Origin of the sequence: Neobacillus thermocopriae (assembly GCF_010975035.1) — a bacterium.
Lineage (GTDB): Bacteria > Bacillota > Bacilli > Bacillales > Cytobacillaceae > Neobacillus > Neobacillus thermocopriae.
This window is the reverse complement of record NZ_JAAIUV010000018.1, coordinates 1-57,671: the sequence shown is the minus strand read 5'-3', so window position 1 is coordinate 57,671 and position 57,671 is coordinate 1. Positions and strand designations below refer to the sequence as shown.

51 protein-coding genes and 2 riboswitches (1 of these 53 running past the window's edge) are annotated in these 57,671 nt (G+C 37.8%); of the genes, 10 read left to right on the top strand and 41 right to left on the bottom strand.

Annotated elements, in window-relative coordinates; genetic code table 11:
- Positions 1 to 253: the 3' end of an LCP family protein gene (locus tag G4Z05_RS11805; RefSeq protein ID WP_163252080.1), read on the top strand. It extends 677 nt beyond the left edge of the window; 253 of the gene's 930 nt are visible here — the last part of the coding sequence; its start codon lies off the left edge, out of view; it ends in the stop codon at positions 251 to 253.
- Positions 254 to 290: 37 nt separating this feature from the next.
- Here the strand turns inward: G4Z05_RS11805 and G4Z05_RS11800 are convergent, their stop codons facing one another.
- Genes G4Z05_RS11800 through hutU form a run of 3 tightly spaced genes read right to left on the bottom strand, consistent with a single transcriptional unit; the run spans position 291 to position 4,247 of the window.
- A complete protein-coding gene (locus tag G4Z05_RS11800) occupies positions 291 to 1,295 on the bottom strand; it encodes an agmatinase family protein (RefSeq protein WP_327989956.1) in 1,005 nt (334 codons plus the stop codon).
- A complete protein-coding gene (gene hutI / locus G4Z05_RS11795) occupies positions 1,258 to 2,565 on the bottom strand; it encodes an imidazolonepropionase (RefSeq protein WP_163252067.1) in 1,308 nt (435 codons plus the stop codon). Before hutI ends, G4Z05_RS11800 begins: the two co-directional genes overlap by 38 nt.
- A gap of 5 nt (positions 2,566 to 2,570) precedes the next feature.
- Positions 2,571 to 4,247 (bottom strand): urocanate hydratase, encoded by a 1,677-nt coding sequence (hutU, locus tag G4Z05_RS11790; protein WP_163182504.1) that lies wholly within the window; start codon positions 4,245 to 4,247, stop codon positions 2,571 to 2,573.
- Positions 4,248 to 4,533: 286 nt separating this feature from the next.
- Between hutU and G4Z05_RS11785 the strand changes: the two genes are divergently transcribed.
- A complete protein-coding gene (locus tag G4Z05_RS11785; RefSeq protein ID WP_163252066.1) occupies positions 4,534 to 5,964 on the top strand; it encodes a Na+/H+ antiporter NhaC family protein in 1,431 nt (476 codons plus the stop codon).
- A gap of 138 nt (positions 5,965 to 6,102) precedes the next feature.
- Positions 6,103 to 6,663, top strand: coding sequence for an HD domain-containing protein (locus G4Z05_RS11780; RefSeq protein ID WP_038535372.1), 561 nt, complete (start codon positions 6,103 to 6,105; stop codon positions 6,661 to 6,663).
- A gap of 67 nt (positions 6,664 to 6,730) precedes the next feature.
- Here the strand turns inward: G4Z05_RS11780 and G4Z05_RS11775 are convergent, their stop codons facing one another.
- From G4Z05_RS11775 to G4Z05_RS11720, 12 genes are all read right to left on the bottom strand, one after another.
- A complete protein-coding gene (locus G4Z05_RS11775; RefSeq protein WP_051968164.1) occupies positions 6,731 to 7,849 on the bottom strand; it encodes a PrsW family glutamic-type intramembrane protease in 1,119 nt (372 codons plus the stop codon).
- 377 nt (positions 7,850 to 8,226) lie between these two features.
- The gene (locus tag G4Z05_RS11770; protein ID WP_163252065.1) at positions 8,227 to 8,871 is read right to left on the bottom strand and encodes a class I SAM-dependent methyltransferase; all 645 of its coding nucleotides are present in this window, start codon (positions 8,869 to 8,871) and stop codon (positions 8,227 to 8,229) included.
- A 523-nt stretch (positions 8,872 to 9,394) separates the two neighbouring features.
- A complete protein-coding gene (locus G4Z05_RS11765) occupies positions 9,395 to 9,607 on the bottom strand; it encodes a spore germination protein (RefSeq protein WP_163252064.1) in 213 nt (70 codons plus the stop codon).
- Between the two features lie 211 nt (positions 9,608 to 9,818).
- On the bottom strand, positions 9,819 to 10,085 hold the full coding sequence (locus tag G4Z05_RS16545; protein ID WP_240465372.1) for a hypothetical protein: 267 nt from the start codon (positions 10,083 to 10,085) through the stop codon (positions 9,819 to 9,821).
- Positions 10,086 to 10,859: 774 nt separating this feature from the next.
- The gene (locus G4Z05_RS11755; protein WP_163252063.1) at positions 10,860 to 11,120 is read right to left on the bottom strand and encodes a CGCGG family putative rSAM-modified RiPP protein; all 261 of its coding nucleotides are present in this window, start codon (positions 11,118 to 11,120) and stop codon (positions 10,860 to 10,862) included.
- Positions 11,121 to 11,533: 413 nt separating this feature from the next.
- Positions 11,534 to 12,025, bottom strand: a complete 492-nt coding sequence (locus G4Z05_RS11750; protein ID WP_338036761.1) for a DUF456 domain-containing protein — start codon at positions 12,023 to 12,025, stop codon at positions 11,534 to 11,536.
- Positions 12,026 to 12,280: 255 nt separating this feature from the next.
- The gene (locus G4Z05_RS11745) at positions 12,281 to 12,721 is read right to left on the bottom strand and encodes an ASCH domain-containing protein (RefSeq protein WP_163252062.1); all 441 of its coding nucleotides are present in this window, start codon (positions 12,719 to 12,721) and stop codon (positions 12,281 to 12,283) included.
- 177 nt (positions 12,722 to 12,898) lie between these two features.
- Positions 12,899 to 13,483 carry a VanZ family protein gene (locus G4Z05_RS11740; RefSeq protein WP_163252061.1) on the bottom strand — a complete coding sequence of 195 codons (585 nt, stop codon included), beginning with the start codon at positions 13,481 to 13,483 and terminating at the stop codon, positions 12,899 to 12,901.
- Positions 13,480 to 14,382, bottom strand: coding sequence for a VanY-A/VanY-F/VanY-M family D-Ala-D-Ala carboxypeptidase (vanY, locus tag G4Z05_RS11735; protein WP_338036762.1), 903 nt, complete (start codon positions 14,380 to 14,382; stop codon positions 13,480 to 13,482). The genes G4Z05_RS11740 and vanY overlap by 4 nt, the downstream gene beginning before the upstream one ends.
- Before the next feature lie 437 nt (positions 14,383 to 14,819).
- Complete coding sequence (vanS, locus tag G4Z05_RS11730; RefSeq protein ID WP_163252060.1) at positions 14,820 to 15,959, bottom strand: vancomycin resistance histidine kinase VanS; 1,140 nt, start codon at positions 15,957 to 15,959, stop codon at positions 14,820 to 14,822.
- Positions 15,952 to 16,644 carry a VanR-ABDEGLN family response regulator transcription factor gene (vanR, locus tag G4Z05_RS11725; protein WP_163252059.1) on the bottom strand — a complete coding sequence of 231 codons (693 nt, stop codon included), beginning with the start codon at positions 16,642 to 16,644 and terminating at the stop codon, positions 15,952 to 15,954. The genes vanS and vanR overlap by 8 nt, the downstream gene beginning before the upstream one ends.
- A 1,008-nt stretch (positions 16,645 to 17,652) precedes the next feature.
- Positions 17,653 to 18,762, bottom strand: a complete 1,110-nt coding sequence (locus tag G4Z05_RS11720) for an FtsZ/tubulin family protein (protein WP_163252058.1) — start codon at positions 18,760 to 18,762, stop codon at positions 17,653 to 17,655.
- A gap of 295 nt (positions 18,763 to 19,057) precedes the next feature.
- On the opposite strand from G4Z05_RS11720, the gene guaC reads away from it, so the two are divergent.
- The 3 genes from guaC to G4Z05_RS11705 all read left to right on the top strand — a co-directional run bounded on the left by guaC (position 19,058) and on the right by G4Z05_RS11705 (position 21,784).
- Positions 19,058 to 20,044 carry a GMP reductase gene (guaC, locus tag G4Z05_RS11715; RefSeq protein WP_163252057.1) on the top strand — a complete coding sequence of 329 codons (987 nt, stop codon included), beginning with the start codon at positions 19,058 to 19,060 and terminating at the stop codon, positions 20,042 to 20,044.
- A 271-nt stretch (positions 20,045 to 20,315) separates the two neighbouring features.
- Positions 20,316 to 20,921, top strand: a complete 606-nt coding sequence (locus tag G4Z05_RS11710) for a cell wall hydrolase (RefSeq protein ID WP_240465370.1) — start codon at positions 20,316 to 20,318, stop codon at positions 20,919 to 20,921.
- A 23-nt stretch (positions 20,922 to 20,944) separates the two neighbouring features.
- Positions 20,945 to 21,784 carry an RMD1 family protein gene (locus G4Z05_RS11705; RefSeq protein WP_163252056.1) on the top strand — a complete coding sequence of 280 codons (840 nt, stop codon included), beginning with the start codon at positions 20,945 to 20,947 and terminating at the stop codon, positions 21,782 to 21,784.
- A gap of 167 nt (positions 21,785 to 21,951) precedes the next feature.
- Here G4Z05_RS11705 and G4Z05_RS11700 read toward each other — a convergent pair whose 3' ends face one another.
- A complete protein-coding gene (locus G4Z05_RS11700) occupies positions 21,952 to 25,041 on the bottom strand; it encodes an efflux RND transporter permease subunit (protein WP_163252055.1) in 3,090 nt (1,029 codons plus the stop codon).
- A gap of 100 nt (positions 25,042 to 25,141) precedes the next feature.
- Between G4Z05_RS11700 and G4Z05_RS11695 the strand changes: the two genes are divergently transcribed.
- Positions 25,142 to 25,975, top strand: coding sequence for a TetR/AcrR family transcriptional regulator (locus G4Z05_RS11695; protein WP_163252054.1), 834 nt, complete (start codon positions 25,142 to 25,144; stop codon positions 25,973 to 25,975).
- A gap of 43 nt (positions 25,976 to 26,018) precedes the next feature.
- Here the strand turns inward: G4Z05_RS11695 and G4Z05_RS11690 are convergent, their stop codons facing one another.
- From G4Z05_RS11690 to G4Z05_RS11635, 12 genes are all read right to left on the bottom strand, one after another.
- Complete coding sequence (locus G4Z05_RS11690; RefSeq protein ID WP_163252053.1) at positions 26,019 to 26,243, bottom strand: hypothetical protein; 225 nt, start codon at positions 26,241 to 26,243, stop codon at positions 26,019 to 26,021.
- 19 nt (positions 26,244 to 26,262) lie between these two features.
- Positions 26,263 to 26,439 (bottom strand): hypothetical protein, encoded by a 177-nt coding sequence (locus G4Z05_RS11685; RefSeq protein ID WP_163252052.1) that lies wholly within the window; start codon positions 26,437 to 26,439, stop codon positions 26,263 to 26,265.
- Positions 26,440 to 26,762: 323 nt separating this feature from the next.
- Entirely contained in the window at positions 26,763 to 27,842 is a 1,080-nt protein-coding gene (gene mtnA, locus G4Z05_RS11680) for an S-methyl-5-thioribose-1-phosphate isomerase (RefSeq protein ID WP_205597535.1), read from the bottom strand.
- 11 nt (positions 27,843 to 27,853) lie between these two features.
- A complete protein-coding gene (locus tag G4Z05_RS11675) occupies positions 27,854 to 28,462 on the bottom strand; it encodes a class II aldolase/adducin family protein (protein ID WP_163252051.1) in 609 nt (202 codons plus the stop codon).
- The gene (locus G4Z05_RS11670) at positions 28,459 to 29,922 is read right to left on the bottom strand and encodes an amidohydrolase family protein (RefSeq protein ID WP_163252050.1); all 1,464 of its coding nucleotides are present in this window, start codon (positions 29,920 to 29,922) and stop codon (positions 28,459 to 28,461) included. Before G4Z05_RS11670 ends, G4Z05_RS11675 begins: the two co-directional genes overlap by 4 nt.
- Positions 29,922 to 30,713, bottom strand: a complete 792-nt coding sequence (locus G4Z05_RS11665; protein ID WP_163252049.1) for an MTAP family purine nucleoside phosphorylase — start codon at positions 30,711 to 30,713, stop codon at positions 29,922 to 29,924. Before G4Z05_RS11665 ends, G4Z05_RS11670 begins: the two co-directional genes overlap by 1 nt.
- Positions 30,714 to 30,744: 31 nt before the next feature.
- Positions 30,745 to 31,602, bottom strand: a complete 858-nt coding sequence (locus tag G4Z05_RS11660) for a nucleoside phosphorylase (RefSeq protein WP_163252048.1) — start codon at positions 31,600 to 31,602, stop codon at positions 30,745 to 30,747.
- Positions 31,586 to 32,443, bottom strand: a complete 858-nt coding sequence (locus G4Z05_RS11655) for an energy-coupling factor ABC transporter ATP-binding protein (RefSeq protein ID WP_163252047.1) — start codon at positions 32,441 to 32,443, stop codon at positions 31,586 to 31,588. Before G4Z05_RS11655 ends, G4Z05_RS11660 begins: the two co-directional genes overlap by 17 nt.
- A gap of 10 nt (positions 32,444 to 32,453) precedes the next feature.
- Positions 32,454 to 33,308 carry an energy-coupling factor ABC transporter ATP-binding protein gene (locus G4Z05_RS11650; protein ID WP_163252046.1) on the bottom strand — a complete coding sequence of 285 codons (855 nt, stop codon included), beginning with the start codon at positions 33,306 to 33,308 and terminating at the stop codon, positions 32,454 to 32,456.
- 4 nt (positions 33,309 to 33,312) lie between these two features.
- A complete protein-coding gene (locus tag G4Z05_RS11645) occupies positions 33,313 to 34,194 on the bottom strand; it encodes an energy-coupling factor transporter transmembrane component T family protein (RefSeq protein ID WP_163252045.1) in 882 nt (293 codons plus the stop codon).
- Positions 34,191 to 35,216, bottom strand: a complete 1,026-nt coding sequence (locus G4Z05_RS11640; RefSeq protein WP_163252044.1) for a LacI family DNA-binding transcriptional regulator — start codon at positions 35,214 to 35,216, stop codon at positions 34,191 to 34,193. The genes G4Z05_RS11645 and G4Z05_RS11640 overlap by 4 nt, the downstream gene beginning before the upstream one ends.
- 245 nt (positions 35,217 to 35,461) lie before the next feature.
- The gene (locus G4Z05_RS11635) at positions 35,462 to 36,064 is read right to left on the bottom strand and encodes a hypothetical protein (RefSeq protein WP_163252043.1); all 603 of its coding nucleotides are present in this window, start codon (positions 36,062 to 36,064) and stop codon (positions 35,462 to 35,464) included.
- A gap of 522 nt (positions 36,065 to 36,586) precedes the next feature.
- Between G4Z05_RS11635 and G4Z05_RS11630 the strand changes: the two genes are divergently transcribed.
- Both G4Z05_RS11630 and G4Z05_RS11625 read left to right on the top strand, forming a co-directional pair.
- Positions 36,587 to 37,513, top strand: a complete 927-nt coding sequence (locus G4Z05_RS11630) for a DMT family transporter (protein WP_163252042.1) — start codon at positions 36,587 to 36,589, stop codon at positions 37,511 to 37,513.
- Positions 37,514 to 38,327: 814 nt separating this feature from the next.
- Positions 38,328 to 38,999, top strand: coding sequence for a Dph6-related ATP pyrophosphatase (locus tag G4Z05_RS11625; protein ID WP_163252041.1), 672 nt, complete (start codon positions 38,328 to 38,330; stop codon positions 38,997 to 38,999).
- Positions 39,000 to 39,329: 330 nt separating this feature from the next.
- On the opposite strand, the gene G4Z05_RS11620 is transcribed toward G4Z05_RS11625, so the two are convergent.
- From G4Z05_RS11620 to G4Z05_RS11570, 11 genes are all read right to left on the bottom strand, one after another.
- Positions 39,330 to 40,112 (bottom strand): IclR family transcriptional regulator, encoded by a 783-nt coding sequence (locus G4Z05_RS11620; RefSeq protein ID WP_163252040.1) that lies wholly within the window; start codon positions 40,110 to 40,112, stop codon positions 39,330 to 39,332.
- 90 nt (positions 40,113 to 40,202) lie between these two features.
- Positions 40,203 to 40,985, bottom strand: a complete 783-nt coding sequence (locus G4Z05_RS11615; protein ID WP_163252039.1) for a fumarylacetoacetate hydrolase family protein — start codon at positions 40,983 to 40,985, stop codon at positions 40,203 to 40,205.
- A 68-nt stretch (positions 40,986 to 41,053) separates the two neighbouring features.
- Positions 41,054 to 43,234, bottom strand: a complete 2,181-nt coding sequence (locus tag G4Z05_RS11610) for a malate synthase G (RefSeq protein WP_163252075.1) — start codon at positions 43,232 to 43,234, stop codon at positions 41,054 to 41,056.
- Between the two features lie 140 nt (positions 43,235 to 43,374).
- Positions 43,375 to 44,877 carry an FAD-linked oxidase C-terminal domain-containing protein gene (locus G4Z05_RS11605; RefSeq protein ID WP_163252038.1) on the bottom strand — a complete coding sequence of 501 codons (1,503 nt, stop codon included), beginning with the start codon at positions 44,875 to 44,877 and terminating at the stop codon, positions 43,375 to 43,377.
- A complete protein-coding gene (locus G4Z05_RS11600; RefSeq protein WP_163252037.1) occupies positions 44,852 to 46,213 on the bottom strand; it encodes a (Fe-S)-binding protein in 1,362 nt (453 codons plus the stop codon). Before G4Z05_RS11600 ends, G4Z05_RS11605 begins: the two co-directional genes overlap by 26 nt.
- Before the next feature lie 3 nt (positions 46,214 to 46,216).
- Positions 46,217 to 47,545 carry an FAD-binding oxidoreductase gene (locus G4Z05_RS11595; protein ID WP_163252036.1) on the bottom strand — a complete coding sequence of 443 codons (1,329 nt, stop codon included), beginning with the start codon at positions 47,543 to 47,545 and terminating at the stop codon, positions 46,217 to 46,219.
- 226 nt (positions 47,546 to 47,771) lie between these two features.
- A complete protein-coding gene (locus G4Z05_RS11590) occupies positions 47,772 to 48,218 on the bottom strand; it encodes a flavodoxin domain-containing protein (RefSeq protein ID WP_163252035.1) in 447 nt (148 codons plus the stop codon).
- Complete coding sequence (locus G4Z05_RS11585; RefSeq protein ID WP_163252034.1) at positions 48,215 to 49,261, bottom strand: ribonucleotide-diphosphate reductase subunit beta; 1,047 nt, start codon at positions 49,259 to 49,261, stop codon at positions 48,215 to 48,217. The genes G4Z05_RS11590 and G4Z05_RS11585 overlap by 4 nt, the downstream gene beginning before the upstream one ends.
- Positions 49,262 to 49,276: 15 nt before the next feature.
- Entirely contained in the window at positions 49,277 to 51,520 is a 2,244-nt protein-coding gene (locus G4Z05_RS11580) for a ribonucleoside-diphosphate reductase subunit alpha (protein WP_420872904.1), read from the bottom strand.
- A 362-nt stretch (positions 51,521 to 51,882) separates the two neighbouring features.
- Positions 51,883 to 52,078: riboswitch (cobalamin riboswitch) on the bottom strand.
- Positions 52,079 to 52,235: 157 nt separating this feature from the next.
- Positions 52,236 to 52,754, bottom strand: coding sequence for a phosphatase PAP2 family protein (locus G4Z05_RS11575; protein WP_240465369.1), 519 nt, complete (start codon positions 52,752 to 52,754; stop codon positions 52,236 to 52,238).
- Positions 52,755 to 53,078: 324 nt separating this feature from the next.
- Complete coding sequence (locus tag G4Z05_RS11570; protein WP_163252032.1) at positions 53,079 to 54,011, bottom strand: D-2-hydroxyacid dehydrogenase; 933 nt, start codon at positions 54,009 to 54,011, stop codon at positions 53,079 to 53,081.
- 166 nt (positions 54,012 to 54,177) lie between these two features.
- Positions 54,178 to 54,359: riboswitch (Lysine riboswitch) on the top strand.
- A gap of 111 nt (positions 54,360 to 54,470) precedes the next feature.
- On the opposite strand from G4Z05_RS11570, the gene dapA reads away from it, so the two are divergent.
- Entirely contained in the window at positions 54,471 to 55,352 is an 882-nt protein-coding gene (gene dapA, locus G4Z05_RS11565) for a 4-hydroxy-tetrahydrodipicolinate synthase (RefSeq protein ID WP_163252031.1), read from the top strand.
- A 107-nt stretch (positions 55,353 to 55,459) separates the two neighbouring features.
- Here dapA and map read toward each other — a convergent pair whose 3' ends face one another.
- Both map and G4Z05_RS11555 read right to left on the bottom strand, forming a co-directional pair.
- Positions 55,460 to 56,200 carry a type I methionyl aminopeptidase gene (gene map, locus G4Z05_RS11560; protein WP_163252030.1) on the bottom strand — a complete coding sequence of 247 codons (741 nt, stop codon included), beginning with the start codon at positions 56,198 to 56,200 and terminating at the stop codon, positions 55,460 to 55,462.
- Positions 56,201 to 56,421: 221 nt separating this feature from the next.
- Entirely contained in the window at positions 56,422 to 56,904 is a 483-nt protein-coding gene (locus G4Z05_RS11555; RefSeq protein WP_163252029.1) for a BsuPI-related putative proteinase inhibitor, read from the bottom strand.
- Positions 56,905 to 57,671 lie beyond the last annotated feature (767 nt).

Sequence of the window (57,671 nt, the reverse complement as noted above, 5' to 3'; positions counted from 1 at the left end):
AGGACTCCATAATGTTGTAAAGCTACCGAAATTATTTGATCTGTTATCTACATACATTGATACAAATATAGAGAGTTCTACCATCATTACCATTGGAAAAGATATCATAACGAACAATCAGAGCGAAATAGAAACCTTACGCATCCCTGAGGATGGAAGTTTTGAAAATGCACGACACGAAGAACTAGGTGATGTATTAGAAATAGACCTCATGCAAAATATTGAATCGATTCATCGTTTTTTAGAAGAGTAGAAAAAAAGGATTTGTCCACCTGAGATGGACAAATCCTTTAAATTGTCTTTTGTTGGTGTTTGACTCCTGTAAGAAAGGTTAAAAACACGTGAGTACCTACTTTGACGGTTGGCTGGACTTGGTCGTCTTTTAGTGGGTCGAGGCAGACAATATCCATCGCTTTTACCTTTGGATGACTTCCTGCTAAAAATACACCTTCTAATAATTCGGCTGTTGTCATGCCTCCCGGTGTTGAGGCTGGTACACCTGGGGCATAGGCAATATCTAGGACATCCATATCCACCGTCAAATAAATGGTATCCACTTTGGCAGATAATTCTTCTAAACATTTCGAGACCGTGTTTTTCATCCCATCTTTTCGAACGTTACGAAGGGTGAAATAGTTAACACCCTTCTCGTCCGCGTATTGTTTTAACTCCTTCGTATTAAAAAATCCATGTAAACCAATGTTATACATATTTCGGCTTTCCACTACACCGCTTTCGATTAAATTGCGCATCGGTGTTCCATTGGTAGGACCATGATCAGACATGTCTCGTAAATCAAAATGGGTATCAAATTGCAAAATACCAATCGTTTCCTTCGGTTTTGCCTGTTGCATCCCTTTTACCATCATAGCGGTAATAGAATGGTCGCCACCAATGGCACAAATTTTGGAATCACGAAAATGGTTATGAAGGGCGCAAGATGCCTCCACGATATTCTCATGACATCTATGAATATCCGTCACATGCATCGGAACATCTCCGGCATCAAGAACCGTCATCTCCGCCAAATCCACATCTTCATCCAAATTATAAGTAGCAAATCCTTTCCATGCCCGGCGGAAATAGTCGGGAAATTCAGAAGCCCCTGAAGGACTGATGGAGGAACGGGATAAAGGGACGCCGAGGATAATCGCCTCGGCGTCTTTACACTTTTCCGGATCCGTCGAAGCCGTCACTGGCTTGATCCATTCATGAACTTTCTCAGGAGCTCGCCCCTCTGGTCTCACCCAAGTAAAACTAGGCGGATTCATTTTTGGAAAAAGAAAGCTCTTCACAAAGCTGCCCTCCCTTTACAACAACCACACCATTTTTCACAACCGTATCCACGTGGTTCACACCATAAGAGTATTGCAGCTTCATATAATTATTAACATTGAAAATCGTGACATCTCCCTTTTTCCCCACTTCTAAACTACCAATCTCGCTACCGCGATTAATCGCATGTGCCGCATTGATAGTCGCTGCTGTAATTACTTCAGCAGGAGTCATTCCCATTTTCAAACAGCCTAAATTCATGATGAAAGGCAAGGAAACCGTTGGTGATGAACCCGGATTGCAATCAGTGGATAATGCGACTGGCACCCCTGTATCAATCATTTTGCGTCCGTTTGCCGACTCAGCCATTAAAAAATATGCTGTTCCAGGTAGAAGCACCCCGACGACTCCCTTTTTGGCCATCGCTGCCAACCCTTTTTCTGATGCTTTTAATAAATGGTCGGCGGAAATCGCACCTACCTCTGCAGCCAGCTCAGCCCCTTCATAAGCAACAATTTCATCGGCATGGATTTTTGGAATCAAGCCATGACGTTTACCGGCTTCCAAAATGACCCGTGATTGGTCTGGTGTAAACACACCATGCTCACAGAAAACATCATTGAATTCCGCTAGACCCAATTCCGCTACCTTTGGAATCATTTCTTCCACCAAGAGGCGCACATATTCATCTGGATTTTCCTTAAATTCTTTTGGGATAGCATGAGCGCCCATAAAGGTCGAAACAACATCGACTACGTGTTTTTCGTTCAATTGTTTCGCCACTTCCAGCTGCTTCAGTTCGGTTTCCCATTCCATTCCATATCCACTTTTTGCCTCGACGGTTGTCACCCCATGAAGCAGGAATTGATCTAATCGTGCATAGCTCTCTTCATAAAGCTGCTGATGTGAAGCAGCTTTTGTAGCACTTGTTGTTGCATGAATGCCTCCACCTGCATTCATAATCTCCATATAGGTTGCCCCTTGCAGGCGCATATTAAATTCATTTTCCCTGCTCCCTGCATGAACCAAATGGGTATGTGGATCGACTAACCCAGGTGTTACTAACTTACCAGTAGCATCCACCACTTCGGCTTCACCTAATCGGTCTCCATATTCCGCCAAAAGTTCTTCATCTGTCCCAACAGCCTGAATGATCCCATCCTCAATCCAGACGCTCCCATTCTCTATAATTCGAAGCTCAGACATCGCTTCTTTTACGAGAGGAGCATGTGAGCTCCCCTCTAGTGTGACAAGCTGTGATGCATTTCTTATAAAAATGGCTTTACTCATTCCATTCAACCTCTTTCATCTTGTTTCAGCATTGGCATGTTAATTCCTTTTTCTTTCGCTGTTTTTATCGCTAATTCATAACCAGCATCAGCATGACGGACAACACCCATGCCCGGATCGGTCGTTAAGACGCGTTGCAGACGAACCTCTGCTTCCTTCGTTCCATCCGCTACAATGACCATGCCGGCATGTTGAGAATACCCCATGCCTACTCCTCCACCATGGTGAAGAGATACCCAGCTTGCTCCACCAACTGCATTGATTAACGCATTTAAAATCGGCCAGTCAGATACGGCATCACTGCCATCTTTCATCCCTTCTGTTTCCCGGTTAGGTGATGCGACAGAACCAGCATCTAAGTGGTCACGACCAATAACAATTGGAGCTGAAACTTCACCACTAGCCACCATGTCATTGATCAGCTTTCCGAAGCGAGCACGGTCTCCATAGCCTAACCAGCAAATACGAGCAGGAAGGCCTTGGAAGCTAATTTTCTCTTGTGCCATACGAATCCATTTACAAAGATGCTCATCATCCTTGAACTCACGTAATAAAGCCTCATCGATTTTGCGAATATCCTCAGGATCTCCTGATAAGGCAGCCCAACGGAAAGGTCCTTTTCCTTCACAGAATAATGGACGGATGTAAGCTGGAACAAACCCAGGGAAATCAAATGCGTTTTCTACCCCTTCATCCTTCGCTACCTGGCGGATGTTGTTGCCATAATCAAATGTTACTGCCCCTTTTTGTTGCATGATTAACATCGCCTTTACATGTTTAGCCATACTTTGCTTGGAAAGCTTCACATATAAATCTGGATCCTCTTTTCGAAGCTTCGCTGCTTCATCCAATGTGAAACCTGCAGGAATATACCCATTTAATGGATCATGTGCGGATGTTTGGTCGGTTAATACATCAGGAGTAAAACCTTTTTCAATTAAAAGCGGCAGTACTTCTGCAGCATTTCCCAATAATCCAATGGATAATGCTTTTCCTTCCTTCTTCGCTTCAAACGCCCATTGTAATGCTTCATCTAAATCATGTGTTTTGACATCTAGATATTTCGTTTGAATGCGCCGGTCAATTCTCGTTTCATCCACCTCAACGGCAATACAAACACCATCATTCATGGTGACAGCCAATGGCTGAGCCCCGCCCATACCACCAAGACCGGCGGTTAAAGTAATCGTGTGTTTTAAAGAACCGCCAAATTCTTGCCGTGCAAGCTCTGCGAATGTTTCATAGGTTCCTTGAACAATCCCTTGGCTGCCGATATAAATCCAACTTCCTGCAGTCATTTGTCCGTACATCATGAGACCTTTTTTATCAAGTTCATGGAAATGCTCCCAATTTGCCCAAGCAGGAACGAGATTAGAGTTAGCAATTAATACGCGCGGCGCATCTTTATGAGTCTTCCAAACAGCGACCGGTTTACCTGATTGAATTAATAATGTTTCATCCTCTTCCAGTTCTAAAAGCGTTTTCACAATAGCGTCAAAACACTCCCAATTGCGTGCTGCCTTTCCAATTCCACCGTACACAACTAAATCTTCTGGCCTTTCTGCTACCTCCGGGTCAAGATTATTTAGTAACATGCGAAGTGCCGCCTCTTGAATCCAACCCTTAGCATGTAATTCGGTCCCTTTATAATTCTTAATAACTCTCTTTGTTTTTGCTTGCATTTCATCCACCCCTTATTTCATCTTTCTATATTTAATTAAAAAATAAAATCTTCTGAAAAAATACGAGTGGAAAATTAGATGTTGAGTAAAATTTTTGTATTTTTCTGTCATCAATTTAGGCTTAAATGGGGGTGAATGATAATTTTTTTAGAAAAAGTATATTTTTTTTAGAACATAGTTTTCATTTTCGTATGGTGAATTGTATCCTAAAGCCAAAAGTTTTTTAGTTTATCAACGTTTTTTTGAACATAATAAAAATACTGATTGAATGCAGGAGGATGGAATAATGGAACATGCATGGCTTTCACTCATCCCTTTTGTTATTGTCATTTCAATGTCCATATGGCTCAAAAATATCCTCCCTGGTCTTGTCATCGGCCTGATTATTGGATCTTTCCTTGTAAAATCGAATCTTTTGGCAGGAGCCTATCAAACGGTGTCTTACCTCGTTACTACGTTATCCGACGAGACGAATATGAAAATTATCGCTTTTCTTTATTTGTTTGGTGGTCTTGTTGGAATGATGAATATTTCAGGTGGGATCAAAGGTTTTTCGGAATGGATGGGGGAGAAAATTCGAACACAACGCGGACTGCTTGGATTTATTTGGCTTACCCTTCCCTTTACCTTTATGATGCCGATGTTTCGCATCATGTTAATTGGTCCTGTCGTAAAATCATTAGCTAAAAAATTGAATATCCCTAAACAAAAAGTTGGGCTGACTCTCGATATTTCCACTGAATCCGTGATCGTCCTTTTGCCCGTTGCTACTGCCTTTGTTGGTTTCATGGTTTCTTTAGTAGCAGGTAGCATGCGAGGACTGCCTAGCGAAATTTCTGCCTATCAAATCTTTTTACTTAGTATTTTGTTTAATTTTTTTGCCATTATTATGTTAGTGATTGGGTTGATTCAAACATTCTGGCCTCCATCCAAAAAGTCAAAGGACTCCCTCCAGCCAAAAGAGAATCAACTTTTAGAAGAAGTAGAACATCCGTATCACCGGGCGGGGATCAAACGAGAATTATCTTTAGTAAAAGCGCAGCCATGGCATTTAATCATCCCTGTTTTTTTGCTTCTGGGGCTTTCTTTATTTCTATTATGGAAAGACGGGACAAAAAAAGGGGCCGATTCAATATTTGCTGCCTTTTCAAAAGCAGACGCCACCTTTGTGATGCTCTTAGCTGTATTCATTACACTAGTTTTATCCTTTCTTTTTTACACAGTAAGACGGCAGCCATTAGGAGAACTCTTGTACCATTTTTATGATGGGGGAAATCAAATGATGGAGGCCATCAGTCTGCTTGTTTTAATCTGGGCCCTGACATTAGCGGCAGAAGATCTCGGTTTTTCAGCCTTTATTAGTTCCACATTGGGGGCATTCTTACCTGCTTTCTTAACCCCGGCCACTATTTTTCTGATTGGATCGGTTACGGGTTATTTTATCGGTTCCTCATGGGGAACATGGGGGTTGTTTATGCCATTAGGAATATCACTAGCTTCCTCCACAGGGACATCCATCCCTTTAACCGTAGGTGCGGTATTTGCAAGCGGAGCTTTCGGAGCATTAGCTTCTCCATTAGGCGATACGACGATCACCACTGCTTCAATACTCGATCTCACTTTGGTCGATTATGCTCGCTATAAATTGAAGATTTCGTTGGTTGGAGGAGCCATAGCGACTGTTTTATATCTCATGAGTGGGTTTTGGTTACAATAATTAAATATGATTTATTCTCTCCTGTTCCAATGATAATTTGGGCAGGAGATTTTTTTGAAATAGTTTTAAAGTTTTTTACTTCTTGTCCATATCGTTATATAATTCAAATTAATATTTTATTAAAAAAGGGTGATGGAAATGAGAGAAGTTACATTAATTCAGATTTTCAATCATCATATTGCTCAAAAATATCTCAATCGATCAGGTGTTGTCCATGCCATTGCTTGTGCTTATCATGCCTTTCATTTGGCTAAGGAATACGGTGTATCGGTCGACCTAGCGACAAAAGCAGCCTTGCTACACGATATTGGTCATTACACATGGTATCGAAATGGCAAATGGGATTATGATTTATACAGACAAAATGATATCCATGCCATCAAAGGGGCGGAAAGAGCTCATAAATTATTGATCAGATTAGGGGAAAACCCCATTATGGCCAAAGATATTGCCTTAGCGATCTTGTTTCATACGGATTCATATATGACAGAAGGTTTTATTAAAAGGACGCCATTACAAGAAATCGTAAAATTAGCAGATGAAATGGATGAAGAACAAGGCGGGCTCCATCATTATAAAAAAATGGACAAAGATAAAGCGATCAAAATGATTGAACGATTAGACCAGATGGTAGAAGACGAAATGAGTCAAGACTATTTAAATAAGCATCCCCTAGCGTATAAAAACCAAACCGATTAAAAAGTTAACCACACAAAAATTCCTCTCGTCCCATACAAAAAAGCGATGTTGATCAACATCGCCTTCATTATGGTTGCTTCACCTTTGAAATAATTTTTGCTGTCACAGTCGATTCTTTAGGTTCTTCTGGTAACTGAGATTTTTTCTCGGCAATTTCTTTTAATCCTAATTGAATCATTCGGAATGCCACCACCCAAGAAATCGCCATCAATATACTATGTCCATAGGGAAACATACCTGGTATATCGGTGTCCCATAAAGCATGTATCAGTACAACTAGTAAAAAAATGCGAATGAATTTGGGCTTTACTAGTATGCTTAACGAAAAGTTTTCATTCTCTCGGGCACGCAAGAAAGCCGCTCCAATTAAAGCTGCCCATGCCACATGACCTCCTGGAGCCAACACACTGCGCCATAAAAGAGTATTGTATAATGTTTCAAAACTCCCGGTAAGGAGGCTTCTTAATGCATAACCCGCTGTTTCAAAAGCAGCGAATCCAGCCCCAACCGCTGCTCCAATCAGCAGCCCATTTAAGATATACCGATATTTCTGGTTTCTAACAAAATAAATAACCGTAACTGCTTTGGCAAGTTCCTCGACAATCCCAATCGTAATCGGATTAATGTTATTCTTAAGAAGATTAAAAAATACGAGCGCGGCTAACATCGAGAGAATTCCACCGATAAATACCACGTAAATGATTCGATATATAGCTATATTCTGTGGTGCATTCATTTCCCAAAAAAAGATAAGTGTTGTCAATGGAACCGCAAAGGCACCTACAACGATAAGCCCCGGCAGAAAGTTTATGTTTTGGAACCAAATCAATCCAATATGCAACCCTAAAAAAGTCAGCAAGGCAAAGATAAACACTCTGGCAAAAAGCCATGGTTTTGGCCATGTTTCCTTTACATCCTCTATTTTAGGTGTAGTAATCGCTGTGCCTACAATAAAAAGCCGCTCCGCTTCAAGGATACTATGCTTGCGGAATACCCTTGAGAAAATATTTTTAATGTTAGGTACGATAGAGCGATGATTTCTAGGTATACCATCGACATAGCTGGCAAACTCATAAAATAATTGGTTTGGATCCTGAATTTCATCCTCGCTCGAAAAATTTTTACCACAATTCAAACAGAACTTTACTCCCTCTGGGTTGGAGTAAATACAATCCGGGCACTTCATTCTGTATCCTCCTCTTGGTGACGCCATCATGATAAGGCTGATTGATTTTACTTTACCCTATCATGCCTGACAAAATGAGAAATGGTGATGAATTTGTCTGTAAAAATATTTTTTCATTTCCCATTTTTTAAGGAGGATCATTTCCTGGTTGTCCTTTTAATGGTTTTCTACATTAACAAGTAACCTTAAATTTTACGTTTTTTACCTTTTATCTATAATGGAGGAGAAATCTAACATTGCTCCTCCACCTAAACCGATTTTTGTTTCCGATGCATCCAACAACTAGCTTAACAGCCCCACCGTCACTCGATGGGGCTGTTAATCTTTCCTTAAACAAAACTGGCGCTATTTCTATTTTCAATGAGAGTCCGTTTCCTCTATTGTTTAACCGCTTCCATAATCCAAACAAAATCATTCCACTGCTTGAATTTTACCTGAAAATCATTGGCTGTCATGATATTTTGTAAATATGGGATGGTTGTATAATATTCCGTCTGTAAATCGTGAGCCAAATCATCATAATGCGCGGCCTTCGCCTTCTCAATTGCTTGTTTATGATCGGCTTTAGATGGAAACATCGTATCAGCAAAAACCACTTTTCCACCCGTTTTTAAAAGTTCACGATAAATGGAGATCGCCTTAGCTTTTTCTTCATCTGTTAAATGATGAAAAGCATAGGTGCTGACAATGGTATCTACTTTATTTGGTACAGGGAATTCTAAAAAGTCCCCATCCATGATCGTCACATTGGATTTTGCCATCATTTTTTTCTGAAATAGTTTCTTCATCGCTTTCGATGGCTCAATCGCTGTTACCTTATGACCTTTTTCTAACAGTTTTTCTGTTAAATTTCCTGTTCCGGCACCAAATTCCAATACATCTCCATGGGAAAGGACTGCCACCTCTTCAAGTATTGCTTCATAGTTTCTAAATACTTCGCGATACTGTTCATCCTTCCCTGAAACGGAATGATCATAAGATTCCGCCCATGATTCAAATATATCTAAAAATTCTCTACCCAATTTAATCACCCTATTATAATATATACTTATAATTCTTATCTGTATAGTATGATTTATAAAAAAATGTGTTCAAACCATTATTTTACAAAAATATTACCTTCCTCTTATATTTCATTAAAAATCAAAAATCCCTATTGCACGGCAGTCATGATCTTCTGCCTACAATAGGGAATAAACTCGCACCATAGTGCCTCCTTCTGAGCTTTATGAATGAACCATTAATGATGACATCTCGGACAACTATGATAGCATTCTTTCATTGATCCGCAGTAAACACATTTGCTTGTGTTCTGTTGCATTTTTTTATTTTTCCATTGATCATAAGTTAAAGAATAAGAACTAGTGTCGTTTAAATATTTAATATAATCATTACCGTAAATATACATCAAAAGTATCACCTCCGCCGATCATTATCAATGTATGCGCTTACATCCAAAAATTACACTGAAATGCTCTAGGCAGGTGATATTTTTCCATGATTTCACTATTCAAGGGATGTTTTGGATTTGTTAAAAAGTATTTCTTACCTATCCTTTACGATCGGTTGATCAATCAAATCTTGATCCATCGTATTCGTTGAATTAATTCCATTATTATTTTGAATGTTCACCGCTTGATTGGAAGAACCTGAACCATGTGTCGACTTAGAAGCATGTTTGGGGGAAATCTTTAAGGAATTTCCAAATTGTACAACACCGCCACTCACCGTATCAATTTTTATTCGATGGTCAGACATAAAAGCACATCCTCTATCTTTTTAATTGCATTTTATTCTATGTTCATTGGGTAATTGGTGTGCTGGTTCTTAAATGGTCTACAAAATCAAATTCGAATTCCTTTCCCTCGAACAAGTGATGAAATTCCATCTAATTTCTTCAAGTAAAATCAAAAATGGCGCTCCTTATATGAGGGAGCACCTAGTCATCATGTAATACGTCTACTATTTACTAATGTTCTACAACATTTTCATGGACCTTTTCTTTTATTAATTCAAGAAATCTTTCTGGTTCATCTAACCGAATCGCAACTTGGTCAAATTTTTTTATCATTCCCAATGTTAAGGTTGCTTCCACAGGATGTTTCAGTTGCATAATAACATCTGGAAAGGTCTCTTCAAAATCACGCGCCATGAATTCGATTGTATTTTTAGAACATTTTTGTCGCAATCGTTTTGGATCCACGATGACCTCGTCAATATATGTAAGGTGAACCAATTTTTGCCCTTCGGAGGTTTCTTTCTCCAACTTGCGAATGCATAGTAAACCATCAGCAATTCAGAACAGATGATTTGAATGAGGGTGATTGACTTGACTTTTTGGTTCACAGCAGTGGAAAAAGAAAAGAGAACCGGCAGTGAGCTTTTCCTAACATACTGAACGATTTTTGGCAATTGTATAAATAATGAAACGAGTATCGCGATTTCCAGAAAAATTAATCCACCTTCCACGGCAAAACCTACCCAAGTAACGCTTTCCAAAGGAGCCAAATACTCCATTGGAATGAAAAACCGAACGAAAACGAGTCCCCCAGCTATACCAAAAATGATATTCTTCCAGGTCAACCTGCCCTTCCATGCCAAAAATAATAATGGAGAAATTAGCGCTAAATCAATCATCGATCCAGCCACAATTATATTCGTATCATTAGGGATGAACTGGATGCCAAAAGAAGTATAGTATAAGGAATAATTTGCACCTAGTACGAGCAAAAGGGACACTAGAAAAAAATATCGGTTGAGACTCTTCTTAAGAACCACAAAAATCATCCCTTTCCATCTTTTCTACCATTATACCATCATTTTCCTATCCTCACTTTATGAAATGGAATAAATTCTTGTCTATTCCCACCTATCTCATACAGCTTATACGATCTTCCTTGCATTTTATTACATCTAATTATCACTTAAAGTTTTCTAATAATCAGTTTACATAATATGATTATTTTATAATCCTATTTAAGAAAATAGCCGCCATGTAAGCGGCTATTTTTTATTTCATCTTCCATACTCTTAACACGTAACCACCACAACTGCATTGATCAATAAATTTCAGCTTAATTTCGTCTCCAAATACATTCTCTAATTCTTGTGTTAAGTACAGTTCCGGGTTTCCGAAGCTTTCAGGTGTGACTACATTCACATAACATCCTTTTGCTGTTTGTTTGACGGCCTCAATGGCATCAACCATTAGTAATTCACGATTTTTTTCATATTCTTCATGTTCTAGAGATATAGACCAATTCTTTTCCACTATCCATCACCTCTCACCATGATTTTAAATGGATATTGTACCGCATGAGGTGATGATGATCATAAAAATCAAACTTTTCATCCTATTATTCAATCTGTTTCAACACATGGGAATTACAGCTTAAAAGACATGATGATATTTTGAGTAATGAATGGGGGTTACAAAAAATTTGGTAGCTTAAATAGTGGGATTCAACAAAATCGAGGTTAAGGAGAAGAATTTCGAATTTAATCTAGTCTTTCCAGCAATAAAAAAACCCCTATTTGGGGTTATGCCACTGCAACTCAAAGAATTCATTTGGTATTCAATTATTCGTACCGTTTCCCGTACTCTAATAGCCCATTTCATATTAGAGCGGACCCCAATCGACTTGTATCAGTTGTTGGGGTCTCTACTCCTATCATTCCAAATACTTAAATGGCCACATCGACAAAAAAGACAATGATCATGATCAGCTGGACAACTGCTTTGGCTAATGTCCCACTTAAAAACGCGATAAAAGTAGCAAAGGCAACTTTAAATGATTCTTGGAACGATTTTTTCTGTAGCATTTCCGCGATTAATACAAAAGCAAAAGGTATTATAATCACCCCAAAAGGTGGAATGACAAAGCTTCCGACAATCAATCCAATGGCGGCTGCTCGGTTCCCCCATTGGGTTGCTCCAGCTTTCTCCACAAAATGCTGGTTTGCTAAATAATCTGCCAAGAATAACAAAATCGTCAAAATGACCAACATGGTAACGGTGATCCAGGAAATTTCATTGGAATTAATGCCAAAATGATAAATGCCAACTCCAGCCCAAATAACCAGTACCGAAGGAATAATAGGATATAACAATCCAACAAAACTTAAGATAAAGCAACCAATGATTAAAATCCAAAATAGTATATCTATGGTGAACACCTCTTTATACTTGCAATAAAATTCCTCTTCTATTTATATCTTATCCGTTTTCCTTTTTCTACTCACTTAAAGTCATTTTATGTAAATGTTTCAATGGCAGAAAAACCACACGAAAATAACATTTCATTGATTGAATGAATAGACAGAACATCATATGACTCCTACGTTTATGCCCTAACTTGTTGGATGAATTTTTCCGTTCGCTGCATATGTTCGTAGCATGCATCCTCTAAGTTTCTAACATATTTTACATTTTTATAAAGGATATACTTTTTTAAATCGTTCACATACCACCAACATACTTGGCGAAAATTCCATATCATATTCTCTTAATGACTCAGTAAAAAATTTTTCGTGTGCCTCCCACCAATTCTGATAATCTCCTTCTCCTTCAGCTAATGCAAATTCCTCTGTTACCTCATTCATCGGAACCACTTCAACCGATTCAATTTGAATGACTGCGACAGGCTCTTCTTTACCATCTAAAATAATATAATATTCACCAGTTTTTGGTATCTCTTCTTTTTCTAACTCATAAAATATGAACCCAGAAGTGGTTGCGGTCTTTTTTCCTTTGATAACTAAATCCGCTAACCAATCAGGTGAAACACCAAATTGAAAAGCATCTTTATATTTAATCCCTTCTTGACCAGTAGCGACACAAAAATCATTCCAAAATTGTTGCACTCTATTCATAAAAACACCCTTTAGTAAAAATAAGATTTTCCAATACTAATTTAGGCCGTTCGTAAAATAAGGTCTGAAAGATAAGACAATCGTTTTGGCTACTCCATTTTATTATATCGATAACCTAGACAAAACATAATGGACCTTGGGACCTAGATCTCGTATTAAAAAAAGAATAACCATACCCTATTTAGAGTATGGTGCACCTTCCTCCTTATTTTTTATTTCTTGAATTTCTGCACTATCTCTGTCAATGTTTAATTGATGTATTTTTAATTTCGTATAAATCCTGTCATAAAGCTTGATGGCAAAATAGCCAAGCAATCCCCCAGTAGTGTTTAGTAAGAGATCATCTACATCAAAAATCCCGAGAGAAGAAACAACTTGTAAGCATTCCAAGACGAAACTTAAACCGAGAGATAGAACAAATACACTTTTAAATGATATCCCTTTATTTTTAGATAAAAGTACAAGAAATATTCCAAAGGGTATGAACAAAGCAATATTCCCAAACAAATTACTGAAATCACGCAGCACTGATAGACTATGGATGTTGATAAATATGGTTTGAAACGGGATATAATTGCCGCTTTTCAACTGGTAAATTAGACGGTCAGGGTTCCCAAGAGTCCGCTCAAAGTGATGCCAAAGAAGGGCCATATCCATCCAATGAAATTTAAATAGAATGATTCTAAGTAACCCATACAAATATATGACAAATAGCGATAGTAAAATGAGTTTGTTTATGACCTTCTTAATTATTCTATTCATTCCGCCTCCCTTCCCTCCCTGACATTCGTATGTGTTCTACTAGAATACATGGTCACAATAACCCCATCCATATTGTTGCCTGATATCTCATAATAAAGATGGGAGGGGACATGTATCGTACTATCTTTCGTTACCGGGTAATAAGAAATCTCATATTTTTTACCGAGTATGGTGATGGAAACCGACTTTTGTTCTTTCAAGTATTCCAAATATTCTTCTAAAGCAAAGTTTTTTTCCTTCATAATCACACTGTGTGGCAGTCCAACATAGCGAATATGCCATGGTTCATATTGAATTCCAGTTACTTTCGTTTTGTCCTTTGGATATCTTAAAATAAAGCCGTATTTCCAAGCATTATTTTCTAGCCACTTTCCTTCAGGTGCATGCTCCATTTTTGACAAACTTGATCCTACATCAAGTGATAAGCCCGAATTATGTTCACTATACCCTGCTGGTAAGGCATAACTAGCCCCCATTTCATGGTAAAGACGATTTTGCTCATCAAAGTTACGATAGCCACTATTGATCATATAGTGACGAACCCCTTCCTTTTCCGCATCTTTGACCATCTCTGAAAATTTTTCCGCCATTTCTTTTGATAAAAAAATATTCGCATCTTTCAACCCATATCCATTCATTAATTCGTTATATTTAGCTAAATTTACGATATCTGACTTGATTCCTTCTTTATGAATCGGATATTTACTGTTAATTAATAGTAGGTTTCCTTGATAGATTTGTTCTTTTTTAATCGTTATGGATTGAGTATTTTTAGAAATCCCTTCGTTATCAAATGGATTTTCGTCATTTTGATTATGATCCTTCATTTCTATTTGATTCTGAAAAATCGGTGCTTGATCAAAAAAATAGAAACTCAGACACAAAAAAAATAACAAGATTAAAACTACCTATTTCATTTATGTTTCCTCTCCTTCAGTAATTACCAAACGCGAACTTTATGTTGGGTTTCAAATATAGATGAACTTGTCATGATAGGGATGAAAAATCATGAAATCATTTCCCCTCGTCCTTTTCACATCCATACATGGGAATATCGATATTTTTCACCATTAACCTCTATTTCTGTAAAAGAAATACAGTTATTTTCTCGAAACCCAACCATTGTCAATAATGAATTTTTTTCGTAATCATTTCATGCCCCCTATTCTTGTTCTTTGTTTGGGCTTGATATCTTTGTATCAACTTAAGTATCGATTTTAGTGCAATGAAAAAAGCTCGTTCCTACGGTATTTAGATTACCGAAAAAGAACGAGCTGTTTTTTAATATTTAATGGATAAATTCTTAAGAAAAAGTGAAGAAACGATTCATTTTTTCCTAAGTTTGCTCTGATATGACAGGAAGTTCTACTGTAAAGATCGTATGTTTGCCATCACTGTCCGCATAAATACGCCCATCGTGGGCAATCACGATTTCCTTCGCTATGGCTAAACCGAGACCGGATCCTCCTTTTTCAGAGGATCGTGCCGTATCCAGCCGATAAAATTTTTCAAATATGGTGGTAAGTTTATCTTTAGGGATGCTTCCAGTGTTCTTGAACTCGATTGAAACCATCCTCCCCTTGAGACCAGCATGGATTTCAATGATCGTGTTGTTTTCACTATACGCAGCAGCGTTTTTCAATATATTGTTAAAGACCCTTGCCAACTTATCGGGATCCCCGAATACAGTCAAATCCTCAGGAGCATGGATGACCGTCTGTTTCCCTTTTGCAGCAAGCTGGGGATAAAATTCATCGGTCATCTGAACTAGCATATAGTATAGATCGATTTGTTTTTTCGTAAGTGGGATCTCTTGAAGGTTATACCGAGTAATCTCAAAAAATTCATCGATTAGTTGGTCTAGTCGATGGGCTTTATCCAATGTGATACGTACATATTTTGCCTTTTGCTCTACAGGCATGTCTGGCGCCTCGTCAAGTAAACTCAGATAACCGATAACAGATGTGAGGGGAGTTTTAATATCGTGCGCCAAGTATAACACAAGATCATTTTTTCGTTGTTCAGCCAACCTTGCATCTTGCTCTCGCTTTTCAAGTGTCTGTTTTAATGTATTAAGCTTCTGTTCCATGAACCCCATTTCTTCAGACATCTCGATGTTTTTCTCTTCGTTATGAATAAGTATATCAATACCAGCATTGATTTCATCAAAGTATTTTACAAATTTTGAAAGCATGAAACGAAAAAGAATAAGAATACTGATGATAATCGCCACAAAGATTATCACTTCTAAATTATTCCGAATTGTATAATGATAAAGCATTAACGCTTGCACGTGATCTAAGTAAAACATGTGTTCTAATAAACTTACAATCCCGTCCCCAACACGTCGCCAGGCAAGAAAACGTAATATTAATACGAATACAATGGCTGTTACTACTGTCACAAGGAAATATTGGTTAAGTTTCCGTTTCAGTTTGAAATAATCGTTTTTTTTATACCTATTTTTATTATTCAATCTTATATCCAACTCCCCAAACGGTTTTAATATACTTAGGATGATCACTTCGGTCGTTCATTTTTTCGCGCAAATGTCTGATATGTACAGTAATCGTGTTGTTGCTCTTGCTGAAATATTCATCTCCCCAGATTTCATGGAAGAGCTGCTCAGAACTTACCACTTTCCCCTTGTTTTCACAAAGAATTCGCAGGATGGCAAATTCAGTCGGAGTAAGGGATAAAGGCTTCTCGTTCAGAAAACATTCATGGGTGTCTTTATTAATCACAATTCCAGAGTGAACAATCACATTTTCGTTCTGCTCGATTCCTCCATTGTATTGTTTGTATCGACGCAACTGTGCTTTCACTCGAGCCACTAACTCTAATGGGCGAAAGGGTTTTGTTATATAATCGTCCGCTCCCATCGTCAGTCCTGTAATCTTATCAATTTCTGAATCCTTCGCCGTTAACATAATAATGGGATACGTGTGGTTCTCCCTTATTTTTTGACAGATAGTTAAACCACTTGTACCAGGAAGCATGATATCCAAAATGGCAAGGTCCAGATCCATAGTTTTTATGCATTCCAATGCTTCTTCGGCCGTATAAAATTTATAAACCGTGTAATTTTCGTTTTTCAAATATAGCTCAACCAAATCGGCAATTTCATGTTCATCATCGACCACAAGTATTTTATCGCTCACAGTGATCCATCCTCCTACTCAATTAATGAACGGTTCTCTTTTCTATATCAAAATTTTTTCCCACTGGCTTCTAATGTAAAATTGATAGCAACCTGTTGTCCAAATATTATTGTACACGACGATCGGTTATCAGTCAGTTTGTACTGTAGACATCCAAGCATGAAAGTTATTTATTATAAACCCAGCTTCAAACCTAATCATAGTTATATACTAATTCAAAGAAAAAAGCAGTCTGTTTAGTCGATTTTTCTAGTTTACCTCTGCATGAAAAAGTGGAGATCTCGTATAACGATTCATGTCTATGAAATTGCAAGAAGAAAAGATCTCAGAAAAAATGAAGAGAACATGGAAGATAAAATCGGTCGTTGAGGCGTGTAAAAGCAGAAGAGATAAATAATACAATAGGTGATTTCCTTTACACATTTAATGTATTAGGTACTTGTACTGCTGACGATTATAAAAAGATTCCAAAAGTGATAGGGTTCATATAAGACAAATACTTCTTGGAAAGAAAGACATCAACCATGCATAAAGAAGTATAAAAACCACCTAAAATCAAGGTGGTTTTTGCATTTTAATCTAATGGTCAATCGCCTTTTTCCCAATTTGTAGGACCTTCTTCACTCGGTATAAACTTAGTCCAATATTCACCCGTTTTCCTATCTAAAATAATCATATGATTTTCATTTGCAGGAACTAATTCATACCTATATTCATTGTTAACATTCCCTTTATTTGTAAAAGACCAATTATGATGGATGAGTGATTTTTCACGTTTCTTCCTCCAACTTGTATAGTTTTTGTGTTTCATATCTATCTTTCTAACTATAATTAGTTATCTTTCAAAACTAGCTGATTTTTCATTAATTTCCATTTTCTGTCAATTTAATTCTATATTAATAAAAATTTGAAATTTATAGCAATAGAGGTTACGAAAACGGCCCATAAAAAAGAGGGTATATACTCCTATTGAGTATAAACCCCTCTCTGTTTCATTTTTATAAGATGTTATTTTTGATATTTTGAAAGTTTGGCAGTTAGATTTCCAGATTTCCTTTCTGGTGCTTTAGCTTTTAAATTAGAGGCCCAAGCAATTTTGGATTCATACTTCTCTGTATGTTCTTTTTTAATTAGGAACTGAAGCCTCTCTTTATTTTTTTCAAGCGATTCTTCCAGTGATTGTAAACGATGTCTCGGGAAGGAAAGACCTGCTAAAATGGTGGTAATCGTTGGGTCACCTTCCGTGATATATGTCCCCTCAAACAATTCCACTGGTTCTCCAATTCCCTCAAATATAGACGGCACATTAATCAATTTTGCCATTGATTCAGGGCCTTCATAAATGAGCCCTGCACGAATAACCCCCACTGTATCAACCGGGCAAAAAATCGACTTCGCCCATGAACGCTGGATCAATTTGGAAACATCTGCCGTCGTTTTTGCATCGGTCACCGTTGCTGAACAAATCATGGTTACCCCTCTTGTATTTAGAATATTCATTAAATCCGTTTCATCAAAATTCCCATAAAACGAACTTTTTTGTGTAATATCCAGTACATGTGAAATGGCCTCCATGACTTGACGATTAGAAGAAAGATAAATGTCTTGTTTACTAGATTGTGGATTTGTCTTACGCATTTGATCGTTGTCCACCAAAAATACCGAAGAAATGCCTTCAATCTTTGAAATTTGTTCAATACATTCAGCCGCATTAATTCGGTTCCCAGCTAAAACGTTACGCTCAGGTAGGATGGCAATAGCCCCCACATGAACGCCTGGCAATTGATCCAATAAAATATCGATTAAAAGTGGACTCATCCCTGATCCAGTTCCACCATCCGTAGAAAAGGCTACTAATAATAGTTTAATGTTTTTAAAGGATTTTTTGACAAAGTCAATCATTTCCCGATAATGTTCATGAACTGCCCGCAAGCCAACTGACCGATCCTGCCCTGCACCATTATAACCTGGTACGAAATACTTTTTTTCTACTTTAGTATTAACAGCCCCATCTCGTTGATTCGTATTGATTAGGGCGGTTTGAAAGCCCATTGTAGATGCTATTTCAGCGATATTACCGCCTGCTTGACCAACACCTAAGATGCCAATTGTTTTCACTCAATCGCCTCCTCACTACTATAACTAATACTCATGTATGTACGAAAATAGACTTTTTCTTTTAAAAAATAACCTTGTCCCCAAACATTTTTATAAAAATATTTCTCTCTATCCATGAAGAAACCCAATCATTATCATGGCCAAAGGTGAACAATCTGAATATGTATAAAATTACCCCCTTAACACATATAACTAAAAAGTCTTTGACATATTGAATAAAATACGGTACATTACAAATGTACGAATAATTTTTACCAAACTTCAATTTAATGTTCGTGTTTAGGGGTGTTTTTTCATGGATTTAGTATTTGATTACGAAGATATTCAATTAATTCCGGCAAAATCGATTGTCAAAAGTCGTTCAGAATGTGATACCACTGTTGAATTTGGTGGACATACATTTAAATTACCTGTGGTCCCAGCTAACATGCAGACGATTATTGATGAAAAGTTAGCGGCATTTTTAGCTGAAAATGGGTATTTCTATATTATGCATCGCTTTCAACCGGAAAAACGGCTTGCCTTTGTTAAGGATATGCAATCTCGCGGTCTCATTGCATCGATCAGTGTGGGAGTTAAAGAAGGTGAGTTTGAATTCATTAAACAATTGGCAGAGGAAAATCTTACACCCGAATTCATTACGATCGACATTGCTCACGGCCACTCCAATTCAGTTATTGAAATGATTAAACATATTAAAAATCATTTACCGAAAAGCTTTGTCATTGCTGGTAATGTAGGTACTCCAGAAGCCGTAAGAGAACTCGAACATGCTGGTGCAGATGCTACAAAAGTTGGAATTGGACCAGGGAAAGTATGTATTACAAAGATTAAAACAGGATTTGGTACTGGTGGCTGGCAGTTAGCGGCTCTTAGATGGTGTGCAAAAGCGGCAAGCAAACCGATTATCGCCGATGGTGGAATTCGTACACACGGAGATATCGCAAAATCCATACGATTTGGTGCCACCATGGTCATGATTGGTTCTTTGTTTGCCGGTCATGAAGAATCTCCTGGTGAAACTGTGATTAGAGATGGAAAAACGTATAAAGAATATTTCGGATCTGCTTCAGAGTATCAAAAAGGCGAAAGAAAAAATGTAGAGGGCAAAAAAATGTATGTAGAATACAAAGGCCCAATTATCGATACATTGATTGAAATGGAGCAAGACCTTCAATCCTCTATTTCTTACGCGGGTGGAAACAAATTAAAAGACATTCGCACGGTTGACTATGTAATCGTTAAGAACTCGATCTTTAACGGCGACCGAATCATCTACTAATGTATTTTAAATGAATATTATAATGGATACGAAAAAATGGCGTGAATCTTCTATTTGATTGGAAGGGTTTACGCCATTTTTTATTCTCATCTTTCGATATTCCTTCATAAATAAATCTCCCTCCTTTGATCCTCTACTCTAAAACGTAATAAACCTATTTCCTATCTTTAAAAATCTATGTAACAAAAATGTAATTCTATTCTATTAAAAACATTCATAGTCATTGAAAAAACAATGATTTATGTGGAATAGAACATGGAGGAAATACGATTTGAAAAAACTTTTAGCGACTCTAGCAATTATTTTAAGCCTATCAATGGTCTCTCCTGTTCATGCATCCATTATTCAAAGGGATGAAATCATTTCAAATATCAGCCGTGAACTGTCCACCCCATTAGAAAATTTGGCCATAATGGATTCACCCATTCAGAACCTCGATCTTATATATGCTGGAGAAATGGTCCATACTATAAAATCAGAAGCTTCACCTTCAAATGCTCCGGAAATAAAAGTAGGATATTCCAAACGCGAAATAGATTTGCTTGCAAGACTAGTTCGGGCAGAAGCGGAAATCGAACCCTTTCGAGGGAAAATAGCCGTTGCATGTGTCGTTCTAAATAGAGTAGCTAGTCCTAAATTTCCAGACACCATTAAAGAAGTTATTTATCAAAAAAATCAATTCCAACCTGTCATGAATGGGAAAATCAACCAACCAGCTGATCAGGAATCCATTCAAGCCGTTCATGAGGCAATAAATGAACATAGGTATTTGGCAGCGGATTCACTGTATTTTTATAATCCGGATATTGCTACCAGTCGCTGGCTCGATTCAAGAGCAACTACACTCGTTATTGGCAACCATGTTTTTAAAAAATAATTCCCAGGATTAGGTGATCGATCATGAAAGAAATGACCTTTAAAGCCTATGCCATAACCAATGAAATTGACTTAAACAAAATCGCCATTCACTGCGGGATTCCAAAGAGATTTACTTGGGAGGAACCATTAATTTTAAGGGGTGATATTTTACGTTCCATTCTGGACGAAGAGGTAAAGGAATCAGAGCAAGTACTTGTTTTTTCTTTTGGGAGCGTTGTATTTATTAACCATTCATCCTTAGATAAGATCCATCGCTTATTCACCTTCATCCATTCGTTCGAGCCGGATTTTGACATGAGAAATATTGACAAGTATACCGATGATTATAGTCTTCACATTGCTGAAAATGAACAAATTGAATTTGATGATGAATATGTGTTAGTGCCTAAATACGAGGATTTCTATCCAGAATTAATCTCCACCGTCCTTGCGAAATCTGTAGCTTTGGAAAAAACCGAGGAACAACTAGGAAAAATTCTCGATAAACTTGAGACCATGATCGATCGGCTGGAAAAAGGGAATTTGAGAATTGGTAATAAAGAATTGGCAAGGACGACAGCAAAAATTGTCCGCCACGAGTATAACACCCTTGCCTATATTATGATTTTGGATAAGCCTGACATTACATGGACAAGCAGCGATGCGAGTGAATTTTATGATAACATGACCGAATTTTTCGAATTAAACGATCGGTATAAAATATTAAAAAGCAAAACGGAAATATTGTATAACATCATGGAGGGGTTTTCTACCATCAGCCATTCGATGCGAGGACTTTTCGTCGAATGGATTATCGTTATTCTTATTCTTTTTGAGATTGTCCTCACTCTTTTGGAAATTGCCGGCCTGCTTCCTTCATAAAAAACCTATTTTAGAATTTATGTAAGAAGAAGTTTTAATCCGTTCATTATGAGAAATAATGGTTAATGGCATATGGCTTCCTATTCATAACACTCTCTTTTTAGACGTGCATGTAAGCTATTAACAAAAAAAAGACGACTCATCCATGGATGAGCCGTCTTTTTTAGTTAGTTTTCTTCTATTTCTTTGCGGTTTTTCTTAAAGATCTTTGAAAGAACTTCATAGACGATTGGAACAACAATCAATGTTAATAATGTTGAACTTGCCAATCCACCAATAACAGCTATCCCTAACCCTTTTGAGATTAATCCGCCGCCACCATTTCCAATGACAAGTGGAATTAATGCGCCAATGGTAGCAATGGCTGTCATTAAGATTGGACGAAGACGTGTAGCCCCTGCTTCTAGAATCGCCTCTCTCATATTCATGCCATCACGTTCCATATGAATAATCCGGTCAACGAGAACAATCGCGTTGGTTACAACGATACCAATCAACATTAGTAGTCCCATCATGACGGAAACAGAAATCGTCTCATCGGCAATATATAAACCGACAAAGGAACCGATAACCGCAAATGGTAATGAGAACAGGATTGCAAACGGAGCAAGACCTTCACCAAACGTAACAACTAAAATGAAGTAGACAATACCTACTGCTGCCGCCATGGCGATACCTAATTGAGTAAAGGTTTCTTTCATATCTTCTTGAACACCTGAAGCACCATAGCTGACACCTTTAGGTAAATCTAATTTTTCTATTTCTTTATTTACTTCAGTGGAAACTTTTGATATATCTTTTTCTTTAATCGTTCCTGACACCGAAGCATAGTATTCACCTTTACTACGCGAAAGGGTATTTTGTGTCGTGCCTTTCTCTACTGATACAATTTCAGAAAGTGGCACGGTATTCCCTTGAGCTGTCGGAACTGGTGTTGCTAACATTTCGTCAATAGACTTCGGTTGAGCAGCTTCTTGTTTTTGCTGAACGATTACCTCTAAAGATTTTCCGTCCTTTTCTATCGTTGTTAATACTTCCTTATTTTCCATTGGATTTAACATCATCACAAGTTGGCCAGTTGTAAGGCCGTATTGCATTAATTCATCCTGAGAAACATGAAACGTATATTCCGTAAAGGCCTCTTCCAAACTAGATGATACATCTTCTAGCCCATCGTTTTTCTTCATTACTTCTTCCGCCATCTTGATGGCTTTATTTAGTTTCCCTAAGTCTTCACTGTAGAAATTGTAGCTAATCTCATTGGAAGCCGCTCCGGACATGGAAGAGAAGTTTTGGCTCTTCCATTCTCCTGATTGACCAATGTTAAATACATACTCTTCAATTTCTTCTCGAACCTCTGGGAAGTTTTCCATATCGGGATCAAAAATGAGGTACATTAAAGCTCCATTACTACCTCCACCCATCATGGCTGCAGTAGGGTCGCCATTTTCAGATACGGATACTTGTACAATATCAATATCATCCCGTTTCAATAATTTTTCTTCCACAGTGGCCACATTTTTTAACGTTTCTTCCTTAAGTTCTCCAGGAGCAGGCGTATAGGTCAAGTACATGACTTTTTCTTCTTCACTACCCATAAAACTGAAACCGATCAAAGGCGTTAATGCCAAACTGCCCACCAATAATACAATGGCAATCAGAGAGGTCACTATTTTATGGTTCAAACTCCAATTAAGGATTCCTTTATACCAATTTGCCAATTTCCCTACTTCTTTATGGTCGCCTTCTGTTTTTTCACTATATAATTTCTTTTTAAATAAGAAGTGGGAAAGAGCCGGAACAATAGTGATCGCAACAATTAATGAAGCACCTAGTGCAAAGGCCATTGTTAAAGCAAATGGCATAAATAATTCGCCAACCATTCCGCCTACAAACATTAACGGAGCAAATACCGCAACTGTTACTAAAGTAGAAGACAGAATTGGTTTGAACATTTCAATCGTTGCTTCACGAATCAGCGCACGGCCTGTTAACTTCTCTCCTTTTAAATGTAAACGACGATAAATATTTTCAACTACTACAATGGAGTCATCAATGACACGCCCGATTGCAACCGTAACCGCACCAAGTGTCATGATGTTTAATGTAATATCCATCCAGTTTAACAGTAAAAACGCCATGAATACCGATACTGGAATAGAGATAATAGAAATAATCGTTGATTTAACATCACGTAGAAATAGAAGGATGATTAATACCGCAATCAGACCACCAAATACAGCTTTTTCTACCATGGTTGAGACAGATTCTTCAATCGGTTTTCCTTGGTCAAGGGAAACATCGATGATGATTCCATCAATTTTCTTCTCTTGTTCTTTAATCAAGTCTTTCACAGCATTTACAACATCTACGGTATTCGCTTGTTGTTCTTTTACAATTTGTACAGCAATCGCATCTTTTCCGTTCGTACGTGAAACAGATTGAACTTTACCTACTTCCTTAATATCTGCGATGTCACTTAGCTTAACAAATGGCTGTGGGTGAGTGGCTGTCGGTGTGACTGGAATAAGCATTTCCTTTAGTTCATCCGTTGTCATCAATTTACCGTCAATGGAAACTGCTTGCTCCCCTTCTTTAAACTCGAACAATCCGAGCGAGACAGCCATATCACTTGATTGAATCATTTGTTTAACATTTTCTTCTGTTAAACCAAGTTCCGCCATTTTTTCTTTGTTATACGTAAGTTGAACTTCTTCGATATGCTGACCGGTAATGGTAGCCGATGCCACACCATCGATTTTCTCCATTTTCGGAAGCAAAATATCCTCAACCGTTGACGTTAATTCAACGATATCTTCCGTTTTACTGCTCACACTTAGAGCGACAACAGGCATCATATTCATACTAATGGCAGTAATTGTCGGTTTTTCAGCCCCTTCCGGCAACTTCACATTATCTATCGCCGATTGTAGAGCTCGTTTTGCCTCGTCCATATCAATCCCATATTCATATTCCACCTGTATACTTGACATGTTAGAATAGGAATTGGAATAAACTGCCTTCACATCTTCCAAGCCTTCGACGGCTTTTTCAATAGGCATGGAGATCTCTTCCATTACTTTCTCAGGGGTAGCACCTGGATAGACCCCCATAACCATTAAGTATGGAATCGAAATATCAGGAATCGTTTCCGTCTTCATTCGTGTACCTGAATAAATGCCAGATACAGTAATAATGATTGTCAATAACCATACGGCTAATTTATTTCTTGTGACAAAATTGACTAGTCCTTTCACAATGACACCTACCTAAGATTGACTTTTTTGACCTAATTCCATATAATACTGACCAACTAGTCATTTGTCAACAAAATGAATTTTGGAGTGTTTCTTCATCATGGCAAAAAAACAATTAATTATGGAAAAAGCATTAGAATTATTTGCCAAACAAGGATTTGAATCGACTTCTGTCCAGCAAATTACTGAACATTGCGGCATTTCAAAAGGGGCGTTTTATTTATCCTTTAAGTCAAAAGATGAATTAATATTAGCCTTAATTGATCATTTCATGATGCAATTCCTATCTGAAATTGACTACGTAGTCAGAAACACAAAAAACGAAAAACTTTTATATGAATTTTTTTTCACGACGTTTCAATCCTTTCATAAACATTCGGATTTCGCCAAACTTCTTATGAAAGAACAAGCCCATACCATTAATGAGGAATTCATCCATAAAATGTATGATTTCAACCGCATGTTGGATAAAGTCATCTTAACCATGATTGAACACCTTTATGGTGAACGAATCCGACAGACCAAATATGATTTAATGTATTGCATTAAAGGATTTATACAAACATATTCCCATCTCTTTGTGATCTATAATGTCCCACTTAATTTGGAATTACTAGCTCATTCGCTAGTGGAAAAAACGAATGTATTGGCTAAGCATATGACACTTCCATTTATATCGGAAGATCTTCATCAAATATTTACCGGTCCAGAATATGGAAGAGAAACAAAAGAACAACTCATCCAAAAAATGGAACAATTGGTAGAGGAAGTGGACGATCCCATTATTAAGGAATCCCTGCTTCTGCTTAAAAATGAACTCATTTATCCAAGTCTGAGTCCTGCAATCGTAAAAGGATTACAGGAAAATATTCGCCAACATCCCCAATGTAAATGGATTCCCTATTTAATAGACCGTTACTTTAAATGTTTATAAAAAATGGCAGAATGTACTTCATAAGTCATTCTGCCTCCCTTTTTTAATAGATTTTTTTCTTTATTTCCTCACGTATAGATTCAATCAGTTCATTTGGTAAATCGGCAGGAAGTGATGTTTCCTCTTCGAAAACCCATTCATTTACCACTTCCAGATCTGCTTTTTTAAAGGTAACACTATACTGCCTTTGATGATGAATAAACTGAACAGTGACATATTCTTCTGTGACAAAATCATCATCGATGATCATGTTAGTGATTTGATACATATGCTACTCCTTTGAACATTTATTGATTGCTAAACAAAATTTTTATTTCATTTTCCGCTTCAATTAACCTCCCAAAACGATAACCTTCAATTAACACATGACGCTCATGATCATCAAGCTGGCGGTTCCATTTCGTTTCTAAATAGTGGATCACTTCATTATAAAAAATTGGTGAGTATTCCAACGGTTCTTTCATACCTATTCACCTCATCAAAAAATGGACTTTCATCTTTATAGTTTTGTCCAAATTTTTCGATTCAAATCAATCATTGTGTGATTTTTATTCCATGTCGATATGTTGAACAATAGTGGATAGTATAGTTTATGAATAACATCCAAAAAACGTTGCTATGTACATGAAGCTAAATAATGGAAACAACATGAACCGGAGGTCATTTAAGATGCGCGAATGAAGTCAATGTACGGTATGGTAAATGAGTGTGTCTATTGAAATGGTTCTTATTGTAAATCATTTCATAAAAAAAAGTAGACAAGTATGTCTACTTTTTGAATGGGATATTAAATGGTAACAGGATTATTGTTGGCTAATTTTTTTAGATTTCTATCATACGGTGACTGAATGACACCGATTTCCGTAATAATTCCAGTAATCAGTTCATTTGGTGTAATGTCAAATGATGGATACAAGGCATGGGTTCCTTCAGGCGCAATACGAGTCCCATTTAAATAAACGACTTCGTCTCCGTTTCTCATTTCCACTTCAATCTCTTTTCCACTTTTTGTGAAGAAATCAATGGTGTGACTGGAAGTTGCGGTATAAAAAGGAATTCCATTGGCTTTGGCGGCTAGCGCATGATTATAGGTTCCGATTTTATTGGCTAAATCCCCGTTTCCAGCGACACGATCTGAACCAACCACCACTTTTTGGATATAGCCTTGATTCATAAAATATCCAGACATTCCATCTGTGATTAATGTATGTGGGATTCCAAATTTCTTCAGTTCATAGGCCGTAATTCTTGCTCCTTGTAAATAAGGGCGTGTTTCGCATGTGTAAACATGAATTTTTTTCCCTTGTTCAAAGGCTGTTCGAATGACAGATAATGCACGTCCACCGAACCCGGAACCACCTAAAGCTCCAGAATGGCAATGGGTCATAATCGTATCACCATCATTGATGAGTTCAGCCCCATGAGCTCCTAAATCATATTCAAATTGAAGTTGCCGCTTTAGAATTTCGACCGCTTTTTGTTCTACTTTTTCTACAATATCCTCCGAACTGCCTTCGGCGACGGAAACCATTTCATCAATGGTTTTCATTAAATTGACAGCTGTTGGTCTCGTACTTTTTAATAAGGTAGCTGCTTCTAGAATTGTTTCTTTCTTTCCATTAGATTTCAAAGCAGCTAATAGAATCCCATAAACTCCACAAATACCAATGGCCCCAGAACCTCTAATATTCATATTTTTAATTGCCTTTGCCAATTCGGACACATCATGTAAGGTATAGACTTCCTCTTGGAATGGAAGCTTTAATTGATCAATTACTTTCAATGCCCCCTCTTCAAACCAAATAGGGAGTGCCAAATTTTTCGATTTTAATTCTTTCATCAAGGCAACGATTCGATCCATCCTCATCCATCCCCCCTTTATTGATGTACAGGCAATTTTTGGGCTGCTTTTAATTGAGAAACAATGAAAGCCTGTTTCGCTGTTGCTTCTAATAAATCCGTTACATTATAAGCAGCTTCAAGAGTAGGTCCAACAGCACAAATTCCATGATCTTTCATTAATACTGCTTTTATATCAGGATATGTTTCGAATGCTTCTACAACAAATCTAGCTAATTCTGGGGAACCTGATGGAGCTACTTCAACACAGGGAACTTTACCTAATAATTTACGAGCGGTTACCGTTGGGAGTGGTAATTCTTGTCCTAAACAGGCATAACCCACGGCATAGTTCGGATGACAGTGAACCACTGCATGTACATCCGGACGAGTTTGATAGATGCCGAGATGAAAACCAATTTCTTTCGAAGGTTTGCCTTGCCCTTCCAGCACTTTCCCGTCCATGTTGACAATTAATGCATCTTCTCTTGAAACTTCTCCTAAACTGACACCACTTTTTTTAATGAGAACCTGATCTGTACCAGGAATGCGCACACTTATATTTCCTCCCGTTGCTTGTGTAAACCCCTTTTGGTATACCTTATGTGATATATACTCAAGCTCTTTTTTAAGCAACTCAATATTCATTGGATGGCCTCCTTTATTTGATCATAAATCGTATGGTACATTCTAGCAAAATAGGGGTGTGCTTCCTTTGCCAACTCCAGGGCGGATTGACATTTTTCCATGATAACTTCGTATCTTTCTTGGACTCGCCGTATCACGGATTGTTCATCAAACGTCATAATTTTCTTATTTTTTAGCACCCATTCACCATTAATCAAAACAGAATCAACAGAACTCCCATTTTCATAGAAAACGAGTTGGGAGATCAAATCAGAGTTCGTTGCAAAGGTTGGTGTATCCTTTTTCATCAAAACTAAATCTGCAACATAGCCTTTTTGAATTTTCCCTCGTTGATGCGCCTCTCCAAAAACATGAGCACCGCCATTAATCGACATTTGCAAGACATTCCATGGTTGGATCCATTGTTCATAGCCGTTATTCCCTACCCGATGAATCAATAGAGCCATTCTCATGACTTCAAATAAATTATGAGAAATGCCACAATTCGAAGAGTCTGTCCCTAACGCCACATGAACACCTGCACGCAAATATTGGGGTAAAGGAGCTATACCACTACCAAGCATCAAGTTACTAACCGGATTACAAACAACGGTAACCCCATGTTCAGCAAAAAGGTCTATTTCTCTATCATTTAGCCAGACAGAATGGGCTGTCGATAATTTGGATGATAGAAGTTTATATTTTTTTAATCTACCAATGATCCCGTCTGTAAAGGCCCTATCCCCCACACGTTTTTGAATCTCTGTCTCTAGTAAGTGTGTATGAATAAAAAGATCTTCTTGCTTACTTAACTCTTCACAAAGATTAAGCATTTCATCCGTACATCTTTGTGGAGCATTTGGACCTAACAAAATCGATATTTTCCCCTTTTTTTGATGCCAATTTTTTATGAGATTTGTATAATACTCCCTCATTACTTTCGGTGAATTTGGCTTGACAGCTTCCAGTTTTTCTTTTATATTCAGGGGCAATGAAACTGGAAGAAAATAATGATCAAAAACATCATGCATCATTGGCGCAAACCCGATTTTCAGTCCTGTTTTTTCATAGGCCTTTAATGCGGCTTCCGTTCTTCGAATATGTGGAAAATGATCAACACAGGAAGTAATGCCGCTTTTAATCATGTCAATGGCACCTAATAGAACCGCTAATTCAATGTCTTGATCATCCAAAGAATGACCGTATGCAACGGTGTAAAGGGACCAAATCTCTAATGGCAAATTACTGATGGTTCCCTTTAATAGATTGGAATAAGAATGATAATGTGCATTGGTCATACCAGGTAAGACGATCATTTCCCTACCATCCATCACCTCCCCGGCAGTAAAGTCGAATTCACTACCGGAAGAGGTAGGAATGATGTCTTTAATCTTTCCGTTTTCAATCAATAAACTGCCTTGGATAATCTCCTTCTCCTCATTCATCGTAATGAGGGTTGTATTTTTTATGAGTAACTTCATTATGCCTTTGTTGCTGCCAGCTTATCTTTTCTAGCTTCAATCGCACGTTCATAAGCTAGCATCGCTTCCGATTTTCCGTTTGTTTCAACCAATTCGATTGTTTTTAAGAAAAGCTTGATCATTTTTTCTTTGTTATTTTTTACAACACTTCGATGCATTTCTAAATCTGGGGCTACATCGGTCATTCCTGCTGCCATATCCGTTGCAAGTGTTACCACCGCATAAGCAATTCCTAGTTCTCTTGCTAAACTTGCTTCCGTGCCGTTTGTCATTCCGACTACATCCATTCCCCAACTGCGGTATAATTTAATTTCAGCAGATGTTTCATATCTTGGTCCATCTACTGTGATGTAGGTGGCTTTTGGAGTCAACTCTATTCCTGTTTGTCTTGCCGCTTCTATAAAATACTGGCGGAGTTCTTCATCGTACGGACGACTAATATCCACTGAATATTTTCCATACGTTTTTACTCGATTAGTCGTCACATCCACAAAATCATCTAATAAAGCAAAATGGCCAACTGGAATCTCAGGATTTAACGAACCGACAGCACACATTGCCAATACATGATGAACCCCTAATTGTTTTAGCGCTAGCATATTGGCTCGATAATTCACTTCATGCGCAAGGCAATGATGATTTTCCCCATGTCTCGGTAGGAAATAAACTTCTTTATTAGCATGCTCTCCTTTAAATACAGGGACTACACCAAATTCAGTTGTAACCTCTATTTTTTCTGCCTCTTTTAAAAGATCATAAAACCCTGTTCCACCAATTACGCCAATTTTCATTCCATTCTTCTCCTTTCCAAAATCTATGAATCTATAAATAGGATGTTAATAAGGACGGATAAAAATATTTCTTTCCTGCTTGTTTCTTCAATTGATCCCAATGTGCCAAAATCTTAACTGCCTCAGTAGAAACGGCAACCGACTGTTCAATAGCCCTCCCCTTATAAGCAAATTGATCTTTCACCCGGTTGGCCACTACAGAGAAAACAGCACCTGCCCGAAGGCCAAATAAATGGCTTAAGGTAAGAACGGTGGCAGCTTCCATTTCAAAATTTAAAACCCCTGCCCGCTGCATATCATTTAGGATTGTTTCCATCCAGCTTTGTTTGTAATTATTGAATCCTGGGCGACCTTGACCACAGAAAAAGGATGCAGAGGTGTAGGCCAATCCCACATGGTATTTCACATTTAATTTTTCTGCTGCTTCAATCAAAGCCAATACTACCTCTTGATTGGCTAGTGCTGGATATTTGGAATCTACATACTGATCACTGGTCCCATCATATCGAACAGCCCCAGCACAAATAATGAGATCACCTGGATCAATATAATCCTGCATGGCCCCACATGTACCTACTCGAATAAATGTTTCAGCACCGATTTCAGCTAGTTCTTCTAATGCACTTGCAGTTGAAGGGCCTCCTGCTCCGGTGGAACAAGCAGATATCTCGACACCAGCCACTTTTCCTGTATAGGTAACATGCTCACGATAAGTGGCGATATGACGGCTTTCATCCCATAATTTTGCCATCATGGGAACCCTTTCAGGATCACCAGGTAATAGAACATATTTTGCAATATCTCCAGGTGCGCACCGAATATGATATTGTGCTTTATTTTCTGTTTCTGGGCGATTGGCATTGGTTTGCCATTTAAGATCCTGTACCAATTTTCCGTTCCTCCTCTAAACCTTTTTTGTTATGTTTGAACCACTTAACAATGGAATCAATTGTTAAGTAGGATTCATTCCTATTTAAATAAGTTAGTTGGTTTGCCAATTCCATCACCTGTGGTGGTTGCAAGTCTGCTGTCTTCAATAATTCCTGATTTTTAAAAACAACATCCGCACGATCATCAGCAATTTTTCTACTTTTATTCATGATGACAACACGGCAATTTAACTCACCGATTAATTGCATATCATGCGTAACCAATACCACGATATGGCCATGTTCATGAAACATTTTTACCAATTCCAATACCCGTTTACATCCTTTGTGATCCTGCCCTGTCGTAGGCTCATCGAGGACGACAACTTTCGGGGATATAGCCATGATCGAAGCCATACCAATTTCTTTTCTTTTACTTGAATTTAAATCAAAAGGATTGGCATCCAATAAATTCTCAAGTTCAAATAATTCAATCGCTTTTTTCACTCGTTTTTCCGTTTCCTCTTCAGAAATCTTTAAATTTTTACAGCCATAATAAAGTTCTTGTCTAACTGTAGGCAAAAAGGTTTGATGATTAGGATTTTGAAATACGTACCCTACTAGACTAGAAAGTTTGGCAATTCTTTCTTTTTTTGTATTCATATTTCCTACAGTGACTTGACCCGTAGTCGGTTTCAATAACCCATTAAAATGTTTCACTAAAGTGGTTTTTCCTGAACCATTACTACCAAGAACAGCAACAATTTCCCCTTCTCCAATCTCAAGGTTCACATCCTGAATAGCAGTAACCCCATTAGGGTATACATGTGAAACTCCTGTAACTTTAATAAATGGTTCCATATTGTTCCTCCTATTTTATCGAGACGATTTGAAACGCTTTTACTGCTTCCTCGACAGTAATGGGACTTCCAACATCAATCTGTAATTCTTTCCTTAATCGATCAGCCAATTCTGTTACTTGAGGGGCATTCATTTCCATCTCATGTAAAAGGGTGAGTTCAGAAAATACCTCTTTCGGTGTACCAAACATGATTACTTCTCCATCATCGAGAACAAGAATTTTATCGCAATAACTTGCCATTCTTTCCACTTCATGATCAATGATGACCCCTGTCATTCCATATGTTTTTATTTTTCGTAAAACATCATAGACTTCATTTTTCCCACGAGGATCCAGCATTGAAGTAGGCTCATCCATGATCATGATCGAAGGTCTCATTGCCATCACAGAAGCGATCGCCAATCGTTGTTGCTGGCCACCTGATAAGGCAAGGGGACTTCTTTTTTCGAATCCTTCTAATCCTACTTGTTTTAAGGTTTCTTGAATTCGATATTTCATTTCTTCTCTAGAAATCCCTAAATTCCCCATACCAAAAGCAATTTCTTCTTCCACTGTCATTTGGCTAAGCTGGTTTTCCGGTTCTTGAAAAACAAAGCCTACCTTATCTGCCATATCTGCCACAGACCGTTGAGAGATGTCCTGTCCAAATACAGATATCGTTCCTTCTAAATTTCCTTGAATGACTGTCGGAACTAACCGGTTTAAACACATGGCCAAAGTTGTTTTCCCTGATCCTGTCCGACCAATAATCCCTAAAACTTCCCCTTCTTTTAAAGTAAAATGGATATTTTTTAATACGGGAGTTTCAGTATCAGGGTATTGAAATGTTAAATTTTCCACGACGATGGCATCTCGGTTACTCATTGACTCATCCCCCTATGAATACGCTCACTTTTTTATATACAAATTTTACGATTACGATGAAGAACACTGCCCATACAGCAAATAAAGAACTTACTAGTAAATTGCTTGTGGTTAAAGAAATTTGCTGGGCAAAACTTAAATATAACTCTGTTAATAGAAGGACAAGCATACCACTGATGAACATATAATCCAACGAGGATATCTTAGTTTCTCTTAAACTTGTTTTTACGCCATTTCGGCTAAATGCTCGGCATTCCAATACATAAGATAACTGGTGAACTTTTACAAATGTAATGATAAACAATGGTGCAAATAAGGGGACTAGATGCTTCACTCTTTCAAAAATATTGGCTTTCACATCAAGACATCTTGCTTGCTGAGCTTCCATGACAATTTTTGCTTCTCTCGCAATGATAGGGATAATTTGAAAGGTTGATAGAAACATAAAGGCTATGGAATGTGGTACTTTCCATTTCATTAATGCAATGGCTAAATCAGAAGGATGTGTGGTCATAACGAATATCACAGCTGCTGTACCAATCACAAGAATTCGAAAAGACATAACTGAAGCATAAACCAAGGATTCATATTTGAACGTTAACCCTCCGAAAATTTCAAAAACCGGGGTTTCGCCTATCGGATTATAAATTCCATGAATGGTCATGATTAACACGACAAAGAGCATAAGAAACTGCATGGACATCAAATACTGCTTCACTAATTTAGATAGTAAAACAAGAGGGAACATTCCTATTAGAAGAATCAGCTGCATAGCTGGATCCTTAAAAAGGAAGCTACTAATAACAATAAATAAAACAAACAAAATCTTTGTTCGCGGGTCTAACCGATGAATCATACTTTCTCTTGCAATATACAAACTGTTCATGAATGGCAACCTCCTTCATCTAGTTTCCTAGTAGATTCTCTTTCTACTAATGTTGGATAAAAAACAATCGTTTCTTTTACATGACTTTTTTCCTTTATTGTTTTAATAGCAATTTCCATCGCTCGATTTCCCATTTCAATGATAGGGGTATGAATCGTTGTAAGTGGAGGAAAAACAATATCTGCAAACTGCGAGTCATCGAAACCAATAATAGACAAATCTTCAGGAATTTTTAAATTGAGCTCTCTTGCTGCTTTATAAATACCCACTGCGATCGCATCACTAGCCGCAAAAATAGCGGTTGGACGATCTTGTCTTGAAAGAAGTTTCAAACCATTTTTATAGCCACTATCAATATAGAACTTATCGAAGATGACAAAATCTTCTATTATTTTTATTTTTTTATCGGCAAGTGCACTTTGAAATCCTTTATATCTTTCGATGGAGGCATAAGAATCCGCACTTCCTGATATAAAAGCAATTTTTTTATGGCCCAATTCTAATAAATGATTGGTTGCCATATATCCCCCCTCAAAGTTGTCTACTAAAATTTCATTGATTTTTACACCAGGGATTTTACTTCCAAGGATGACAACAGGTAGATCAGGATATTCTTCTACTACTTGCTTAATGTTTTTATCTTTGACTTCTGGAGTTGAAAAGATAATTCCATCTACCCCCTTTGCAATGAGAAAATCAATATACTCGGCTTCTTTCGTTAAATTATTATCCGTATTACAAAGGACGATATTAAACCCATGTTGATTGGCTGTATCCTCTACAGCTCTCGTTAAGTCTGCATAAAAAATGTTTTTAATATCTGGAATAATTAATCCAAAGGTCGATGTTTGTTTTTTTATCATCGCAGCTGCAATCATATTGCGCTTAAAGTTTAGTTTTTCAACTGCTTGATAAACCTTCTGTCTTGTTTCTTCACTTGTATAGCCACTGCCATTTAATACTCTTGAGACGGTTGATATGGAAACATTTGCTTCTCTCGCAACATCCTTAATCGTAGTCATTTCAATATCCTCCTATTAAACATGGAAACGTTTCCTTAAATCCTTTCATTTCCTTTTATTACTATTTTTAGGTATCTATATTAATAGTAATTTCTAAATAATTAAATAGCAATAATTTTCTGAAATATATTTTCCTACTGATGAAATTTTTTATAGTAATTATGAAAAGGTTTAAGGAAACGTTTCCATTAAGGAGTTTATTAGAAGAAACATCATAAAGATGTTTCTTCTTGTTCATGTTGGATCTATAATGCTGCTCCATTCCCAGAAGATAAGCCAAGTTTTTCGCGGATATCTTTTGCATTTGGTAAAAATCGAACCGGGAAGATTTTTAAGATCATAGAAACAATCCAAAACGTTAATACTTTATCGACGATTGTTGTTGGCAAGTTGGCAATAAATGTTGCACTAAAAATTTGTTGTCCTGCAGCTACTAAACCAGCAGTAAAGATATCATTAGCATGGCCCGAGAAACCTCCAAAAACATAGACTGAAATAATAGTGGAAATCACTGCTCCTATCGCCCCAGCAATCGCACCTGCCGCGAGTACTTTCCAAGTCTTTTTATACCATCCCTTTTTAAAGAAAAAATAGGCCATGAATGCTACAGCAGCACCTACTAATGCAAACGGTACATAGGTCCAGCGAACAACTAATCCTAAAATGGTATTCGTCATGAGGGCTGTTACGATTCCATAGATTGGTCCTAAAACAACGGCATTTAAGACTGTACCAATGTTATTTAAAAAAATTGGTAGTTTAAGCATTTCAACAATGGAATTTGCCACCCAGTTCAGTGCGATCCCTGCAGGAATCATCGCCACTATAAAGCTGGAATTTTTTCTCATTCAAACTCCCCCTAATTTTTATTCCTTCTTCTCCTTTCTAACCCCTTTTGATCGTTCCTTTTTCTCCCCTTTCTGTAGCATTGTTGCACCCATCAGACATTTTTTCTGTGTTGAAAAATTTTTATTTTTTATTATTAAAAGCAAAGCTTTTAATACAGAATGGAAACGATTCCACAAAAATCAAAAAGAAAAAATCGGGATTTTTGAGTATAAAACTTGTATGTACAGGCAGTTAAGGTGTCATTATTTATACAATCACTGTGTTACTCGCCTAGTTATATAAAAACGTTTCCCTACTTGTTCTTCATTATACAGGTACAAAATTTACTTTTCAATATTTTTTAAAAATTCTTTCTATTATTTTCTTTACCATGTTGTTTCTAACCGACAATTTCTATTTACATAATTATTTCCTTGCATTTAAACACAACCAACCATCCTATCCAAAAAAATATTTCGCATCACGAAAAAGCATGGTAAAATCCAATTTATAAAATTGTTAAAAGAGAGAAAGGGATAACCATGAAGAAAAAATTGTGGATGACATATGGAATGTTGACGTTGGCAACGGCTACTTGGGGAAGCGCCTTTATTGCCGGCAAATTGGCCGTACAAAGCTTTGAACCGTCAACCGTTGCTTTTATTCGATTTCTTGGCGCGGCCATACTCCTATTTCCTATCATGTGGGTGATGGAAAAAAACCGCAAGAAACCAACGATCAAAGATCTTGGATTATTTGCCATTTTAGGATTAACCGGCATTGCCCTTTACAATATTTGTTTCTTTATTGCCACTAAACACGCTCCCGTAATAAAAAGTTCATTATTTATTGCTTCCAATCCGGTTTTAATCGTACTTTTATCAGGGTTATTTTTAAAAGAAACGATTACGAAAAATCATGTGGTTGGCATGATCATCGCTCTTTCTGGAGCTACCTATATTATTACAGACGGACATATCATAGATTTATTCAAACTAGGCTTTGAACCGATTGATTTCGTATTGCTCGGAGCTGTTGTCAGCTGGGCTATCTACAGCGTTGTTGGCAAAGTAGTATTAAAGAAATATAGTTCAGTAGAATCTACTACCTATGCGGTCGCTTTTGGCACCTTATTTTTGTTGCCTTTTGCTTTGGCCGATACAACTTGGCATGATATTACTCAAGCAAATGTGATGACTTGGCTAGCTATTGCCCATATGAGTATATTTGTCACTGTAATCTCTTTTATTATGTATTATTACGGTATTAAACAGGTCGGTGCCGCAAAAGCTTCGATTTTTATTAATGTCATGCCTGTTTCAGCTGTATTGATGGCGACCTTCTTTTTAGGAGAAACCTTAACTACAGCACATGCAATTGGCGCGATATTAGTTTTGTCAGGGGTTTTCATTGGAACGAATCCTTCCCTATTTAAACGAAAATGGCTAAAGAAAAACACTGCCGCTTGATGTGCCAAATATTTTATAATGTGTCATTGTGCATAATCATTTACTTTATTATGTATAAGTCTTGCGTCGATTTTTTCATCCGTTTGATACGATTTTTGCCATAAAAAATCCCTCTTGTGAGACAGAATCGCCTTTGTTTATCTGTCTTCACTAGAGGGATCATCTTTTTCAAATGGTGGATTTTCACGTTACAAAGGATAGAACCAAGGAACGAAATCTATGTTTAAAAACTGAAATCCTATAAAATTTCCATAATGATCTTTAAGTCAATAACTTACATACCTTTACAAAATGGCTTTATATTTGAGCCCTTTCCTTTAATAATCTCAGCTTCTGATTTTTGGTTAATCTTCTCCAAAATTTTACCTTTACAATCATAGCAGTCCCACCTTTCTCTGCTTATGTTTTATTCAAATTTCGTCAATAGTCTTCTTTCAATATATGTTGTTACTTTCATTTTACCAGACATATGACATTGATGAAATTTGAAAATTTCGACTATTTTTCAGTAAATTTTACAAATTCATCTTCCATTTTATCTTCTTAGCAATTTCGTTCTGAAAAATGAACAAAAATCATGTCTTACTGTGTCAAATTTTACGTATAAAAAATTTAGGATGTTGTGTCAAATTCGTGAACCCATTTAAAACATCATATTGATTTCATGACCTAACTGTCGACCATTTTTTCGTTCTATTCGACACCCCTTCATCGATTATTAATTAAAATAGTATTTCTCCTAACAAATCTACCATTTAGACAACGAGAGAATTTGTTATAATATTAGTAAATTCATAATGTTAGGAAGGATTCTATGAAGAAGAGAATTGCTTTATCGTGGAGCGGCGGAAAAGATAGCTGTATGGCCTTACATACCCTCATTCAGCAAGGTTATGAGATTGTAACATTAGTGACGACCGCACCGAAAGAGATTGGTCGGACTTTTGGTCATGGTGAGCGTACGGAAATGATTCGATTACAGTCTGAAGCGCTTTCCATTCCTGTTTACTTCATTGAATGCCAGCTTGAAAGCTATACAGAACAATTTATTCAAACAGTAAAAGATTTGAAAAATCAATATCAAATTTCAGGAATTGCCTATGGAGATTTATATTTGGACGAACATCGTGAGTGGGGAGAAAAAGTGGCTGAAGCTGCTGGTGTAGAGGCAATATATCCACTTTGGACTCGATCAGAGAATGCCCTCCATTTACTCGAACAATTTGTTCATTCCGGTTATCAGGCGGTAGTCATTCGAGTACGGGAAGATGTATTAGATGAATCATGGCTTGGTCGGTTATTAGATGACTCATTTTTGAAAGATATCCAAAAAGTGGCGATTTGTCCTATGGGGGAATCTGGGGAATATCATACTTATGTTTTTGACGGTCCATTATTTTCAAAGAGAATTCAATTAGATAAGCCGGAAGTTGTCGAACTGGAAACTACTAAAAAATTGGAATTTAAAACTTGTCAATTCATATAAGTTTTGAAATAGACGTATTTCGATACAGACCATTCTTCATTTTTTTCTACAAAAAATTCACATATATTTGTTCCTCGATTCATAAATAAAAATGTACGACAAATATACTATTTTTTTAGAAAAAAATCGAAGGGCGGCGATTGTATGAAAGACAAGTCTTATGTTCTATATAAAGGAAAGAAATATGTCATTTTGTATCAATACTCTTCTGGTTTTTGCGAAATCAAGGAAGTTGACAGCTTATATCATGTTGAATTCGTTCATTCCACCGAATTAATTCCTATCACATAAAAAGCCGGGACGACCCGGCTTTTTCCTATTATGACTACTTCATGAATTCAGAATTTCCTCCATATATCCGAGCCGAGCTGAAATTTGTTTACCAATTTGCAGTATTCTCTCTTGCAACTGTGCCAATCTTTCATTTGTCATCCTAATCGTTGGACCAGAGATGCTTACTGCTGCAATCACTTTTCCTAAATGGTCAAAAATCGGAGCCGCAATACAGCGAATGCCATATTCATTTTCTTCCAAGTCTAGTGCATAGCCACGTTGTCTAACCTTGACCAATTCCTCAAGAAAAGTATTGCGATCGGTAATCGTTTTATCTGTGTGCACGGGAAGTCCTTTGCGATCAAGAATCTCCAGTACTTCACTAGATGGCAAATACGCAAGAATTGCTTTCCCGACAGAAGTACAATGCATAGGAGCTCTTTTTCCAACCTTGGAATGCATTCTTAAAGTCTCTGTTCCTTCTAATTTTTCGATATATACGACTTCACCTTGATCGTAAACAACAAGGTGGATAACCTCATTCGTTTCTTTCTCTAACTCCCGTAAAAAAGGCTTTGCCTCCACCCTGAGATCAATGGATTCTAACTTTTTCGAACTAATTTCTAAAAATTTATAGCCTAATTTATAACGACCCGTATCTTCATCCTGTTCCATATATCCATACTTAACAAGCGTTGATAGAATTCTATATACAGAGCTTTTATTAATATCAATTTGTTTAGAAATCTCTGTGACACCAAGCCCATCCTTTTTTGAACTTACAATTTGAATAATATCTAATGCCCGGCTCACAGATTTCACCATATTTTCTCTTTCCAAACGATTCACCTCAAATGTACCCATAGTGTCTGATAAATGTCTGCGATGATGGCTTAAAACCTTGAATAAGCCGGACATGACAAGACATAGTTAGACATTTACATTTACATTTTCCTTTTTCATGACAAACATATTCTGGAGTGTACCAATTTCTTTGATTTCGCATTCAATCACATCACCTTCACCAACCAACTCAGCTCCTACCGGACTACCTGTCAAAATTACATCTCCCGGTTTTAAAGTCATCACCTTGGACAAATACGAAATCATCTTACTTATTGGAATGATCATTAACTCAGTCGGACTGTTTTGTTTTTCAATCCCATTAACCCTTGCCGTTACCTTTATGTTAAAAGGATCTAGCTCCGTTTCAATGACCGGTCCTAATGGGGTAAAAGTGTCAAACGATTTACCAATCGTCCAATGCCCATCCTGATGGAAAAATTGTGGCGCCGTGACATCATTCCCAACTGTATATCCAAACACATAATCAAGTACTTCCGATTCAGGCACATTTTTGGCCTCTTTTCCGATAATAACAGCTAACTCTGACTCAAATTTCACTTCATTGATACCTGATGGAATGATGATCGGATCCTCAGGACCAATGACAGAGGACGTTGGTTTAAAAAAGAAAACAGGGATTTCTGGCAATTTATCTGGAAGATCTTCTAGCTTGGCCACAAAATTAGCACCAATTCCAATGATTTGATTTGGCTCAAGTGGTGCAAGCAGCTTTACTTCATTTTTGGAAAACTCATTTCCTGTATACTCCCATTCTTCGAATAGATTCCCTTTAATTTCTTTGATCCCATCATCATTTATAACTCCTGTATAAACCGTTTCGTTCCATAAAAATCTTGCAAATTTCATCGTACTTCCCCCATTTTTGTTCTTAATGGATGGAGGAGCCTGAAATAAGACAGGCTCCGTCCTGTAAATTACTTATTAACAGCCAATTTAGCTTTGGCCTCCATTCTTCGGCGATGTAAAATTGGCTCCGTGTATCCATTCGGTTGATTGTATCCTTCGAACACAAGATCACAAGCGGCCTGGAATGCAACGGAATGATTATAATCAACCGACATTGGACGATAATCAGGATCTCCTGCATTTTGTTCATCAACGACTTTTGCCATACGCTTTAATGTCTCTAATACTTGCTCTTTTGTACAAATGCCATGGTGTAACCAGTTGGCCATGTGCTGACTAGAGATTCGTAATGTAGCTCTATCTTCCATTAAACCGACATTGTTAATATCAGGAACCTTCGAGCAGCCGATTCCCAATTCAACCCAGCGAACGACATATCCTAAAATTCCTTGTGCATTATTGTCAAGCTCTTGCTGAATTTCTTCCGGACTCCAGTTCGGATGTTCAGCGACAGGGATTTGCAAAATTTCATCTCTATAATCCTTCATTTCTAGTTTCTTTTCATTTTGAATTTCTGTTACATTTACCTGATGATAATGAAGGGCGTGTAGTGTTGCAGCTGTTGGTGACGGTACCCATGCCGTATTTGCTCCTGTTTTTACATGCCCGATCTTTTGCTGAAGCATTTCGGCCATCTTATCAGGCATTGCCCACATTCCTTTACCAATTTGGGCTCGGCCTGGGAACCCAGTAGCCAAACCGGCACTTACATTGGATTGTTCATAGCTTGAGAGCCATGTGGAACCTTTCATATCATTTTTACGAATCATCGGACCAGCTTCCATAGAGGTATGAATTTCATCTCCGGTACGATCCAAGAATCCAGTATTGATAAATACAATTCGATCCTTTACTTCTCGAATGCAAGCCTTCAAATTCAATGACGTACGGCGTTCCTCATCCATGACACCAATTTTCAAAGTATGACGCTTTAATCCCAACATATCTTCAATCCGATTAAATAGTTCATTGGCAAAGGCAACTTCCTCAGAACCATGCATTTTTGGTTTCACTATATAAATGGACCCTTTGGAAGAGTTTTGGTATTTTCCATTGCCTAAAAGGGAATGCTTAGCAATTAAACTTGTCACCACTCCATCTAAAATACCTTCCTGAATCTCTTCCCCATTTTCATCCAGAACGGCATTAATCGTCATTAAATGCCCAACATTACGAACAAGTAGCAATGATCGTCCAGATAAGCTAAATTCCTTCCCATCTGGCGAAAGGTAGAAGCGATCTGGATTCAATGTCCTGGTTATTGTTTTTGTCCCTTTTTCAAATGTTGCGGAAAGATCTCCTTTCATAAGTCCCATCCAGTTTCTGTAAACGAGCACCTTATCTTCCGCATCAACGGCGGCAACAGAATCCTCACAGTCCATAATGGTTGTAATCGCTGCTTCTAATAAAACATCTTTTACCCCAGCATCATCTGTTTTTCCAATTGGATGACCGCGGTCAATTTGGATTTCGATATGAAGTCCATTATTTTTTAATAGAACAGCAGATGGTGCCTCTTTAACACCAGTATACCCAACAAACTTTGAATCCTCAGTCAATCCGGTTATTTTTCCATCACTAAGCTTAACCGAAAGTTTCCCATCCACAATGCTGTATAGGACTACGTCTTTATGCGATCCTTCGCGTAATGGAGCTGCTTGATCTAAAAACTCCTTCGCAAACGCAATGACCTTATTTCCACGGACAGGATTATATGATCCACTGCGTTGGGCTCCTCCATCTTCACTAATGACATCCGTTCCATAAAGGGCATCATACAAGCTACCCCAGCGAGCATTGGCTGCATTGAGGGCATAACGGGCGTTGTTCACCGGTACAACCAGTTGTGGTCCAGCCTGAACAGCGATTTCATCGTCCACCCCTTCTGTTCCGATTTGAAAATCTTCTACTTCTGGCTCGAGATAACCAATCTCTTCTAAGTAAGCTTTATACTTGGCGAAATCAAAGTTTCCTTTATTTTCACGATACCAAGTATTCAGTTTGCTTTGAATCTCATCACGACGCGCTAATAATTCCTTGTTTTTCGGTGTTAGGTCCTTTATTAATCTTTCAAAATCGACCCAAAATTGCTTTTGATCTACCCCACTGCCTGGAATAGCTTCTTCATTAATAAATTGATAGAGTTCTGAAGCAACTTGAAGATTCCCCACTTTGACATAATTGGTCATGCTCATTGTTCCTCCTTACCACATTTCCTTTTCGTTTTTTTAATAAATGTAAATTGTTTGTTATTACAAAACGCTGTTTCTAATCCTTCTAAAAAAAAGATATCATGTTTAATGGTTAATTACAATAATATTCACAAAATTCAGGTCGTTCCTACCTTCCTTCTTTCATGAGAGACTTTCCTCTCCTTCTTTATCTCCACACAACGAGCAGGTGTCGGAAATAGTTTTCCAGCATTTAATAAATTATTCGGATTGAACACTTCTCTAATGTTGGTTTGAGCCATGATTTCTTCATCCGTGAACACAAACCGCATTTCTTCTTTCTTTTCAATGCCCACTCCATGCTCTCCTGTAATGGTGCCGCCTGCATCCGCACATACCTTAAGACAAGCACTACCTGCCTTTAATGCTTTTTCGGACTCACCCGGTATTCTCGCATCGAACAAGACAAGTGGATGAAGATTTCCATCTCCTGCATGAAAAATGTTAGCGATCCGTAACCCGTATTCCTCACTTACTTTTTGAATGCGATCTAATACTTCCGGTAGTTTACTCCGTGGAATGACACCATCCTGCACTAAATAATCTGGTGAAATCGCTCCCATTGCCCCAAAGCCTGTTTTCCGATTTGCCCACCATCTGTTGCTCTCCTGTTCATTTTGGGCGACTTTTACTTCCCGTACATTTCTTTTTTTGCATAGGTCAAGAATTTGATTGATTTGGTCGTTAATCCCTGCTGAAATTCCATCTACCTCAATTAAAAGCATGGCTTCAATATCCTTTGGATGGCCTACAGGAAAGGCAGCCGCTTCCACCCCTTCGATCGCAATTTTGTCCATCATTTCTAGTGCAGCGGGTACAATCCCTGCCGAAATGATATCTGAAACAGCTTGGCTTCCATCCGAAACTTTATCAAAATAGGCGAGAATCGTTTGTTTTGCTTCTGGTTTTTTCAATATTCGAACAATAATTTTTGTCACAATCCCTAAAGTACCTTCAGAACCAGTTAATAACCCAAGCAAATCATATCCTGGTGTGTCCAAAATGCCGTTTTTACCTATCTCAATAATTTCACCATTCGGCAGTACCACTTCGAGACCAAGAATATGGTTCGTGGTCACCCCATATTTCAGACAATGTGCTCCACCAGCGTTTTCAGCCACATTACCGCCAATTGTACAACAATATTGACTAGATGGATCAGGTGCATAATAGTAGCCTTTATCCGAAATAGAGTTGGTAAGTTTGAGATTCACATAGCCAGGCTCTACGACGGCTCTTCTATTTTCTAAATCTACATTTAGTAGACGCTTCATTCTTACTAAACTAATAATGACCTCACCATTTATCGGAATCGCACCACCACTTAACCCTGTACCAGCTCCTCTCGCAAGAAAAGGCAATTGGTTGTCAGAACAATATTTTACGAGTTTGGCTACTTCTTCCGTATTCTTAGGAAAAACGACAGCCTTTGGTAAATGCTTATGAAGGGTAAAACCGTCACAATCGTATGCTATCAAATCTTCTTTATGATAAAGAATCGAGTGTTCTCCACCGACGATGGCAGCCAAGTTTTGTATATGCTTATCGTCTGACTGGATCCTCCTTTCCGCCAAATCAATCCCCCCTATTTTTCCATTCATCTTCTTTTTGATACGCCCAGTCTAGTAACTGAACAGTATGGACAATTTTTTGATTTCTACCATATTTTTGAACTCCTAACGCCATTTGGAGCATACAACCAGGATTACCCATAGAAATCATTTCCACATCCTCAGGCACATTTTCCATTTTACTTTTCAACACAGCTCCTGCCATTTCTGGATTGGTAATATTATATATCCCGGCACTTCCGCAACATCTATCCGCGTTTGGCATATGAACCATTTCAACGCCAGGAATATCAAGTAAAAGATCACGCGGCTCTTGACGAATCCCTTGGCCATGGGCGAGATGACAGGCATCATGATAAGTTATTCTCGTTTTGATTTCAGCTTTTGGCTTTTCATACCCTGTGTCATACAGGTATTTCGAAATATCCTCTACTTTCTTCGAAAATTCTACTGCTTTTTTATGCCATTCAGGGTCATTTTTAAATAGTTCTGGATATTCCTTCATCATGCAGCCACAACCGGCTGCATTAACGATTACCTTTTCACAATCTTCAAATGCCTCTATATTTTGCTTTGCTAGTTTTCTTCCTGTCTCACGGTCTCCAGCATGAACATGCAAGGCACCACAGCAAGTTTGATTTTTCGGGATGACCACATTATTTCCATTACGGGTTAATACATTAATGGTTGACTGATTAATATCACTGAACATGACATCCATGATGCAGCCTGTTAAGAACCCAACTTCATGTTTTGCTTTTCCCTTTGCTTTAATGACCATTTCATTTTTATATTTTTTACGTACCGGCTCTTTTATCTCTGGTAAAATCGCTTCCATCTCGACTAAATGTTTTGGCATAATATGAATCAAACCCGTTTTTCGAACTATCTTTTGCATACCGCTTTTTTGATAAAACTTTAAAAGGCTTCCTATTGCATTCAATCGGTTTTGATGAGGGAACAACCCTTTTAGAAAGAGATCATTTACCGCCTTTTTTACCCCAGTAAGCGGCATCGCCTGACGAATTTGGCCACGAGCTTCTTCAATTAAACCGCCCACATCCACATCAGCGGGGCAAGCGGTCGTACATGCCCGACAATCAAGACAGGCAAATACCGGATCCATAAATTGCTTATTTACTTCCAATTTGCCTTCCGCCACAGATTTAATTAAATACACTCGTCCTCTAGGCGAATGCTGTTCCATTCCCGTTTGTTCATAGGTAGGACATGATTCTAGACACATCCCACAATGAACGCAGTCTGCCCATTTATTCTCGTCTGGAGGATCATTCCAAAGATAATTCCCCAATCCTTTTGTTGTACACATCGGGCTCTCCTTTATCGGCGCTTCTTTTGAGCTCATCGTTTAAATCCCCCCTACAAATCGTCCTTGATTTAATATTCCATTCGGATCGATTTTATTCTTGATCCCTTCTAATAGGAAGAAATGAGATGGCTTCTTTCCCCAGACCTCGATTTTTTGTCGAAGTATTAGCGGCAAATGCTTTACAACCACGTACCCACCCATCCGCTCAACCGAATTTCTCAACCATTGGATCGCTGAGAGTACCTCTTCTGATGAACCTTTTACGATCACTTGACATAAACCATGGCCGAGTCCTCCATGTGCGAGGATGGAAATAGGGTGAGAATCTTGTAATAGCTGGACTTCTCTTAGGACGTTTAAAACATCCAGATTCACTACACCGATTTTCAAGGCAGCCTCTATTGACTGAGTATCAGTAAACTCTGCTGCTCCATTTGGGGCGATTTGATAAAATTGATCCCAAAATGCTCTAGCCTTGTTCTGGGAGAGAATATCTATTTGCGATTTTTCCGGCTGGATTTTATGAATAAATTCCTCTTGATAATGAACGGAGCTTTCGTTATCTTCAAAACTGATAGCAAGGGTATATTGGTGGTGTCCTGTTAATTTTTCCGCCAATAAAGGATTTAGTAACTCTAAAGCTACAGGTTCCAGCATGGAATCTAGTACTTTAATCGCAAAGGAACGGATCTCTTGTAAATCTCCATTTGGAAAATGTAATAATACTAGACTTTCATACTTCGGTAATGGACGTAGCTTAAGCGTCACTTCGGAAATCACCCCAAGTGTCCCCATGGATCCAATAAAAAGCTTATTCATATCATAGCCGGCAACGTTTTTCACCACTTTACCACCGGTTCGAATAATCGTTCCATCAGGATAAATCACTCTTAATCCAATAACGGCATCTCTAGATGAGCCATAACCAAGGCGTTTAGGACCACTATCATTTGCCGCAATGACGCCTCCAATAGTAGCATCCCCAGGCCAATTCACATCCAGAGCAATTTTTTGATTGTGCGCGGCAAGAGCGTTCTGCAAGTCTTTAAATGGAGTTCCTGCTTTAACGGTCAGCGTCATGTCCCCAACGGTATGCTCCACAATGCCATTCATATTTGCTAAAGATAACAAGATATCGGCTGATTCGTTTCCTCCACCAAATCCTCTTTTTGTCCCACCACCGACAATTGAAATCTTTTTTCCATGGGTATTGGCATATCGCAAAATTTTAGCAATTTCCTCTTCTGAGTCAGGATATACCGTAATTTTTCCACCATTCCCGAGCGGATGAATCTCTCCTTCTTCTTCAACCATACGCTCTTCTGGTAAAATCCCTTTTAAGTCTACTAAAAGGTCTGTTTGTACCATTTTTCCCCACCTTTTCATTTGTATCGTAATAAGAAACAATGTTTCTAATTTTTGCAAAAAATCATTATCTCTTTTTATTTAACCATGTGTGGAAATATTTTTCAAATAAATATTTAGAATTTATTATATAATCTGAAAATTAACAGGAACTAAATCTAAAAAAATTGTCCGTAGGAAACTCCTACGGACAACTTCGGATTTTTTTGAATGATGCTTTGTTATTGGATCATTGCCTCATTTGTGTGACTCGTTCTAGTAACAAATCAACAAATTTCTTACAACGTTTTCTATCTTCACTTTGTGGAGTAATCTCTATTTTAAGAGTAGCAGCCAACGTTGTATGGACATAAAGCATATCCCTTAATTGATCCACTGCTCCACAAAATTGTTCGTAACCACTATCTCCTGTGCCCGCAACACCCGTTACCACATGTTTAACATTCTGCATTTCAAATGCATGATACAAATTCATCATCTCATATGGTATTTCTCCATTGCCCCATGTGTACGTTGCAACGATCATAGCATCAAATTGGTCAATAGCCATATCTTGAAATTGTTCCACCCGGTAGACCTTAACCTCTACATTTCTTTGAAAAAATAAATCTCGAATCAAGTAGACTAGTTCTTCCGTGTTTCCCGTTTTAGAAGTATATACAATGGCTATTTTCATAGTTCATCAAATCCGTTTAAATGGGAAACTTTTGAATACGTTCTTGGCTTCTGTTCAAAAAAGTCAGACTTCGTACCATTTTGCATTTCATCACTAAATACATGGATCCATGGCATTGGATTCTCTCGTTCCTTGTATAAATTTTGTAAACCAAGTTGACGAAGGCGTTTATTAGCCAAGTATTCGGTGTATTCCTCATACTCCTTTAAATCAATTCCGTCGATATCCTTTAATACGTACTGAGCCCATTCCTTTTCCAGTTTCACCGCTTGATCGATCGTTTGATAAATATATTCCACGTTCTCCTGATGATTTAATGTTAGGTTTTCTGTTAATAGAATTCTTAAAAATTGAGCCATAAAATACGCATGTTGCATTTCATCCCTTTGGATATAACTGATCATCGTACTCGTTTTCAACATTTTTTGCTGACGAGCAAGATGATAGAAGAAGGCAAAACCGGCATAAAAATAGATTCCCTCAAGATTAATCGAATTCACTCCCAGCTCAAATAAATGCTGAGGAGTCGGATTGTCGCGAAACCTTTCATAGGCATCCAAAATCAATTGGTTCCTTTTTTGAACAATTGGGTCACTTTTCGCCTGATTAAACCGAGAATTTTGCTCGCTCAATGGGACAAGGGAACTTAAAATATAGGAATAGGATTCATTATGTACAGCTTCCTGTTGAGCAATCACAGCAAATATTGCTTTAAAACTCGAATCAGTGACATAATCCATTACCTGCGTCATTGTTGGTGTTTGAAGGCTATCTAATGAAGCCAATTGGGTATTAATCCTTAAAAAAGTATCTTGTTCCGCCTCTGTAAGCAGGTCCCATTGCTTAATATCATCCTGCATATTGATCTCCTGTGGTATCCAAAAATTTGACAGCAATGTATGATACAAATCATACATTTGTGGATAGGCAATATCGTTCCAATTCAGGAGACCCGATGACTTTCCATTAATAATACCAGTGGATTTATTAGGAAACTCTGGATTCAAAAGCTTGATTTTATTTAATGTTACATGATTGTTCATAAATATCTCCTCCCATTAACTATGACAAGCTTCACATTCTTCGTTTTCTGTCTGCGAAGTGCTTCGAATATAGTACGTCGTTTTTAAGCCCTGTCTCCAGGCTTCCAAATGAAGATTCAGCAGTTCCTTTGCTTTTATGTCATGACGGACATATAGATTAAAGCTGATTCCCTGATCGATATGTCTTGTGCGTGCTGCATTTTGTCTTATGCTCCAACGCTGATCCAGTTCATGTCTTGCCCGTCGATAAAATTCATAGGTTCGATGATTTAAGTCAGGCGCCGTTACTTTTATTTTGAAGTTTTTCTTTTCCTCCGCATATTCGACAGAATAAATCGGATCAATTCCATCCGTCGACCCACCGATTTTTGCAGTAGATGAATTTGGAGCGATAGCCATCAACCAGCCATTACGTAATCCATATGCCTTGACTTCTTCTTTTAACGCTTTCCATCGGTCAGATGTATAATTTTTACGTTCAAAATACTCACCTGTCTGCCATTCCGAACCTTGAAATTGACTATAAGCCCCTTTTTCTTTTGCCAGCTCCATCGAAGCACGTATCGTATGGTAGGCAATATTTTCATAGAGTTCGTCCGTAAATTGGACCGCTTCTTCTGATTCCCAGTAAATTCCTTTTAGTGCTAAAAGGTGATGCCAACCAAATGTACCGAGTCCGATTGCTCGAAATTTTTTATTGGTCAGCTGGGCTTGACCAACTGAAATGGTATTAATATCAATCACATTATCTAACATACGAACCTGAATTCGAATTAACCTTTCCAATACATCAGCAGGTACGGCCCTTGCTAGATTAATAGATGATAAGTTACAAACGACAAAATCACCAGGTTTTCTAACAATGACAACATTTCCATCTTCATCCACATATTCTTGGACAATTTTTGTGAGAGACATATTTTGTGCAATTTCTGTGCATAGATTGCTACAATAAATGGATGTACGGCCTTTTCCAAGCAAATGTTTATTCGGATTTTGTCTGTTGACTTCGTCCCTGTAGAACATAAACGGAGTGCCTGTTTCTAATTGAACCATCATTATTCGAGCCATAATATCCATTGCCCGATATGTTTTACGCGGAAGTAATGGATGGTTAACCGCCTCTTCGTATTTCTCAGTGAAATATTTTTGGTCCACTTCATCGTAAAAATCCTCTAGTCCAAGCGGATTCCCTTGCTCATCTTTCCAACCCATAAATTGCTTTACTTGATGTGGACAGAACGTATGCCATTCACCGATACTTCTGCCGTTTTCGTCTGTTTCCAGAAGCTTTTTCATAAACAAATCAGGAACGCAGACACCAATAAAAATATCATGCGCCTTTCTACGATCATCCCCGTTATTCGTTTTTAAATCGAGGAAACCATTCATCAGATCCTTATGAAACAAATCTAGGTAAACCGCAACCGCTCCCTGACGCTGACCTAATTGATCAACACTGACGGCGGTATCATTTATCAATTTTACCCATGGTATTACACCAGAAGAATTACCCTTGAATTTCTTAATATCTGAGCCAAGCGCTCTCACTTTTCCAAAATAAATTCCGATTCCACCGCCATCCTTGCTTAGCCGAGCAATATCCCAATTGTTTAAATAAATCCCATCTAATGAATCATCAACAATATCAATAAAACAGGATGAAAGTTGGCCAAAGCTTTTACCGGCATTCGCCAAAGTAGGTGTTGCCACAGTCATGTACAAATTGCTTAGTGCCCAGTATGCCTCTTTAATTAAAGATAAGCGTTTTAACTTTGGTTCATTCACCATGATTGTCATCGCAATAATCATGAACCGCTCTTGTGGTAGCTCATAGATATTCCCCTGATGATCTTTAGCCAAATAACGATCGGCAAGCAAAAATAATCCTAAATAATTAAATAATTGATCTTTATCAGGATTGATTTCTTTCGCAATCTCGTCAATTTCCTCTTTACTGTAAGAGTTTAAGAGATGACTAGAATAGATGCCGAGATCAGTTAATTGTTGAATTAAGCTATAAAAATTTCCATATTTCATTGAGGCATCGTAACCTCTTTGAAACGCTGCTTTTTTGTATAATTCATTTAAATAAAGGCCGGCTGCTAAATACGTCCAATCCGACTGATCCATAGCAATTTGATTAACTGCATAACTTAATGCATAACGATTGGCCTCAGTTGCATCCATTTCCTTTATGTACTTTTCCAATTCACTCGTATTTAACTGATACTTTACCGAAGCTTGCTTAATTGTCATTAATACATCATTTCGTTCTAATTTTTCTTGAGTAATCATAATAACTTCCCTTCCCTTATAATTAGAAAAGTATAAGCGCCCTGCCCATTGGTGTATGGGTTCTTCCCAAAAATTGCCGAAGAATTCCTTATGGTGCTCCCATTTGGAATCACGAGAATTTGTATTCACGAATGTAGTCCAGAGTGTGAACTCTTCACTATGTTGCTTACACTTTCCATCACTCGAAGTTGAATGTCTATTTTTCCAAATAAAAAAATCCGCTCAAGCGGTATTGAGCGGATGAAACGATAGCAAAGTAAAAGGAATTGGACATCAATCCCTAACAGTCGCCACCGTTTCATCTTCTCAATCCCCGAAGAAGCTGAAACATGTTAAGATAGACAGGTCTCCTGACTAATGCATCATCCTACTAAGAGTCCTTCCCATATAAGTGCCTATTCAGCTTGCTTATACAGTGGTATGCTCTGTTCGTCCGCATTTACAGTTGCGGGGGCAGTTCCGGATTTTCACCGGATTCCCTATTAAGCCATTATCGGCATCTACCTTAAAGGCAAACACAATATATAGTTTTATTCATTCATCAAACATCAATATATAGACATTAAACTAGAAACAATAATAGTACAACATGGATTATTTTTCAAGTGTTTTAGACATTCGTTCCATTTTCCTTTGTATAGAGGTGTACATTCAATCAGATCTCCTATGTTATTATCTATCTGCTATTAACCTCTTTTGACTGTCTATCCTTATACCATTGGAAAAGCCAAATCGTTATGGTCAACCAAAACCCACTTGCCATATATCCACCAATAATATCGCTTGGATAATGGACACCCAAATATATGCGGCTAATCCCGATCATGATTATCATGAATGCACTAAAAAGAATTAACATCGTTCGCCCGGTCCGAGTCCGAATATGTCTCCAAAGAAGAAAAGTTAATATACCATATACAGTAAAAGCATTCATGGCATGCCCACTTGGGAAGCTATATCCTCCAATTTCAATCAAACGATGTAAATCCGGACGGGCCCTCTGAAAAAAAGATTTTAAAGCGTGATTCAACATAGGAGAACCCGCAGTGACCACAATAAATAAGATAAGTTCTGATCGATGATGTAGGACGAGGTAAAGAAATAGGATAATCAATAGACATAGTACGATAACTACTTTTGTCGAACCAATATTTGTAAAAAATTTCATGACGGTTGTCAAAGGCGGTGTCTCCATTCCTTGAATACCCCGAATCACAGTACTATCAAAGTTTACAATTTTATTCCCTTTGACAAGCATGGACAAAAAACTAAAAGTGATGAAAGAAACCAAGCATGTCAATAAAGCTCTACTCAACGGAATTTTTTTCACTCCAATACTTCTTTATTACCTAATGGAACTACTATATTTTTTCCGTTTCTACACTATTTTAATCTAATAAAAAACCAATAACCAATTGTTGGAATTATACTTTTTTCTCCTATAGCATAATTTGCTGTGCTAATCACTCCTTTATCCTTACGCTCTTTGCCATAAAGCCAGACAACTTTCAATTGCCAATCAATACCCTTTTTTCACATTTACTTTATTGTGAAGTGGTTTTCCCTCTTCAATATTTCTCAGCGTTTCCAAAAAGCATTGCGCCCCTTCCGCAGGCGTCGTAACAGCAGAAATATGTGGTGTGATCAATACTTTTGGATGTGCCCATAATGGATGATCCTCTGGAAGTGGTTCCTCTGTAAATACATCCAATACAGCAAAGCGCAAATAATGATGATCTAAGGCATCAAGCAAAGCATTTTCATCCAGTGAAGCTCCTCTTCCGACATTGATAAATCCTGCCTCCGACAGTCGATGAAAGATGTTTTCCTTAAAAAGTTTTTCTGTGAGTTCTGTCAATGGAAGAGTATTGATGAGATAATCCATTTCAGACAATCGATCATAATGAGCCTTTACTGTCATGACTTCTTGAAAAAACTCCTTTTCTTTCCCACTTAACGAAACACCATAGACCTCTACTCCGAAATTGGCAAAAACCTTCGCTACCGTTTGGCCAATCTCCCCTGTACCGTAGATCATCACCTTTTGTTCGTTTAATAATTTCGGGGTTAACGGGTACCATTTTTTTTGCTGCTTTAACTCTTCAAATGGATCATGAAACTGTAAATCTTTTAATATGTAACTCAAACAATACTCTGCTATTCTCTGACCAAATGAGCAAATTGTTCTCGTTAAGAGGACACTTTCGTCCCAATCTTTTTTAAATAAAAACCGATCCACTCCAGCTCCTAATGAATGAACCCATTGGACATGATGATAATCAATATTAGACTTTAAATTAAATGCAACGAGTGCATCAGCCCAAACCAAATCCTCTTGAGTAAACTCTTCTTCTGCCATAAACCGAAAATTTTTCTTCAGTTTTTCCTTTTGAATAATGGTTTGGAGTTCTTTAAACATTGGACTAACTACTAATATATTATTAATTCTCATTTTTTCATCCCTCCATTTATACCTTTTCTTGCTTGGAAATAGAAATCCCTTTTCGAAAAAGAATATTCAAGATTTTTTCTATTTTTTTCATAAAATCTCTTGAACAAATGGATGGAATCTGTTATATTACAGACAATTAAATATTTTCTTACTTCAAACCTTTTGAAGTGAGGATAGAGGCGCAAAGACCATTAGTACCCATTCGGAGGATAATGAGATCCAAGGATGAATGGCGAAAGGGGAATTTGCCGAAGTTTCAATGAACCTCATTGTTCTTGAAGCTGGTTCTGCTGTTGAATAAGCACAGAACTGTCATATAGGTAAACTATATGGAGGGCTATCTCACGCATAGGAACGAATGTTGTTTATGTTTCTACTACAGCAGCGGAGGCCTTTCGCTGCTGTTTTTTGCGTTGGCCATACCCTCTACTAAAAAATTGAAAAAAAGGGTGATAAAAAATGAATTTTGGCCAAGTTATTACCGCGATGGTAACCCCATTTGATGAAAACGGTGAAATGAATTACGAAGCAACGAGGAACTTAGTAAACTACTTAATCGCTAATGGCTCTGACGGATTAGTTGTTGCTGGTACGACCGGTGAATCCCCCACTTTAACGAATGAAGAAAAAGTAAATTTATTTAAATATGTCGTAGAAGTGGCTAATGGTCGGATCCCGATCATCGCAGGAACAGGTTCCAATAATACACGAGCTTCTATTCAATTAACCCAACAAGCCGAAAATGCAGGAGTAGATGGGATTATGCTCGTTACTCCATATTACAACAAACCTTCTCAAGAAGGATTATATCAACATTTTAAGGCTATCGCTGAATCTACATCCCTACCAGTGATGCTATATAATATACCCGGAAGAAGTGTCGTGAATTTATCAGTAGAAACCATTGTACGACTTTCAAAGATTCCAAATATTGTTTGTATTAAAGAAGCAAGCGGTAATTTGGATACGATGGCTGACATTATCAGCCAAACACCAGAAGACTTTACATTATATAGTGGGGACGACGGATTAACCTTACCTGTTTTATCTATAGGTGGCGCTGGTGTCGTTTCTGTTGCTTCCCATATTATTGGTAATGAAATGCAAGAAATGATCAGGCGCTTTAAACAAGGAGATGTGCATGGTGCAGGTTTAAGACATCGCAGCCTACTTCCGATTATGAGATCATTATTTTCCGCACCAAGCCCAGCACCGGTAAAAGCAGCATTAAATATGAAAGGAATTCATGTTGGTGGACTACGATTACCATTGGTTCCATTGAATGAAGAAGAAACGTTAGCCTTACAAAAAATTTTATCAACCGGAGGAGTAGAAGTATAAAAACCGGGGCGATTGCCCCGGTTTTTCGAATCTCTAGGTGAACCTATTTGAAATTAACTATACCATCCCACGGTTGAACCTTTGATTGGATCCTACCATTTCCTACATTATTTAGTAATAATGATTGGTCCATCCTTCGTAATGATAATCGTATGTTCCACTTGAGCTACAAAACTTTTCTCCGTAATATACGTCCAACCGTCTCCTTTTTCAAATACCTCTTCTTCCAATGTTGAGATAAAAGGTTCAAACGCAATAACCATACCGTCCTTTAACAATTCATCATCCCATGGCTCATAATAATTATAAATATGATTCGGTCTTTCATGGATTCTTCTGCCAACCCCGTGACCGGTCAGATTTTTAATGACAGTAAACCCATTCTGTTTGGCCGTTTGATATACTGCCCTTCCAATTCCGCTTTTTTTGGAACCTGGCTTAATCTTATTTAATCCCGCTTCAAAAGCAAGTTGAGCCACATCACATAACTTTTCTAACACTTCATCCCCTTTACCAACCACAAAAGAGATTCCTGTATCCGCAAAATATCCATTCTTCGAACCAGAAACATCGATATTGACGATATCCCCTTCTTGAATGACACGATTTCCAGGAATCCCATGAGCCACTTCCTCATTAACACTAATACAAGTGTATCCAGGAAAATCATATTCTCCTTTTGGAGCAGAGATTGCCCCATTTTTCTCAAATAACTCTCGAGCCATTTCATCCAATTCTTTAGTGGTAATTCCAGGTTTCGTCTTTTGGACTAATTCGTCTCGAATAGCTGCTACAATTTTTCCAATTTCTTTTAATCCGTTAAAATCTGCTTCTGTTTTTGCAATCATCTGTATTTCCCCTACTTACTCATTTTTTTAGTAAAATAAACTCATAAGCTATATTGTAGCTTTTCTTTTTGGAAAAAAACAAGCTATTAATGTTTTTCTTATAAAAAATATCAACCGTTTAAATCATTTCTTACCAAATACTATCATTTTTATGTTATTATTCACCAAAAACTTTTTCATCATTTACCCTTATTGAGAAAAAAGGCAGAATTCCACCGTTTTTATGGCTTATTTATCATGAAATCTGTTACAACTTTTGCTTTTTCCTCTTTTGCTGTTAAAAACACTTCCAGTTTATAGTGACCATTTGAAAGATTGGAGATCATGAACTCCTGAGCGAACTCCTCATCATTTTTTAAATATTCTTCTTGTATCGCCTGGGTAGACAATACTTCCTTGGAAAGTTGCTTTATTTTATTACCGGTTCCATCATATAAAATATAATCAACCTGTAAACCATTTTGAAATGTTAATTTTTGAGGTTGACCTGAAATATTGGTGACCCTGTAATCTACCTTCACCCCATTTGTTCGTACTTTCGTTTCAATAGATGCCTTCCATTTTTCAGAACGATGATTATTTTGATGATTTTCGATATTTTCTTGCCTAGACCTTCCAGAAGAATTTTCCTCAAGACCGCAACTTGATAAAATTCCAATTAATATGGCTAAGGTCGTGCCTTTGATTAAACTCGTGCTTTTCATTTAGAATAATCCCCTTTAATTTTTACAGTTGTTTTTAGCAATATAGTCGCAAAAATGTAGATGAAGGTTACACATTCTACCAGAAATAGAAAATTAGACTTTTTTCAATCATTAGAAAAGCTGCCACAAAAGGCAGCTTTCTATCATGTGCGCCCGGCATGGGTGTAATCTATAGGGTGAAAGTCCCGAGCTGCGAAGGCAGAAGTAGCAGTTAGCTTAACGCAAGGGTGTCCGTGGTGACGCGGAATCTGAAGGAAGCGAGCGGCAAACTTCCGGTCTGAGGAACACGAACTTCATATGAGGCTAGGTATCACTGGGTGAGTTTGCATGACAAAACAAAGCCCTTTCTGCCGAAGGTGATACAGAGTAAATGAAGCAGATGGATGGAAGGAAAGATCACACTCTTACCCGGGGAGGTCTGATGGATACGTGAAGTACCCTTCATAACCTACTTAGTGATAAGTAGCTGAGCCATCAGAAGTCAGCAGAGGTCATAGTACGAATTGGTCTAGAACAATTCGGAAGGACTGAACAATTAAGAGAGAATAGCCCTTTGCATTCAGTGTGTCATGTTGAACACAGGAAACGGTGAATCCCGTGGGGGACCTCTTGGAGGGTGGAATGACCACTGGCATAAGAAGATAAGCTATTCACGGAAGGAAGAATAACAATGCTTTTGAATCAAATCCTGTCACGGGAGAATATGCTTTTAGCTTTACAAAGAGTAGAAAAGAACAAAGGTAGCCATGGAGTAGATATGATGCCCG

Bases quoted from the DNA above. Each gene is read 5' to 3' on its own strand.
- hutI (WP_163252067.1), bottom strand. From the start codon at position 2,565: ATGAGTAAAGCCATTTTTATAAGAAATGCATCACAGCTTGTCACACTA.
- hutU (WP_163182504.1), bottom strand. From the start codon at position 4,247: ATGCAAGCAAAAACAAAGAGAGTTATTAAGAATTATAAAGGGACCGAA.
- G4Z05_RS11785 (WP_163252066.1), top strand. From the start codon at position 4,534: ATGGAACATGCATGGCTTTCACTCATCCCTTTTGTTATTGTCATTTCA.
- G4Z05_RS11780 (WP_038535372.1), top strand. From the start codon at position 6,103: ATGAGAGAAGTTACATTAATTCAGATTTTCAATCATCATATTGCTCAA.
- G4Z05_RS11775 (WP_051968164.1), bottom strand. From the start codon at position 7,849: ATGAAGTGCCCGGATTGTATTTACTCCAACCCAGAGGGAGTAAAGTTC.
- G4Z05_RS11765 (WP_163252064.1), bottom strand. From the start codon at position 9,607: ATGTCTGACCATCGAATAAAAATTGATACGGTGAGTGGCGGTGTTGTA.
- G4Z05_RS11745 (WP_163252062.1), bottom strand. From the start codon at position 12,721: ATGAATAGAGTGCAACAATTTTGGAATGATTTTTGTGTCGCTACTGGT.
- G4Z05_RS11740 (WP_163252061.1), bottom strand. From the start codon at position 13,483: ATGAATAGAATAATTAAGAAGGTCATAAACAAACTCATTTTACTATCG.
- guaC (WP_163252057.1), top strand. From the start codon at position 19,058: ATGGATTTAGTATTTGATTACGAAGATATTCAATTAATTCCGGCAAAA.
- G4Z05_RS11705 (WP_163252056.1), top strand. From the start codon at position 20,945: ATGAAAGAAATGACCTTTAAAGCCTATGCCATAACCAATGAAATTGAC.
- G4Z05_RS11695 (WP_163252054.1), top strand. From the start codon at position 25,142: ATGGCAAAAAAACAATTAATTATGGAAAAAGCATTAGAATTATTTGCC.
- G4Z05_RS11690 (WP_163252053.1), bottom strand. From the start codon at position 26,243: ATGTATCAAATCACTAACATGATCATCGATGATGATTTTGTCACAGAA.
- G4Z05_RS11685 (WP_163252052.1), bottom strand. From the start codon at position 26,439: ATGAAAGAACCGTTGGAATACTCACCAATTTTTTATAATGAAGTGATC.
- mtnA (WP_205597535.1), bottom strand. From the start codon at position 27,842: ATGAGGATGGATCGAATCGTTGCCTTGATGAAAGAATTAAAATCGAAA.
- G4Z05_RS11675 (WP_163252051.1), bottom strand. From the start codon at position 28,462: ATGAATATTGAGTTGCTTAAAAAAGAGCTTGAGTATATATCACATAAG.
- G4Z05_RS11670 (WP_163252050.1), bottom strand. From the start codon at position 29,922: ATGAAGTTACTCATAAAAAATACAACCCTCATTACGATGAATGAGGAG.
- G4Z05_RS11665 (WP_163252049.1), bottom strand. From the start codon at position 30,713: ATGAAAATTGGCGTAATTGGTGGAACAGGGTTTTATGATCTTTTAAAA.
- G4Z05_RS11655 (WP_163252047.1), bottom strand. From the start codon at position 32,443: ATGGAACCATTTATTAAAGTTACAGGAGTTTCACATGTATACCCTAAT.
- G4Z05_RS11650 (WP_163252046.1), bottom strand. From the start codon at position 33,308: ATGAGTAACCGAGATGCCATCGTCGTGGAAAATTTAACATTTCAATAC.
- G4Z05_RS11645 (WP_163252045.1), bottom strand. From the start codon at position 34,194: ATGAACAGTTTGTATATTGCAAGAGAAAGTATGATTCATCGGTTAGAC.
- G4Z05_RS11640 (WP_163252044.1), bottom strand. From the start codon at position 35,216: ATGACTACGATTAAGGATGTTGCGAGAGAAGCAAATGTTTCCATATCA.
- G4Z05_RS11635 (WP_163252043.1), bottom strand. From the start codon at position 36,064: ATGAGAAAAAATTCCAGCTTTATAGTGGCGATGATTCCTGCAGGGATC.
- G4Z05_RS11630 (WP_163252042.1), top strand. From the start codon at position 36,587: ATGAAGAAAAAATTGTGGATGACATATGGAATGTTGACGTTGGCAACG.
- G4Z05_RS11625 (WP_163252041.1), top strand. From the start codon at position 38,328: ATGAAGAAGAGAATTGCTTTATCGTGGAGCGGCGGAAAAGATAGCTGT.
- G4Z05_RS11615 (WP_163252039.1), bottom strand. From the start codon at position 40,985: ATGAAATTTGCAAGATTTTTATGGAACGAAACGGTTTATACAGGAGTT.
- G4Z05_RS11610 (WP_163252075.1), bottom strand. From the start codon at position 43,234: ATGACCAATTATGTCAAAGTGGGGAATCTTCAAGTTGCTTCAGAACTC.
- G4Z05_RS11605 (WP_163252038.1), bottom strand. From the start codon at position 44,877: ATGAATGGAAAAATAGGGGGGATTGATTTGGCGGAAAGGAGGATCCAG.
- G4Z05_RS11600 (WP_163252037.1), bottom strand. From the start codon at position 46,213: ATGAGCTCAAAAGAAGCGCCGATAAAGGAGAGCCCGATGTGTACAACA.
- G4Z05_RS11595 (WP_163252036.1), bottom strand. From the start codon at position 47,545: ATGGTACAAACAGACCTTTTAGTAGACTTAAAAGGGATTTTACCAGAA.
- G4Z05_RS11590 (WP_163252035.1), bottom strand. From the start codon at position 48,218: ATGAAAATAGCCATTGTATATACTTCTAAAACGGGAAACACGGAAGAA.
- G4Z05_RS11585 (WP_163252034.1), bottom strand. From the start codon at position 49,261: ATGAACAATCATGTAACATTAAATAAAATCAAGCTTTTGAATCCAGAG.
- G4Z05_RS11580 (WP_420872904.1), bottom strand. From the start codon at position 51,520: ATGACAATTAAGCAAGCTTCGGTAAAGTATCAGTTAAATACGAGTGAA.
- G4Z05_RS11575 (WP_240465369.1), bottom strand. From the start codon at position 52,754: ATGGAGACACCGCCTTTGACAACCGTCATGAAATTTTTTACAAATATT.
- G4Z05_RS11570 (WP_163252032.1), bottom strand. From the start codon at position 54,011: ATGAGAATTAATAATATATTAGTAGTTAGTCCAATGTTTAAAGAACTC.
- dapA (WP_163252031.1), top strand. From the start codon at position 54,471: ATGAATTTTGGCCAAGTTATTACCGCGATGGTAACCCCATTTGATGAA.
- map (WP_163252030.1), bottom strand. From the start codon at position 56,200: ATGATTGCAAAAACAGAAGCAGATTTTAACGGATTAAAAGAAATTGGA.
- G4Z05_RS11555 (WP_163252029.1), bottom strand. From the start codon at position 56,904: ATGAAAAGCACGAGTTTAATCAAAGGCACGACCTTAGCCATATTAATT.